45 protein-coding genes, 1 tRNA gene and 1 other RNA gene (2 of these 47 cut by a window edge) are annotated in these 57,671 nt (G+C 66.3%); 12 read left to right on the top strand and 35 right to left on the bottom strand.

Annotated features, from left to right (window positions below):
* A protein-coding gene (locus AKI39_RS19505; RefSeq protein ID WP_066639827.1) for a methylaspartate ammonia-lyase crosses the window boundary here: on the bottom strand, positions 1-677 show its 5' portion. 562 nt of this gene lie to the left of the window's left edge; 677 of the gene's 1,239 nt are visible here — the first part of the coding sequence; its start codon is at positions 675-677; the stop codon falls past the left edge of the window.
* 436 nt (positions 678-1,113) lie between these two features.
* On the opposite strand from AKI39_RS19505, the gene AKI39_RS19510 reads away from it, so the two are divergent.
* Positions 1,114-2,208 carry a hypothetical protein gene (locus AKI39_RS19510; protein WP_066639829.1) on the top strand — a complete coding sequence of 365 codons (1,095 nt, stop codon included), beginning with the start codon at positions 1,114-1,116 and terminating at the stop codon, positions 2,206-2,208.
* 167 nt (positions 2,209-2,375) lie between these two features.
* Here the strand turns inward: AKI39_RS19510 and AKI39_RS19515 are convergent.
* The 6 genes from AKI39_RS19515 to mnmD form a co-directional block, all read right to left on the bottom strand.
* Positions 2,376-2,451 (bottom strand) — tRNA-Lys (locus AKI39_RS19515).
* A 54-nt stretch (positions 2,452-2,505) separates the two neighbouring features.
* Complete coding sequence (locus AKI39_RS19520) at positions 2,506-3,306, bottom strand: MetQ/NlpA family ABC transporter substrate-binding protein (RefSeq protein WP_066639831.1); 801 nt, start codon at positions 3,304-3,306, stop codon at positions 2,506-2,508.
* A gap of 24 nt (positions 3,307-3,330) precedes the next feature.
* Positions 3,331-3,987 (bottom strand): methionine ABC transporter permease, encoded by a 657-nt coding sequence (locus AKI39_RS19525; RefSeq protein ID WP_066639833.1) that lies wholly within the window; start codon positions 3,985-3,987, stop codon positions 3,331-3,333.
* Complete coding sequence (locus tag AKI39_RS19530; protein WP_066639836.1) at positions 3,941-5,032, bottom strand: methionine ABC transporter ATP-binding protein; 1,092 nt, start codon at positions 5,030-5,032, stop codon at positions 3,941-3,943. The genes AKI39_RS19525 and AKI39_RS19530 overlap by 47 nt, the downstream gene beginning before the upstream one ends.
* A 132-nt stretch (positions 5,033-5,164) precedes the next feature.
* Entirely contained in the window at positions 5,165-7,387 is a 2,223-nt protein-coding gene (locus AKI39_RS19535) for a glycoside hydrolase family 31 protein (protein WP_066639839.1), read from the bottom strand.
* Between the two features lie 267 nt (positions 7,388-7,654).
* On the bottom strand, positions 7,655-9,526 hold the full coding sequence (gene mnmD / locus AKI39_RS19540) for a tRNA (5-methylaminomethyl-2-thiouridine)(34)-methyltransferase MnmD (RefSeq protein WP_066639842.1): 1,872 nt from the start codon (positions 9,524-9,526) through the stop codon (positions 7,655-7,657).
* A gap of 113 nt (positions 9,527-9,639) precedes the next feature.
* On the opposite strand from mnmD, the gene AKI39_RS19545 reads away from it, so the two are divergent.
* Positions 9,640-10,521: an inositol monophosphatase family protein gene (locus AKI39_RS19545; RefSeq protein WP_066643375.1), complete on the top strand. Its 882-nt coding sequence runs from the start codon at positions 9,640-9,642 to the stop codon at positions 10,519-10,521.
* 9 nt (positions 10,522-10,530) lie between these two features.
* Here AKI39_RS19545 and AKI39_RS19550 read toward each other — a convergent pair whose 3' ends face one another.
* The gene (locus AKI39_RS19550) at positions 10,531-12,234 is read right to left on the bottom strand and encodes an AMP-binding protein (protein WP_066639844.1); all 1,704 of its coding nucleotides are present in this window, start codon (positions 12,232-12,234) and stop codon (positions 10,531-10,533) included.
* Between the two features lie 153 nt (positions 12,235-12,387).
* Here AKI39_RS19550 and AKI39_RS19555 point away from each other — a divergent pair, with 153 nt between their 5' ends.
* Entirely contained in the window at positions 12,388-13,608 is a 1,221-nt protein-coding gene (locus AKI39_RS19555; RefSeq protein ID WP_066639847.1) for a M20 aminoacylase family protein, read from the top strand.
* A 52-nt stretch (positions 13,609-13,660) separates the two neighbouring features.
* Here the strand turns inward: AKI39_RS19555 and AKI39_RS19560 are convergent, their stop codons facing one another.
* Complete coding sequence (locus tag AKI39_RS19560; RefSeq protein ID WP_066639850.1) at positions 13,661-14,533, bottom strand: LysR family transcriptional regulator; 873 nt, start codon at positions 14,531-14,533, stop codon at positions 13,661-13,663.
* A 218-nt stretch (positions 14,534-14,751) separates the two neighbouring features.
* On the opposite strand from AKI39_RS19560, the gene AKI39_RS19565 reads away from it, so the two are divergent.
* The 4 genes from AKI39_RS19565 to pagP all read left to right on the top strand — a co-directional run bounded on the left by AKI39_RS19565 (position 14,752) and on the right by pagP (position 18,774).
* Entirely contained in the window at positions 14,752-15,810 is a 1,059-nt protein-coding gene (locus AKI39_RS19565; protein ID WP_066639852.1) for a YeiH family protein, read from the top strand.
* Between the two features lie 74 nt (positions 15,811-15,884).
* On the top strand, positions 15,885-16,295 hold the full coding sequence (locus AKI39_RS19570; RefSeq protein ID WP_066639854.1) for an acyl-CoA thioesterase: 411 nt from the start codon (positions 15,885-15,887) through the stop codon (positions 16,293-16,295).
* 175 nt (positions 16,296-16,470) lie between these two features.
* On the top strand, positions 16,471-17,943 hold the full coding sequence (gene mgtE / locus AKI39_RS19575; protein WP_066639856.1) for a magnesium transporter: 1,473 nt from the start codon (positions 16,471-16,473) through the stop codon (positions 17,941-17,943).
* Between the two features lie 255 nt (positions 17,944-18,198).
* Positions 18,199-18,774, top strand: a complete 576-nt coding sequence (gene pagP, locus AKI39_RS19580; RefSeq protein ID WP_066639859.1) for a lipid IV(A) palmitoyltransferase PagP — start codon at positions 18,199-18,201, stop codon at positions 18,772-18,774.
* Between the two features lie 15 nt (positions 18,775-18,789).
* Here pagP and AKI39_RS19585 read toward each other — a convergent pair whose 3' ends face one another.
* Together AKI39_RS19585 and AKI39_RS19590 are read right to left on the bottom strand one after the other, a co-directional pair.
* Positions 18,790-19,377, bottom strand: coding sequence for a gamma-glutamylcyclotransferase (locus AKI39_RS19585; protein ID WP_066643385.1), 588 nt, complete (start codon positions 19,375-19,377; stop codon positions 18,790-18,792).
* A gap of 292 nt (positions 19,378-19,669) precedes the next feature.
* A complete protein-coding gene (locus tag AKI39_RS19590; RefSeq protein ID WP_066639861.1) occupies positions 19,670-20,128 on the bottom strand; it encodes an Lrp/AsnC family transcriptional regulator in 459 nt (152 codons plus the stop codon).
* A gap of 94 nt (positions 20,129-20,222) precedes the next feature.
* Here AKI39_RS19590 and AKI39_RS19595 point away from each other — a divergent pair, with 94 nt between their 5' ends.
* Together AKI39_RS19595 and AKI39_RS19600 are read left to right on the top strand one after the other, a co-directional pair.
* The gene (locus tag AKI39_RS19595) at positions 20,223-22,529 is read left to right on the top strand and encodes a molybdopterin-dependent oxidoreductase (RefSeq protein WP_066639864.1); all 2,307 of its coding nucleotides are present in this window, start codon (positions 20,223-20,225) and stop codon (positions 22,527-22,529) included.
* A gap of 122 nt (positions 22,530-22,651) precedes the next feature.
* Positions 22,652-23,206: a cysteine dioxygenase family protein gene (locus tag AKI39_RS19600; RefSeq protein ID WP_066639866.1), complete on the top strand. Its 555-nt coding sequence runs from the start codon at positions 22,652-22,654 to the stop codon at positions 23,204-23,206.
* Here the strand turns inward: AKI39_RS19600 and AKI39_RS19605 are convergent.
* The 6 genes from AKI39_RS19605 to AKI39_RS19630 all read right to left on the bottom strand — a co-directional run bounded on the left by AKI39_RS19605 (position 23,203) and on the right by AKI39_RS19630 (position 31,472).
* The gene (locus AKI39_RS19605; protein ID WP_066639877.1) at positions 23,203-24,897 is read right to left on the bottom strand and encodes a thiamine pyrophosphate-binding protein; all 1,695 of its coding nucleotides are present in this window, start codon (positions 24,895-24,897) and stop codon (positions 23,203-23,205) included. The genes AKI39_RS19600 and AKI39_RS19605 overlap by 4 nt on opposite strands.
* Before the next feature lies 1 nt (position 24,898).
* Positions 24,899-25,921 (bottom strand): tripartite tricarboxylate transporter substrate binding protein, encoded by a 1,023-nt coding sequence (locus tag AKI39_RS19610; RefSeq protein WP_083228940.1) that lies wholly within the window; start codon positions 25,919-25,921, stop codon positions 24,899-24,901.
* Positions 25,922-25,939: 18 nt separating this feature from the next.
* On the bottom strand, positions 25,940-26,644 hold the full coding sequence (locus AKI39_RS19615) for a GntR family transcriptional regulator (RefSeq protein WP_066639880.1): 705 nt from the start codon (positions 26,642-26,644) through the stop codon (positions 25,940-25,942).
* Positions 26,645-26,834: 190 nt separating this feature from the next.
* Positions 26,835-27,557 carry a VOC family protein gene (locus AKI39_RS19620; protein ID WP_066639882.1) on the bottom strand — a complete coding sequence of 241 codons (723 nt, stop codon included), beginning with the start codon at positions 27,555-27,557 and terminating at the stop codon, positions 26,835-26,837.
* 10 nt (positions 27,558-27,567) lie between these two features.
* Entirely contained in the window at positions 27,568-30,309 is a 2,742-nt protein-coding gene (secA, locus tag AKI39_RS19625) for a preprotein translocase subunit SecA (RefSeq protein ID WP_066639883.1), read from the bottom strand.
* 173 nt (positions 30,310-30,482) lie between these two features.
* Positions 30,483-31,472, bottom strand: a complete 990-nt coding sequence (locus tag AKI39_RS19630; protein WP_066639884.1) for a M23 family metallopeptidase — start codon at positions 31,470-31,472, stop codon at positions 30,483-30,485.
* Between the two features lie 99 nt (positions 31,473-31,571).
* Between AKI39_RS19630 and AKI39_RS19635 the strand changes: the two genes are divergently transcribed.
* Positions 31,572-32,000 carry a DciA family protein gene (locus AKI39_RS19635; protein ID WP_235610848.1) on the top strand — a complete coding sequence of 143 codons (429 nt, stop codon included), beginning with the start codon at positions 31,572-31,574 and terminating at the stop codon, positions 31,998-32,000.
* Positions 32,001-32,260: 260 nt separating this feature from the next.
* Here AKI39_RS19635 and lpxC read toward each other — a convergent pair whose 3' ends face one another.
* The 17 genes from lpxC to acpA all read right to left on the bottom strand — a co-directional run bounded on the left by lpxC (position 32,261) and on the right by acpA (position 53,601).
* On the bottom strand, positions 32,261-33,184 hold the full coding sequence (lpxC, locus tag AKI39_RS19640; protein WP_066639890.1) for a UDP-3-O-acyl-N-acetylglucosamine deacetylase: 924 nt from the start codon (positions 33,182-33,184) through the stop codon (positions 32,261-32,263).
* A gap of 260 nt (positions 33,185-33,444) precedes the next feature.
* On the bottom strand, positions 33,445-34,635 hold the full coding sequence (gene ftsZ / locus AKI39_RS19645; protein ID WP_066639892.1) for a cell division protein FtsZ: 1,191 nt from the start codon (positions 34,633-34,635) through the stop codon (positions 33,445-33,447).
* Between the two features lie 173 nt (positions 34,636-34,808).
* Positions 34,809-36,035: a cell division protein FtsA gene (gene ftsA / locus AKI39_RS19650; RefSeq protein WP_066639900.1), complete on the bottom strand. Its 1,227-nt coding sequence runs from the start codon at positions 36,033-36,035 to the stop codon at positions 34,809-34,811.
* Between the two features lie 4 nt (positions 36,036-36,039).
* Positions 36,040-36,861 (bottom strand): cell division protein FtsQ/DivIB, encoded by an 822-nt coding sequence (locus AKI39_RS19655; RefSeq protein ID WP_066639902.1) that lies wholly within the window; start codon positions 36,859-36,861, stop codon positions 36,040-36,042.
* Between the two features lie 11 nt (positions 36,862-36,872).
* The gene (locus AKI39_RS19660; protein ID WP_066643392.1) at positions 36,873-37,859 is read right to left on the bottom strand and encodes a D-alanine--D-alanine ligase; all 987 of its coding nucleotides are present in this window, start codon (positions 37,857-37,859) and stop codon (positions 36,873-36,875) included.
* Positions 37,860-37,897: 38 nt separating this feature from the next.
* Complete coding sequence (murC, locus tag AKI39_RS19665) at positions 37,898-39,406, bottom strand: UDP-N-acetylmuramate--L-alanine ligase (RefSeq protein ID WP_083228941.1); 1,509 nt, start codon at positions 39,404-39,406, stop codon at positions 37,898-37,900.
* Positions 39,403-40,476, bottom strand: a complete 1,074-nt coding sequence (gene murG / locus AKI39_RS19670) for an undecaprenyldiphospho-muramoylpentapeptide beta-N-acetylglucosaminyltransferase (protein ID WP_066639904.1) — start codon at positions 40,474-40,476, stop codon at positions 39,403-39,405. The genes murC and murG overlap by 4 nt, the downstream gene beginning before the upstream one ends.
* Before the next feature lie 338 nt (positions 40,477-40,814).
* Entirely contained in the window at positions 40,815-42,008 is a 1,194-nt protein-coding gene (gene ftsW, locus AKI39_RS19675; protein ID WP_066639905.1) for a putative lipid II flippase FtsW, read from the bottom strand.
* 45 nt (positions 42,009-42,053) lie between these two features.
* A complete protein-coding gene (murD, locus tag AKI39_RS19680) occupies positions 42,054-43,598 on the bottom strand; it encodes a UDP-N-acetylmuramoyl-L-alanine--D-glutamate ligase (protein WP_066639915.1) in 1,545 nt (514 codons plus the stop codon).
* The gene (gene mraY / locus AKI39_RS19685; RefSeq protein ID WP_066639916.1) at positions 43,595-44,764 is read right to left on the bottom strand and encodes a phospho-N-acetylmuramoyl-pentapeptide-transferase; all 1,170 of its coding nucleotides are present in this window, start codon (positions 44,762-44,764) and stop codon (positions 43,595-43,597) included. Before mraY ends, murD begins: the two co-directional genes overlap by 4 nt.
* Entirely contained in the window at positions 44,754-47,603 is a 2,850-nt protein-coding gene (murF, locus tag AKI39_RS19690) for a bifunctional UDP-N-acetylmuramoyl-L-alanyl-D-glutamate--2,6-diaminopimelate ligase MurE/UDP-N-acetylmuramoyl-tripeptide--D-alanyl-D-alanine ligase MurF (RefSeq protein WP_066639917.1), read from the bottom strand. Before murF ends, mraY begins: the two co-directional genes overlap by 11 nt.
* Positions 47,600-49,330: a peptidoglycan D,D-transpeptidase FtsI family protein gene (locus AKI39_RS19695; RefSeq protein ID WP_066639918.1), complete on the bottom strand. Its 1,731-nt coding sequence runs from the start codon at positions 49,328-49,330 to the stop codon at positions 47,600-47,602. Before AKI39_RS19695 ends, murF begins: the two co-directional genes overlap by 4 nt.
* A complete protein-coding gene (gene ftsL / locus AKI39_RS19700) occupies positions 49,327-49,611 on the bottom strand; it encodes a cell division protein FtsL (protein ID WP_066639921.1) in 285 nt (94 codons plus the stop codon). The genes AKI39_RS19695 and ftsL overlap by 4 nt, the downstream gene beginning before the upstream one ends.
* Positions 49,611-50,690: a 16S rRNA (cytosine(1402)-N(4))-methyltransferase RsmH gene (rsmH, locus tag AKI39_RS19705; protein WP_066639924.1), complete on the bottom strand. Its 1,080-nt coding sequence runs from the start codon at positions 50,688-50,690 to the stop codon at positions 49,611-49,613. The genes ftsL and rsmH overlap by 1 nt, the downstream gene beginning before the upstream one ends.
* A gap of 7 nt (positions 50,691-50,697) precedes the next feature.
* A complete protein-coding gene (gene mraZ / locus AKI39_RS19710; protein WP_066639927.1) occupies positions 50,698-51,126 on the bottom strand; it encodes a division/cell wall cluster transcriptional repressor MraZ in 429 nt (142 codons plus the stop codon).
* A 240-nt stretch (positions 51,127-51,366) separates the two neighbouring features.
* Positions 51,367-51,776: RNase P RNA component class A (rnpB, locus tag AKI39_RS19715), an RNA gene on the bottom strand.
* Between the two features lie 115 nt (positions 51,777-51,891).
* Entirely contained in the window at positions 51,892-53,601 is a 1,710-nt protein-coding gene (gene acpA, locus AKI39_RS19720; protein WP_235610681.1) for an acid phosphatase, read from the bottom strand.
* Positions 53,602-53,804: 203 nt separating this feature from the next.
* Between acpA and AKI39_RS19725 the strand changes: the two genes are divergently transcribed.
* Together AKI39_RS19725 and AKI39_RS19730 are read left to right on the top strand one after the other, a co-directional pair.
* Positions 53,805-55,229, top strand: coding sequence for a cytochrome-c peroxidase (locus AKI39_RS19725; RefSeq protein ID WP_083228943.1), 1,425 nt, complete (start codon positions 53,805-53,807; stop codon positions 55,227-55,229).
* Positions 55,230-55,314: 85 nt separating this feature from the next.
* Positions 55,315-57,129 carry an ATP-binding cassette domain-containing protein gene (locus AKI39_RS19730; protein ID WP_066639937.1) on the top strand — a complete coding sequence of 605 codons (1,815 nt, stop codon included), beginning with the start codon at positions 55,315-55,317 and terminating at the stop codon, positions 57,127-57,129.
* On the opposite strand, the gene pyrC is transcribed toward AKI39_RS19730, so the two are convergent.
* Positions 57,126-57,671 carry the 3' portion of a dihydroorotase gene (gene pyrC, locus AKI39_RS19735; RefSeq protein ID WP_066639940.1) on the bottom strand. Its footprint extends 519 nt past the window's final position, so the window shows 546 of its 1,065 coding nt (coding positions 520-1,065); its start codon lies off the right edge, out of view; it ends in the stop codon at positions 57,126-57,128. The two genes, AKI39_RS19730 and pyrC, sit on opposite strands and share 4 nt — an antisense overlap.

A 57,671-nucleotide genomic window follows, 5' to 3' on the forward strand; every position in this document is an offset into this window, starting at 1 on the left:
GCGCCGATAGCCTTGATGCGATCCGCTACTTCCTTGGCATAGGCCAGCATGACGCTGCCGCCCGGCCCGAGATCCGGAGCGGTGGTGAACGAACCATGCGGCATCATCGCGACCTTCTTGATGATCATGCGGTCCAGCTGCAGCATGTCCCCCCGATGGCAGGATGCCAGGATATCGACGGGTTCGGTTCGTATGGTGGAACCGTATTCCCGGCTGACCATTTCGGCGATGGTGCAACGCCCTGCCACGGCCGCCGCCGCGAGCAAGGCCTGGGTGATGCCATAGCGCAAGGCGGTATGCAGGCGCTTGCCGTCGAACTGCATGCGGTCGATTTCTTCCGCCGCGGCGCGGAAGGCGCCGATATCGCGGCCCACCAGCCAATCGCGCACGCGCGACTCCAGCAGGGGCATATGTTCGGCGGGCACGAACAGCGGATCGCGCCCTGCAAGCCCGGAGAAAATCACATCCGCGCATTCCCCGGTGGCCACGGACCCGTCTTCCAGGACCAGCATGACCGAAACGATGTAGCCGGCCTGCACGATCTCGGTATAGCCCGGCGTGATGGGCTTGCCGTCGTATACGGTCCCGTTGGGCTTGGCGCCGGCCTTCACCGCGGCCAGGTCCTTGTTGAAATAGCCGGATCGGCCGACCGCGTAGACGACATCCTTGATCTTCATTGCTGCTCCTGGTTTTTCTTGGTTAGCAAGCGGTCCGGCACGGGGGGCGGGACAAATTTGGCGGCTATTTTAACGGTTGGCAACCGTTTGTCCCGGCCTGCGGGAGGGTTAGGGACATCCCTTCCACGAGGCCTCAGGCGGCTTCGGTGCCTGCCGCGCACGGCAGGCGATTCGCCCATGGGAACAAGATTCCCCCATCGCCACGGTTTGCCGCCTGCCGCTAGAGAAATAGCCCGACGTGGCGCCGGCCGCGATGGCGCTTGTTTACGGACCACGAAGGGACACAGAAGATTACGCCGCACGCGATGGCGAGCGGGGTAGGCTGATGCGGACTATTTATTCGATTATCGCCATCGGGGTGCGTGAATATCCCCATGCTGCCGGCCATACCAGGCCAGTCCTGCCACCGCCCCATGCACGAACCCGGAGAACATGAATGGCAAGCGTCAACTTACTGTACGGCGCCCATAACGGGACAAATTCCAATCCTTACTATCTTGGGAAAATGCCATTGATACCGCCGGTCGACCAGCCCGGCCCTTACGCGGGTGCCATCAAGGAAACCCTGGACCCAGATCACCGCACGCTGGACATCCGTGGGAGCACTTTGCTCACCGCGGCGATGATCTATGACCAAAAAAACACGGCTGTGAGCTTCGTCTTGCAGCAATATGCCATAGAAGTGGGAGGATCCCTGACGCAGATCGGCGAAGACCTGACGCAGCTGCTGACGCATTACCGCGACACTCACTCCGTGGATAACTGGATAGCCTGCAGCGCGGACCACGTCTATGTGGCGGACATGTTCTGCATTTACATCTATGCGTACGGCACAAATGGCCTGACCTATAAAGGCACTTTTTCGCTCGCATCCACGAGTAGCAGCATATGGGGGTTGAAATTGGACCCCAGCGGACAGTATCTGTGTCTAAAACTGTGCGGCGATCCCTATTCGATCCTCGCATGCCACATGCATGGAGACCAACTCGAGCCCCTCGGCCAGTGCTTTACCCAGGGCAACGCCCAGATAGCGGATTACGCGTTCAGCCCGGACGGATCGAGGATGTACGTCTCGGCATACCAAGGCATAGGCTGGGCCGACTTCAAGAATGGCGGATTTACACCCAACACCATAACGACGGATTTTTGGCCGAGCACCGTCACCAACCAGGCCCTCGGCTTGGCCATATCTTCCAGTGGCAAATATCTGTATGTTTCCGACGTTTTTCCGGACGACGGCTCGGACGGAGAGCCCGTGATCCATATTCAAAGTTTCAGCCTGGATCCCACCACCGGAGCACCGACCTATCTGGGACAATCCGACCCGCTCGGCAACGACGGCAGCGCGTGGAGCACCATAATATTGGCCCCCGACGACACGCATATATATGCAGCCGGTACCGGACTCTATTTATATACCTATCAAGTCGAAAAAGACGGTCGTGCGTCCACACAGCCGTATGAGCCGACCTCGCTGAGTGTGGCGGCGGGCAATATCGTGCAGATGAAAATCGTTCCCGTTGAAGCGTAGTGAGGGAGCGGTAACGCCGCCTGCCGACAGGACGATACAGAGGGGGTTTAGGGCCGTCGTGTTGACGAGGCCCTGGCGCCCTGCGCACGTCTTCGAGGCAGTGGGGACGGGACGCAAAAAAAACGCAGCCGGCTAGGGCTGCGCTGATTTGCTACTGCAGTATTCATTGGTGGGTCGTGCGCGACTCGAACGCGCGACCAACGGATTAAAAGTCCGCTGCTCTACCAACTGAGCTAACGACCCAACCGAAGCCCGCGATTATGGCCTATGACCTACCACTTGTCAAAGCGGCAGCGATCACCAGGCTGCGATCACGGCGCCGTGGTATTTCGTCAGGATGAACTCCTTGACCGCCGGCGAATGATACGCGGCAACCAGCTTGGCGAATTCGGGACGGTCCTTGTCCTTTTCACGCACGGCCAGCACGTTGGCATAGGGCGAATCGGGCGCCTCCTGGGCGATGGCATCGCGCTTGGGGTCCAGGCCGGCCTGCATGGCGAAATTGGTGTTGATCGCCGAGGCATCGGTGTCGTCCAGCGATCGCGGCAACTGCGCCGCATCGAGTTCGATGAAGCGCAGCTTGCGGGGATTTTCCGCGATGTCCAGCGGCGTGGCCTTCAGCCCCACGCCCGCCTTCAGCTTGATCAGGCCCTGGCTTTGCAGCAGCAGCAAGGCGCGGCCGCCGTTGGTGGGGTCGTTGGGAATGCCGATGCGCGCGCCCTCCTTCAAGGCATCCAGGCTCTTCACCTTCTTGCTGTAGATGCCGATGGGGAAGATCACCGTCTTGGCGATGCTGACCAGCTTGTAGCCGCGGTCCGCGTTCGCATTGTCCAGGTAAGGCTGGTGCTGGTAGCTGTTGGCGTCGAGGTCGCCCGCCGCAAGGGCCACGTTCGGCTGCACGTAGTCGGCAAACTCCACGATTTGGATCGCCAGGCCCTGCTTGACGGCTTCCGCTTTGACGACTTCCATGATTTCCGCATGCGGGCCACCGGTCACGCCGACCTTCAACGGCTTGCCTTGCGCGAACGCGAGGGACGTGGCCGCCAGGCCCGCTGCGAGGCCCAGCGCGGCAAATGCTTTGATGACATTGAACTTCATGATTGCGCGTCCTTTGACTGCGGTTTAACGATGCGACATGCGCCGGACGGCCCAGTCGCCAAGGCTTTGCATGACTTGCACCAGCACGATCAGCACGACGACCACCGCCGTCATGACTTCCGACTGGAAGCGTTGATATCCGTACCGGATGGCCAGATCTCCCAGCCCCCCGCCACCGATGACGCCGGCCATCGCGGAATAGCCGATGAGGCTGACGAAGGTGACCATGACGCCCGCGACCAGGCCCGGCAGGGCCTCCGGCAGCAGCACCTTGGCGATGATCTGCGCGGGAGATGCGCCCATCGCGCGCGCCGCCGTGATCAAGCCAGGGTCGACCTCGCGCAGCGCGTTTTCGGCGATGCGCGCCATGAAGGGAATGGCGGCGACCGACAAGGGCACAATGGCTGCCGCCGTGCCGATGGAGGTCTGGGCAACCAGGCGGGTGAACGGGATGATGTAGACCATCAGGATGATGAAGGGCAGCGACCGCGTGGCATTGACGATGGCCGCCAGCACGCGATTCAGGCCGAGGCGCGGCAGCATCGCGCCGCGGCCGGTCACGACCAGCACGACGCCTATCGGTATGCCCGCCAGCACGGCGATGCAGCCGGAAACCCCGACCATCAATAACGTTTCAAGCAGCGAAGTGGCGAGGGCGTCGATCAGTTGTTGCGGGTTCATGGGCTAGCTCTTGCACGGCGACGGCACGCGTCGCCAGGTCGGTCGACGCCTGGTCCAGCGATTGCGGCGCACCTTGGACAAGGACGAAGGCCGTACCCACGGCGATGCCCTGCACGTCCTCGATGCGCGCCTGGATCAGGCTGACGTCCAATGAAAAATGACGGGACAAATGGGAGATCAGTTCGCCAGCGCCCTGGCTCCCGCCCAGGGACAGGCGCAACAGGCGGACCGCCGTATCGGGCCGCGCCTCGACCGCCTCGCGCATGCGTCCTTGCAAGGCTTGCAGCGTGGCGTCGGTAAGGTCGCTGGAGGTCGCCGCCGACACCATGGACTTGGTGACCTCATGGCGCGGCGTGGCGAATATCTCGGCGGCACTGCCCATTTCGACGATTTGCCCTTCCGACAGCACGGCGACGCGGTCGCAGACTTCACGCACCACTTCCATCTGGTGGGTGATCATCACCACCGTCACGCCAGTCTGGCGGTTGATGTCGCGCAGCAGCGTCAGGATAGTGTGCGTGGTCTCCGGGTCCAGCGCGGAAGTGGCTTCGTCGCTGAGGAGGACGTCGGGTTCGTTGGCCAGGGCGCGGGCGATGCCGACGCGCTGCTTCTGGCCACCGCTGATCTGGGCGGGATAGCGATTGTGCAGGTGTTCCAGCCCGACCAGCTTCAGCAGCCGCTCGACGCGGGCCGGAATTTCGTCGCGCGGCACGCCGGCGATTTCCAGCGGCAGGGCCACGTTGCCGTACACGGTACGGCGCGAGAGCAAATTGAAGCCCTGGAACACCATGCCGATGCGGCGCCGCTGTTGCCGCAGCTGTTCTTCGGGCAGGCCGGTCAGGCATTGATCGCCGATGGCGATGGTGCCCTGGTCCGGCCGCTCCAGCAGGTTGATGCACTGGACGAGCGTGCTTTTGCCGGCCCCGCTGGGGCCGATGATGCCGAAGACTTCACCTTGCGCGACGTGCAGGGTGATGCCGCGCAGGGCTTCGAATCGGCCATGCGGCGTCGCATAGGTCTTGTGGAGGTTCTTGATATGAATCATGGCGCGACGACATTGTGAACGAGCACGATAGCTGGAAGAACGACTGTTTCGTGCCGGCTTTATAACTTTTAATTATAAATCGCGCGCGAAGCCGCCCTGCCGGCCCAGGCAGGGCGCGAGCGGCGAGCGGGATCAACGAGCCCGGGAAATACGGACTTCAGCCCCGCGACGCTTGACCTCCAGCCCTTCGGACGGAAGGATGCGCAGGCCTTCCAGGCCCTTGATGTAGCTGGATCCCTGCATCTGCATGACGCGGATCTTGTTGCGCATCACGACCGGATTGTGCATCGGCATGCCGAACATCCAGACTTCATCCAGGATGCGGGCGGAATTGAATTCGCCGGTGTGATGCGCGGCCGGCCCCAGGCAAAGCATATGGCCTTCGCGCCCGAAGACCGGGTACTGGCCCAGATCGCAGGTGACGGTCCAGACCGAACCGCCTTCGTAACGATGGCCGGTGTTGAGATCCCACCAGGCCTCGCCCTTGGGCAGGTAAACGCGAGCCTCATTGCCGGGCTCGACGATGGGCGCGACCAGCAGGGCTGGCCCCAGCAGGTATTGCACGTCCCACGCATGGGCGTCGGGATCGCTCGGGAAGGCCATGGCCATCGAGCGCTGCACCGGCAGGCCCGTGCGCACGGCATCCTCCACCGCGCCCAGCACGTAGGGGATCAGGCGGTAGCGCCACTGCAGCCAGGTCCGGGCATGGGCCAGGATGTCTTCACCAAAGGCCCAGGGCAGGAGTTTTTCCACGCCCTCGAAGACGAGGTTCGACGAGAACACGCCGAAGGTGAGCCAGCGCAGATACAGCTCCGGCGTCATCGCGTCCGTGGGCGCGGCGGCATTGCCAATGGCGTGCACCTGCACGGGCAGCCCGCTGGCACCGATGGACAAGGCCGTGCGCAGCGTATGCTGCAAGCCCTGCCAATCGTTGCTGACGCGCGGGCCGTTCTGCCACGGCAACCGCTGCGCGGCGGGAAAGAGATCGGTACTGGGCACCACCCCTTCCGGGGGTACCTTGTGGCCAGCCACGGCGTCGAACAGCGCACGGCGCGCGAGCAAGGGATAGATGGTGCGCAGCGCCGGACCGGATTCGCCCCCCCGCGCGGTAATGCCGTCGGGAATGGCCAGCTGGATATCGCAGGCTGGCGCGTCCAGCCCGTCTTCGATCAACTGGCGCTGGCGTTCCGCCCACAACGCATAGACGTCGCGGTTCGTCAGATCGAGCAGGCCGAAGGGCTGCCCACCCGATACGCTGTTGCCATCGAAGACCTGCGCATTGCCGTCGTCGCGGGCGAGCAGCCAGCCACGGTCTTCCAGTTCCTCGAACAGGGGCGTGTTGCGCAGGATGCCGGGAAAGCCGGGCGCGCAGACATGCACGTGATGCTTGTGGAACAGGGCAAACAATTGACGCGCGTCCGGGAAGCGGGCGCCGTCCCACTCCAGCTGCGGCTTGTCGGCCTGGAAAGCCCAGGCCGCCGGAGGCGCCAGCTGTACGGCATCCAAGGGCAGATCCTGCGCGCGCAGGCGTTCGACCAGCGCGGTCGTCTGCGTGGCCATTTCGCCTTCCGCCTGGCGCAGCCAGACGCCCATGGCCCACAGCACCGGCTGGCCGGCACGGCCCGTCAGCGCGGTGTATTGGTTCAGGATTTCGGCCGGTTCGCCGACGAACAGGAACAAGTCCAGCACCGCGTCATCCACGGTGACGATGTAGGCGCTATCGGCCGGCTCCGCGCCCAGCGCATGCTGCACGCGACGCACGGTATTGACATAGACGCCCCAGCCCGTGGGGCTCCACGCCAGCGGCAGCGCGCGGTGTTCGGGATCGTCGGAAACGACGTTTTCGTCGCGGCGATTCAGGTCGCCCGGGGTTTCGCCCAGGCCATAGATGCGGTCCGACGCGTCCAGGGCGAAGCCTACCGTCCACACGGCTTCACCAGGTTCGTCCAGTGCGTTGTGGCCAAAACCGGGCGCGTGCTCGGAGTCGTCCGAAATAAAGACCTGGCTGTCGCCCTTGAACAGGGCGATGCGCACGGGATCGGTCAGTACTTCCAGCGCGGTTTCACCCTGGACGATGCGCCAGCCGCCGCCATCACGGGGCGCGACGGAGGCTTCGCCGACGGCTTCCTGGCGCGCCAGCAGCATCTCTGCCACAGCCTTTTCACGCGTGCTGGGCTTTTCATCTCCCAGCAAATGGGGATGACCACAGCGGAGCCGGAAAACACCCGGTGCGTGGGCTTCGACCACCAGACGCAAACCGTCGCCCGTATCGAAATCGATTCGGCTAGGGCGGGCAGTTAACAACTCGATGCTTTCGAGTTGATTTGTATGCGCAAAATCGAAGTTGGGCGGCACCGAGCATCCCCCGCTTAGCCAAAAAGCACCAAAAGGCGCTATTTTGACGGATTTGCCGCCTGAAATAAACTCGGCATTAGATTTGCGACTTCTTACGCTGCGGCTTGACAGCCTGGCCTGTCAATGGGTGGAGACGAAGCGGCCGCTCACCCTTCTGACCCGGATGCCGGCGTGCGCGGCGGCCCGCACGCGATCTGCCCCCAAATAACGGCAACTTCCTGTAAGTTGCGGCTTCGACACCGCGCCGGCACGCGGCGCCGCCCGCGCTTAGCGCGGGGCGATGACCGCAAGCAGTTCGGATTCCAGCATGGCGGGCTCGCCGCACAGCCGTGCGGCGATGATGTCGCCGGCCAGCGCCGCCCAACTCAAGCCCCGCGAGGCGTAGCCCGTCGCCAGAAAAAGACAGTCGGCATGCGAAACCGGCCCGATCGCCGGTAAGCGGCCGGGCAATACGGCACGCCAACCCGCCCAGCCCGGCAGGGATCCCGCCGAAGCGGCCCATTGCCGCACCGGCACCGCATCCGCGAGCAGACCGGCGGCCTTGCCGATATTGACCGCCTGTCCCGCCGCCGTGACGTGGCTTTCCGTGGCGCCATGGGCGTAGGTGCTGCCGGCCACGCACCATCCCTCCACCGCCGGCAGGAGATAACCTTCGCCGCCGACGATGCAGCGTGGGCCGCCATGCAACCCATGCTCGGGCAGCAGGGTCACTTCGCCCGCCAACGCATGCATCTGCGCGAGGCGCGGCAAAGGCGCGAGCAGCTCGCTGGCACCTAATACGTCACGCGCGCCGAGGGCATTGGCCAATACGACGACCGGGGCCTGACCGACTTCTTCATCCGTGTCCGTATACAGGCGCCAGCCGCCGGATCCATGGTCGATGCGCCGGATATTCGCCTGTACGTGCCGTATGCCGGGTGCGGCCGCAAGCGCCTGGATCAAGGCGTGCGGCCGCACCAGCATGCCCGTCGAAAAATAAAGCCCGCCCCGCGACAAAGGCAGGCCGGCGATGTCGCTGGCCCGCGCCGCATCGACGCCGCACACCCAGGAAGGCGGAAAGGCCAGTGCCTGCAACACCGATGCGGCATCCGCCGCGCGCCCGGCGTCGCGCGACAACTGCAGCGTGCCGCATTGCCATGGCCGCGCGTCGGCCGGCAGCGCCCCCCAGCGTGCCAGCGCGCGCTGGCTGCCGGCGCGCGACAGACGGGCCCGGGCGTTATCGTCACGCGCGACCAGCGGCGTCAGGGCCGCGGCGACGTGGCCCTGATGCGCGCGGGCCGCGCCCTGCGCATCGAACACGGTCACGGGAATATCGCGCAGGCTGAGCGCCTGGGCGACCGCCGCGCCGGCGATGCCGCCGCCCACCACGGCAACGTGTGCGGGCGGCGCGCCGGCGGACTGGCACGCCCCCGAATGGACGGCCGCGATCATATGGGTCTTGCCCGCGAAGCCGCGGCGCTTTTCCACCGCGAAGCCGGCGTCCTGCAAGGCGCGCCGTACCGCGCCCGCGCTGCACCAGGTCGCCGCCGTGGCACCCGGCGCCGCATGGGCCGCCAGCGCGTGCATCAGCGCCGGCGTCCACATCCGCGGATTGCGCGCAGGCGCGAAACCGTCGAGGAAAAACGCGTCCGCCACAAAATCCAGGCTGGACGCCATGGCGCACGCATCGCCGAATCCCAACGTCAGCGTCACCGCGCCTTTTTCAAAATCCAGCCTATGGATGCCTGGAACCAGGGGCGGCCATTGCGCGGCGAGTTCCCGTACCAGCCCGGACACGGCGGCATCCCCCGCGTATCGCGCCAGCAGGGCCGCCAGGTCGTCGGCGCGCAGCGGATGAGCTTCGAACGACACCAGGTGCAGGCGGGCGGGCCGGCGCGGATCCTCGCGCCAGGCACGCCAGAGGGCAAGGAAATTCAAGCCCAGGCCGAAACCGGTTTCGCAGACGGTGAAGCGAGGGCGTCCCTGCCAGCGTTCCGGCAGGCCATTACCTTGCAGGAACACATGATGTGCCTGCGCCCACGCACCGTCGGCGGCGTGATACACGTCGCCGTATTCGCGGCTGCGCGGAATGCCGTGCGCGTCGACGATGGGCCGGGCGGCAATCAACGGCTGATACGCAACACTAGGAGACTCGAACATGGGCTATGCATCGTGGAGATTCAGTGCGCGGCGTAGAATCGGGCTATCGGGCGGCCATCCCGCCCATCCGTCGCACCGCGCCGCGGCCAAACCTTGATTATCGCCAGACAAGCATGCAACCCTCCGCGCAAGCCACCTCTTCGCACACACCCCTGGACCTGTGCGCTGCCCTGGATGCCGCCGTCAACGCGGCGCATGCCGGCGCCGCCATTTTGCAATCCTACGCGCATCACCGCGCGGACCTGGTCATCGACCGCAAGGCGCGCAACGACCTGGTCTCGCAGGCCGATCGCGAAGCGGAAGCCGCGGTCATCCAGGAACTGCGCGAACGCACCCCGCAATACGGCATCGTGGCGGAGGAAACCGGCGGCAAGGTCGAAGGCGCGGCAACGTGGTACATCGATCCGCTGGACGGCACCACCAACTTCCTGCACGGCATACCGCACTATGCCGTTTCCATCGCCCTGATCGCGCACGCCGGCACACGCGTGGACGCCGGCGCGCCGTTGGCAGTGGATACGCCTGTCGTGGGCGTGGTCTACGACCCCAGCCGGGAAGAGCTGTTCAATGCCATCCATGGGGTGGGCGCATGGCTGAACGGCCATCGCATCGCCTGCTCGCGCACCCAGACGCTGGATGACGCGGTGCTGGCCACGGGGTTCCCTTTCCGCGACTTCTCGTTCGCGCAGCAATACATGCCTACCCTGAACGATGCCATCAACCTGACGCGCGGCGTACGCAGGCTGGGCGCGGCCGCGCTGGATCTGGCGTGGACGGCGGCGGGCCGCTACGACGGCTATTGGGAAATGGGGCTGGCGCCCTGGGATGTCGCCGCGGGGACGCTGATCGTGCGCGAAGCCGGCGGCGTGGCCGAAGACATGCATGGCGTGGACAGCTGGCCCATCGGCGGCTATGTCGTGTCGGGCAACAAGGCCATCGCCGCCGCGTTGAAAGCCATGATCGCGCCGCACCTGGTCAAAAAACCGGCAAGCTGAAAAAGCCCGTCACGACGCGATGGCCGCACGCTCGGCCGCCGGCTGGCCGGCCTTGTCGCGCAGCTCGCGGCGCAGGATCTTGCCGACGTTGCTCTTGGGCAGTTCGGCGCGGAACTCCACCTCGCGCGGGCATTTGTAGCCCGTCAGCCTTTCCCGGCACCAGGCGTTGACTTCGGCCTGCGACAGCGCGGCGCTGCGGGGCACGATAAAGACCTTGACCACTTCGCCGGACCGCTCATCCTCCACACCGATGGCGGCGACTTCGAGTACATCGGGGTGGGCGACGATGACTTCCTCGACCTCGTTGGGATAGACCTTGAAACCCGACACGGTGATCATGTCCTTCTTGCGGTCCACGATGCGGATGTAGCCGCGCTGGTCCATCGTGCCGATGTCGCCGGTGCGGAAATAGCCATCCGCCGTCATGACCTGGTGGGTTTCTTCCGGGCGCTGCCAGTAGCCACGCATCACCTGCGGCCCCTTGATGCAGACTTCCCCGCGCTCGCCCTCCGGCACGGCATGGCCGTCGTCGTCGAGGATCGCCACGTCGGTGGACGGCACCGGCAAACCGATGGAGCCGGAAAATTCAAGCGTATCGGAGGGGTTGACGGTGGCCACGGGCGCGGTTTCCGACAATCCGTAGCCTTCGATGATGGGCCTGCCCGTCATCTTGCGCCAGCGCTCCGCCACGGCGCTCTGCACCGCCATGCCGCCACCGAACGTGAGTCGCAGGGCGGAAAAATCCAGCGCGGCGAAGGCGGCGTTATTGGCCAGCGCGTTGAAGAGCGTGTTGACCCCGGGAAAGATATGCACCGGCGCATCGCGCCAGGCCTTGATCAAGGCAGGTTGGTCGCGGGGATTCAGAATCAGCAGATTGCGCATGCCGGCGTGCATGCCGTACAGCCCGCAGACGGTCATCGCGAAGACATGATAAAGCGGCAAGGCGCTGATGATCGTCAGTTGGCCGGCCACGTCGTGCAGCGCGGGCCAGGCCACGGCCTCCGTTTGCAGAACGTTGATGGCCAGGTTGCGATGCGTCAGCATGGCGCCCTTGGGCGTGCCGGTGGTACCGCCCGTGTACTGCAGGACGGCCAGGTCGTCCATGGAAAGCACCGGTGCCTCGAAGCCATGCCGGCGGCCGATGGCCAGGGCGCGCGTCAGGGGCAGCGCGCCCTCGATGCGCCAGGCCGGCACGGCCTTCTTGACGTGCCGCGCCACCATGTTGACGACCGTTTCCTTGACGCCCCCCAGCAGGTCGCCCACCGCCGTGACGACCACGTGGCGCAGCTCGCCGCGGTCCTCCACGTCCTGCAGGGTATGCGCGAAATTCTCCAAAACGACGATCACTTGCGCGCCGCTGTCCCGAAGCTGGCGCTGCAATTCCACCGGCTTGTAAAGCGGGTTGACGTTGACCAGGACGTGGCCAGCGCGCAGCGTGCCCAGCATGCAGGCAAGATATGCCGGTACGTTGGGCAACATCAGGGCGACGCGGGTGCCTCGTTCCAGGCCCAGCGACTGCAGCCACCCGGCGAAGCACTTCGCATGGCGGTCCAGGGTTTCGTAGCGGATATCCGTACCCATCGCCGTACAGGCGATGCGGCTCGCATAGCGTTCGCAGGCCCGGTCCAGCAGATCCACCAGCGAAACATAGCCGTCGGCGGAAACCTCCGCAGGAACGCCGGCAGGATACTCGGCCAGCCATGGACGCTGCATGGTGTTGTCTCCCATTTAATAAAGGCCGGGATTGATGATACGCTCGATCATGCAGCCGCCCCGCCGTCCCTTGCGGCGCGCCGGGGGGCTACGGCCTGATGGCCTGCCCTATTTTTGCCGTGCCCACGCGGGCGCGCAACCCAACGGTGTCTCATGAAACTGCTAGAACCCATCGTCGCGTGGCAGGCGGAACTCGCCGCCATACGCCGCGACCTTCATTCCCATCCGGAACTGTGTTTCGAGGAATTCCGGACCGCCGACGTGGTGGCCGGCAAACTCCAGGAATGGGGTATCCCGGTGCGCCGGGGCCTGGGCGGCACCGGCGTCGTGGGGACCATACGCGGCAACGGCGGGGGCGATCGCGCGATCGGCCTGCGCGCCGACATGGATGCCCTGCCGATGCAGGAAGCCAATACCTTCGCGCACGCCAGCCGGCACCCGGGCAAAATGCATGCATGCGGGCACGACGGGCACACGGCCATGCTGCTGGGCGCCGCCCGCTATCTGGCCGCGCACCGGGATTTCAACGGCATCGTCCACGTTATTTTCCAGCCCGCCGAAGAACACGGGGGCGGCGCCAAGCGCATGATCGACGACGGCCTGTTCCGCGAATTCCCCATGGAAGCGGTGTTCGGCATGCACAATTGGCCGGGCATGGCGCAGGGCGCGTTCGGCTTGGCCAACGGCCCGATCATGGCGTCCAGCAACGATTTCCGCATCACGATCACGGGCAAGGGGTCGCATGCCGGCATGCCTCACCTGGGCGTCGACCCGGTCATGGCAGCCGTACAACTGGCGCAATCGCTGCAAACCATCATCACGCGCAATCGCAATCCGCTGGATGCGGCGGTACTGAGCATCACCCAGATCCACGCCGGCAGCGCGGACAATGTGGTGCCGACCGAGGCGGTGATGCGGGGCACGGCGCGCACGTTCACGATGGAGTCGCTGGACCTGATCGAGGAGCGCATGCGCGACATCTCGGTGCACACCTGCGCGGCGCTGGGCTGCGAGGTCGATTTCGATTTCCAGCGCCACTATCCGCCGACGATCAATCACCCGGCCGAGGCCGCCATGTGCGCTGACGTGCTGCGCGAGCTGGTGGGGCCGGAGAATGTCAACGACCACGTGCAGCCGTCGATGGGCGCGGAAGACTTCGCGTTCATGCTGCAGGAAATACCCGGCTGCTATGTCTGGATCGGCAACGGCGGGGGCGACCACCGTACGGCCGGTCACGGCCTGGGACCTTGCATGCTGCATAACGGCAGCTACGACTTCAACGACGATCTGCTGGGCCTGGGGGCCACGTACTGGGTCCGGCTGGCGCTCTCCCGCCTAGCCGCGGCCCCTGCCGCGCAAGCGCCGGCACGCTAGGGCGAGTTAACGCTGGAAGGCGCCTCGCACTGGCCGACTGCGGGGCGGCGGACTAGGCCCGGCACATTTCCAGGAAGAGCGACGCCGCGCGCGCCGGCGCGGATGCATGCGGCAGCAGAATGCTGAGCGTGCGCGTCAGCCCGCGGTCGCCGACACGCAGCGCGACCAGCGCGCCGTCCTCGTGCCGCATCGACATGATGGACACGAAGCCGATGCCCAGGCCGGCGCGTACCGCCTGCTTGACGCCTTCGACACCCGCGAGTTCCAGCGCCACATCGGGGGCCAATCCTTCCGCTTGGAAGGCGCGTTCGATCAGCCCTCTCACGCCCGAACCTTGTTCGCGCATGACCAGCGAGTACGCGGCAAGGTCGGCCAGGGCGACGCTGTCCCGCCGGGCCAAGGGATGGTCGGCGGGGACCACGGCCACGACTTCATCGGCGCGCCACTCGTAGACGGCGGTATCGGCCGGCAGGCCCGCCGGGATGTCGCCTTCGATGAAGGCCATGTCCAGCTGCGACAAGCGCTGGACGATTTCCCGTGTGTTGCCGTCCGTGAGCTGCAGCGCCACCGCGGGATAGCGGGCCCGGAAGGCCGCGACCAGCCCCGGCAGGACGTAGCTGGCGGGGGTCGTGCTGGCGCCCAGCTGCAGCGAACCGGACGCGATACCGCGCCACGCGTCGCGTACGCCCCGGGCCTGCGCGTAGGCGTGGCGCAGCTGGCGCGCGTGTTCGACCAGCCGTTCACCCGCCGACGTCAGGGCGATTCCATGGCCGCTGCGGCGATACAGGGGCTCGCCGAACCACTCCTGCAAGGCGCGCAACTGGCCGGAGACCGCCGGCTGCGAGAGATGCAGCAAATCGGCGGCGCGGCTGATATTGCCCGCCTCGGCGACATAGGCAAAGGTCAGCAATTGTTCGGGAGTCATGGCGGTCGGTCGTCCTGGAGCGCGAGGGCACGGCGCAACATCTCCCGTCGAAGGCGACGGGCGGCGCGCCGATATTTGCATTTCGGATATTTAACATCCGATATAACAATTTTTCAAATAATAGTGGCCGCCCTAACATTACCATCAGTTATTAAGGCTGGGCGCGCGCTCATAACAGGACAGGCGTTCCTGTCGCTTCCGGCCCGGGACACCGCACCATGAATACGACTACCGCTCCCCTTACACTGGCCACCCCCTGGCGCGACAAACTGAACGGCGTTTTCTTTGTCGCCCTTCTGTCGGTCGCCGTCATCCAGCTTGCCGGTCTTCCCTTCCTGCACCATCTGGGATTCTCGCCCCTCGTGGTGGGCATCGTGTGTGGCATGGCCTATGGCAATTTCCTGCGCGGCACCATGCCGCAGGATTGGAGCGCCGGCGTCAATTTCACCGCGCGCCGGCTGCTGCGCATCGCCGTCGCATTCTACGGCCTGAATATCAGCATCCAGCAGATCGCGGCGGTGGGACTGCCGGGGCTGGAGGTTTCCATCGCGGTGGTGGTGGGGACGCTGGCGATCGGCACCGTGGTCGGCCAGCGCCTGCTGGGCCTGGATCGCGATACCGCCATCCTGACTTCGGCGGGCAGCGCCATCTGCGGCGCCGCCGCCGTGCTGGCCTTCGAACCCACACTGCGCGCCCAGCCGCATAAAAGCGCCGTGGCGGTCGCGACGGTGGTCCTGTTCGGCACCCTGTCCATGTTCCTGTACCCGGTGTTCTACCATGCCGGCTGGCTGCACCTGGACACGCAGCATCTGGGCATTTATATCGGCGGCACCATACACGAGGTCGCCCAGGTCGTTGGCGCCGCCAGCAATGTGGATCCGGCCACCACCGAAATCGCGACCATTGTGAAGATGACGCGCGTCGCCTTGCTGGTGCCGGTGCTGCTCGTGCTGGGACTGTGGCTGCGGCGCGCCGCCAGCGCCAAGGCCAAGGCCGGCACGGGCGAGGCGGCAGCCGCGCGCCTGCCCATCCCGTGGTTCGCGATCGGCTTCCTGGCCTTGGCCGTGGTCAACTCGTTGAACATGCTGCCCGCCGACGTGTTGGCACAGCTGCGCAAACTGGATGTGTTTGCCTTGACCATGGCCATGACGGCGCTGGGCATCGAAACCCGTTTCAGCCAGATCCGCAAGGCCGGACCCCGCGTCCTGGCGCTGGGTTTCATCCTGTACCTGTGGCTGATTTTCGGCGGCTACGGCCTCGTGAAACTGCTCGGCTGAACGGTCAGCGGGTTGTCACGCGACAGGGACGAATTTCCGTCATAATCGGCCGGTTGTCCGTCAGGAGCCGGCCCATGTCCGCCACCAAAACATCGCCCTTCGTTGCCCTGCCCGCGAACCGCGAGGCCGTCCTGCGAGTCATGCCCATGCCCGCCGACGCCAACGTGCACGGCGATGTCTTCGGCGGGTGGATCATGGCGCAGGTGGATATCGCCGGGTCGGTCCCGGCGGCCCGCCGCGCGGCGGGCCGCGTCGCCACCGTCGCGGTCAATAGCTTTCTCTTCAAACAGCCTGTATTCGTCGGTGATCTGCTGAGCTTCTACGCCGATGTCGTCAAGACGGGCACGACATCCATCACCGTTTCGGTCGAAGTCTACGCGCAGCGCCAGCGCCTGGACGCGGAGGTGGTGAAAGTCACGGAAGCCACCCTGGTCTATGTCGCGACGGACGACGCCCGCCGCAGCCGCCCGCTGCCCGCGCTATGACGGATCGCCGCGTATGAGCGCCGCCGCGCGGCCGCCCGAAGGCGACGCTCCCTCCCACGGGGAGGATGTCGCGCAGCGACAGGAGGGTACATCAGCGAGCGCCGCCGCCCGGCCGCCCGAAGGCGGCGCTCCCTCCCTCGGGGAGGATGTCGCGCAGCGACAGGAGGGTACATCAGTGACCGAAGTCGACATCGCGCAGAAGCCGGCCGCCGCGCCGCGCCGCCTGGACCCCGAAGACGCGCAGCACGCGCTGGCCGAGGTGCAGGAACTGCTGCGCCGGCAGGAGCTCGTGGCCAGCCTGGTGCATCGCCAGGAAGAAGGCGACACGCGCCGGGACCTGGTGGAACAGTTGGTGCACCGCCAGCACGAGGCCGAACTGAAGGCGCTGGTCGACGGCCTGCACCCGTCGGACATCGCCTTCATCCTGGAATCGCTGCCCAAGGACGAGCGGCAGGCGGTGTGGAAACTGGTCAGCGCGGAACACGACGCCGACGTGCTGCTGGAAGTGGAGGACTGGGTCCGCGAGTCGCTGATCGAGGCGATGGACCGGCAGGACCTGGTGGCGGCGACGGAAAACCTGGATGCCGACGAACTGGCGGACCTGGCGCCGGATTTGCCGGCCGACGTCGTCGCCGAGGTGCAGAAAGGCCTGACCGACGAAGAGCGCGCGCAACTGCTCGAGGCCATGGGCTACCCCGAAGACAGCGTCGGGGCCATCATGGACTTCGAGATGGTGCGCGTGCGCGAGGACGTGTCGCTGGAAGTCGTATTGCGCTACCTGCGCCGCCTGCATGAATTACCCGATCACACCGACCAGATTTTCGTGGTCGACCGGCAGGACAAGCTGCAGGGCATCCTGCCATTGTCGACATTGCTATTGAGCGAACCCGAAACGGCCGTGCGCGACGTGATGACCACGGACTACCTGACGCTGGCCGCGCTGGATTCGGACGCGGACGCGGCGGGCGCATTCGAACGGTACGACCTGGTCTCGGCCCCGGTGGTGGACGACCAGGGCCGGCTGATCGGACGCGTGACCATCGCCGACGTGGTGGATGTCATGCGCGAGGATTCGCAGGAGCAGGCCCTGTCCCGCGCCGGCCTGCAGGAAGAAGACATCTTCGCGCCGGTGACGATGGCCTTGCGCAACCGCGCGCCCTGGTTGTTATTCAACTTGTGCACGGCCGCCACGGCTTCCTTCGTCGCGTCCCGCTTCGAAGGCACCGTCAGCCATATCGTGATCCTGGCGTTCCTGATGTCCATTGTGGCCGGTATCGGCGGCAATTCGGGCAACCAGACCATGACCATGATCATCCGGGCGCTGGCGATGGGCCGCATCACCGGCCGCAACCTGTGGCAACTGGTCAAGCGCGAACTGCTGGTGACGCTGCTGGTGGGCCTGTGCGGCAGCCTGGTGGCCGCGCTGTTCGCGTGGGCGATCTCCGGCTCGGTATCCATCGCGCTGGTGATGATGGCCGCCATGATCTGCAACATGCTGGTGGGGGCATCGGTCGGCGTGCTGGTGCCCATGGTGCGGGATCGCTTCGGCAAGGACCCCGCCATCGGGTCGTCGGTGCTGCTGACGTTCGCCACGGACTCGCTGGGCTTCTTCATCTTCCTGGGCCTGGCCACGGTCTTTCTACTGTAGAAGCGGCGGCAATCGGCGCCGTCGCGGCGGCGTACCGCCGCCCCCCGGGCGGGCTCTGTTTCGCCTCGTCCCCGCGGCGACTCGCCGCACCCAGAAGGCGCTCGAAATAACCGCCGCTTTCAACGGGATATCAACGCCTTCCCCCTGGAGTGCACACGGCCATATCGCCATCGCCTGCCTGCCTGTACGCGCGTGGCGGGCACTTCCACGCTTCGTCGTGTGTCACATCGCGGTGCTCAACCCTAACGCCCCGCGATGAAACGTTCTTTCATTCCCGCCGTGCGGCACGCCGCTGCCGTCGGCTTACTGACGGCAACGGCCGCCCTGCCTTTCACGGCATACGCCTGCGACAACGTGCCCAATTGGGCGCAAGGCGCCTGTGCCCGCCTGGACCAGATATGGAACCAGGGCGGCGACGAACTGTATATGACGGGATATGCCTGGCATATCCGTTCCGCGTATTCCGCCGAGAAGATCAAGTCCTTCCGTGAGGAAAGCTGGGGCGGCGGCTGGGGCAAGGGCATCTACGACGAGGACGGCGACTGGCAGGGACTGTATGGCATGGCCTTCCTGGATTCACATGGCCACGTGGAGCCCGTCGCCGGCTACGGTTACCAGAAGATCGGCCGCATAGGCCAGAACTGGCGTTTCGGCATCGGCTATACCGCATTCCTGACGGCGCGCCAGGACATCTTCCACTACATCCCCTTCCCGGGCATCCTGCCGCTGGCGTCCGTCGGATACGACAAGGCCACGTTCTACGCCACCTACATCCCGGGCGGGAAGGGCAACGGCAACGTGCTGTTCATGTTTGCAAAATGGACGTTCTGAGCCCCACGGCGTCAATCAGAATGCCCGTGCCAGGCGCTGTACCAGTTCACCCAGGCGGCAATCGCTGATGCCGTGGTCACGCAAGGCACGGTCGGTTTCCAGCACATATTCCAGGCAGGCGCCGGAACGGCCCACCGCCGTGCGGATAATGTCCAGCCGCCGTTCTTCCGCCACGTTGCCGGCATAATCGGCGCAGGCGCGGTTCAAGAGGAATGCCAGCCCGGTCACGGGCCCCTGTTCGCTGTGGCAGGTCAACCAGCGGGGCGTATAGGCCCCGCCGATCATCTCGCGTTCCCACAGCGCGGAAAAGGCGGCCGGCACGTCGGCCGCGCCGATGCGAAACACGACGCCCCGGCAGCAGCCGCCCCGGTCCAGGCCGAAAACCAGCCCGGGAGCCTGATCCGAACCCCGGTGATGACGCGACCACAGGCATAGCGAACGGTGGTAGCCGTGGATGCTGGCCAACCGGCGCTCCTGCCATGGGAAGCCGGGCCGCCAGATCAGCGATCCATAGGCGAATACCCAGAGGTCGTCCGTGCCGTTCCAGAAACCGGGAAATCCTTCCGGCAGCGCGGCTGGACTCGCGGCGCGACCACGCGCCATTCCGTCGACAGGCGTGGCGCCGGAAAACGGCGCAGCGGGATCGTCGGAAGGAACCGCGGACATGCTGGTCTATCTCTTTGGCGTGCAGATTGGACGATGAGGATCGTACGCCGACGCCGAAGAAAAAACGTTGCAAGATGACGGAATTGGAATCGGCTGAAATGAAAACTGCGTTCTCGTTGTGTCGTCGCAACGAAAACCCTTTCCCGGCAGTCCGGATACGCCGCCCAGTAACGCGTCCCAGCCCCGCAGAGGCAGCGGCCATGGGCGGCGCGTTGAGGAGCCCCTGCGCTTACAGCCCGTCCAAAGGCAGTTCCGTCGTGCTCTTGATGACCTCCATGGAGAAGCTGGCGCTGACGTCCAGGAGGTCCACGGCGTCGATCAGGCGGCGGTAGAAGCGGTCATAGGCGGCCATGTCCTCGACCACGACCTTCAACATGTAGTCGATATCGCCGGCCATGCGGTGGAATTCGACCACGTTGGGCAGGGCCTGCACGGCGTCGATCAGCCGGCGGGTCCACTTGGCGCTATGCTGGCTGGTCTTGATGGTCACGAACACGGTCAGCTTCAATCCCAGGGCAACCGGATCCAGCAGCACGGCGTTGCGCGCAATGACGCCGTCTTCCTTCAGCTTCTGGATGCGCCGCCAGCAGGGCGTCACCGACAGATTGACCTGCTCGGCGATTTCCGCGACCGAACAGCCGGCGTCTTTCTGCAACAGGCTCAGGATCTTGATATCGGTCTGATCCATGGATTTTTCTCCGCAACGCGCGCCATCTTGCCCGTTCCCGCGGGCCGCGTCCATCGCCGGGCGGAACACGCGTTTGTGTTAAACCACCGGAATCATGTCATCCCGCACCGAACGCTATCCCACCCTGTCGCACTGGGGCGCCTATACCGCCGTGGTGCGCGACGGCCGGCTGGTGGCCTGCGAGTCCTTCCTACGTGACCGGGCCCCCTCGCCCATGATCCACGCCATGCCGGCCATGGTGCATTCGCCGCTTCGCATCGCGCGGCCGGCCGTGCGCGAAGGCTGGCTGCGCCGGCGCGGCCAAGGTGAAGGCCGGGGCATCGACCGCTATGTCGAGGTCAGCTGGGAGACCGCGCTGAAACTGGTGCATGAGGAACTGGCCCGGGTGCGCGCCGGCCACGGAGCGGAGGCGGTTTTCGGCGGCTCCTATGGCTGGGCCTCCGCCGGCCGCTTGCACAATGCCATGAGCCAGACGCGCCGCTTCCTGTATGCCGGCGGCGGTTGCACAGATCAGGTCGGCAATTACAGCTGGGGCGCCGCGCAATTCCTGCTGCCCCACGTCATCGGCACCTGGCAGCCGCTCACCGGCAAGGTCACGGACTGGAACAGCGTGGCGAGTCACACCGACCTGATACTGGCATTCGGGGGCATGCCGCTGCGCAACGCGCAGGTCATCGCCGGCGGCGCCGGCGAACACACCACCGCCCATTGGCTGCGGCGCACGGCGGCGCGCGGGGCTCGCATCGTCATCGTTTCCCCCACTCGCGGCGACATGCCGGCGGATATTCCGGCGGAATGGATACCCATCCGGCCCAATACCGACGCGGCATTGATGATAGGCATGGCCTACGTCCTGCTGGCGTCCGGCCGCCATGATGCGGATTTCCTGGCCCGCTGCTGCCACGGCTTCGAGCGCTACGCCGCCTACCTGCGCGGCGACACCGACGGCCAGGCAAAGACCGCCGACTGGGCCGCGGCCATTTGCGGCGTGCCGGCGGACACGGTGCGGCGGCTGGCGCTCGCGGCCGCCGAATGCCGCTCGCTGGTCAATTGCACCTGGTCGCTGCAGCGCGCCCATCATGGCGAACAGCCCTATTGGGCCTGCATCGCGCTGGCCGCCATGCTGGGCCAGATCGGCCTGCCCGGCGGCGGTTTCAGCTTCGGCCTGGGCTCCATCAACAGCGCGGGCAACCCGCGCGTGGATGCCGCGGTACCGGAACTGCCCGAGGGCGTGAATCCGGCCGCGCGCTCCATCCCGGTGGCCCGCATCGCGGACATGCTGCTGCAGCCCGGCGCGGCTTACCAGTTCAACGGCAGCGAATACCGCTATCCGGACGTGCGGATGGTTTACTGGGCAGGCGGCAACCCTTTCCACCACCACCAGGACCTGAATCGGCTGCAAACCGCATGGCGGCGCCCGGAAACCATCGTGGTCCACGAGACCTGGTGGACGCCCACCGCCCGGCGTGCCGATATCGTACTGCCGACCACGACCACGCTGGAACGCGAGGACATTGGCGCTTCGTCGCGCGACGGCTATGTGTTCGCGATGCACCGCGCCCTGCCGCCGCAGGGACACAGCCGGGATGACGTCGAGATCTACCGGGAATTGGCCGCGATGGGGGGCTACGAAGCCGCCTATACCGAAGGCCGCGACGCCCGGCAATGGCTGGCGCACATGTACGAAATCATGCGAGCCCGGTGGGCGCGGGTGGGCGACCTTCCCGACGCGCCGCCCTTCGAGGATTTCTGGGAACGCGGCTTTCTGGCGCTGCCGGCGCCGCGCCGGCACTTCGTGCTGTTCGAGGATTTCCGGCGCGACCCGCGGGCGCATCGGCTGCAAACGCCATCGGGCCGCATCGAGCTGTATTCCGAACGCGTGGCCGGCTTCGGCTACGACGATTGCCCCGGCCACCCGGCTTGGCTGGCGCCGGCCGAATGGCTGGGCGCGGATGCCGCGCGCCACCGGCCGCTGCATCTGGTCAGCAGCCAGCCGGCGCATCGACTGCATTCCCAGCTGGATCCAACGCCACTTTCCAATGCCAGCAAAATCCAGGGCCGGGAACCCGTGCGCATCCATCCCGCCGATGCCGCCGCGCGTGGCATCCGCGACGGCGCGCTGGTACGGATCCACAACGGCCGCGGCGCGTGCCTGGCGGGCGCCATCGTCGACGACGGCGTGATGCAGGGTGTGCTGGTCATGTCCACGGGCGCGTGGTTCGATGCCGAGGACGCATCGCTGGAACGGCATGGCAATCCGAACGTCTTGACGCCGGATATCGGCACGTCGCAACTGGCCCAGGGCAGCAGCGCCCTGTCCGCGCTGGTGGACATCGAACCCTGGCACGGGGACGCACCGGCGGTGCGGGCTTACGAGATCCCGGTCACGGGCGTGGCGTAAGGCGGCAGGGCGGAATCGCGCAAGCCTCTTCCAATATCGCGGCATTGTCCGGGCAATTCAGCAATATTTTTGCTCGAAACTAGGGGTAGGATGGAATCCAACAGACACCCCGGCCGTCAATCATGCAATATCATTCTCCTCATCCTGCGCTCGCCCCCCTGTGCGACTCCATCCTGGCCGCGGGCCGGCTGGCGGGCGACGGCCTGCTCGGCGCCCTCGCCAAGGGGGTGGCGGATGCGGATCCCGGCGCAGCCCTGGACGCGGTATGCCCCGGCGCCCTGGCGGCCCGGCGCGGCGGCTATTCGCGCCACGTGGCCTACGCGGATCCGCACGGACGCTTCACCATCGTCTACCTGGTCTGGCCGCCGGGACAATTCAGCCCCGTGCACGGCCACCACACCTGGTGCGCCTACCGGGTGGTCAAGGGTGCGCTCACCGAAACCCTCTACGCGTGGGACGAGCGCGGCCAATGCGCGCGCGCCGAGGGCCAGGTGCGCCGTCTTCCCGGGGACATCGTCACGGCCGCGCAAGGGCTGGACCAGATACACCGCCTGGGCAATGCCGGCGACGACGTCGCCATATCGCTGCACGTGTACGGTATTGACGCACAGGCGCTGGCCACGGGCGTGAATCACGTCGTGGCCAGCATGCCGTCGGCCGTGGCCTCGCCCGCTTAACCCATCCACTGGCTTACCGGGGCAGCCGCATCCTGCAGCGGCTGGGCCAGCACATCGACCAGTGCCGGACCATCGTGTTCCATGGCCGCGCGCAGCGCCGATTCAAGCTGCGACGGATCCTCCACGCGCCAGGCCTTGACGCCGTAGGCCTCGGCGATGCGCGCATGGTCGGTACGGTCGAAGTCCACGCTGTAATAGCGCTCGTCGTAGCCGGCCTTCTGGCTGGCCTTGATCCAGCCATACACGGAATTGGAGAACACGATCATCAGCAGCGGCGCCTTGTGCCGCACGATGGTTTCCAGTTCGCCCACCGTAAAGCCGAAGCTGCCATCCCCCATCACCGAGACGCACTTGGACTGCGGACGCCCGAACCATGCGCCGAACGCGGCCGACAGCGAATAGCCGAGCGCGCCGTGAGCGCGGTTGGTGATGAAATGCCGGCCCGGCCGCGCGGCGTCGTAGTAGGCGGAAAAGTATGGGCAAGGCGTGCCCGGATCCGCGCAGACCACCGCGTCATCAGGTAGCAGGCGATTCAGGGTCTTGACCACGCGCTCGGGCCGGATGGGGCGCTCGGTCGAGGCGGCCAGCGCATCCAGCTGGGCGGCACGGGCCGCCTGGGCCTTGCCCGCCAGCACGGCGCCATCGATGGCGTCCGCGCGGCGCCGGGCCAGGCGCGGCGTCACTTCCGCGATCAGGGCCTCGAGCGCCAGCCGGGCGTCGCCGATCATGCCGACTTCTGTGCGATAGTTGGTGCCCACGACCATGGGGTCGACGTCGATATGCAGGATGGTCGTATCGCGGCCGGGGAAACGCCAGTGCTCGGTGGAAGTCGAACCGGCCCGGCAGCCGACGAACATCACGACGTCCGCCGCGGCAACCACGTCTCGCGTGGCCATGATGCCGCCGTTAGACCCTACCACGCCGGCATTCAGCGGATGTGTGTCGGCCAGGCTGCCCTGCCCGCTGACGGTCACGCATACCGCGGCCTTCAGGGACTCCGCCAGCGTCTTCAGGGCGGCGCAGCCGTCCGCGATCACCACGCCGCCGCCGCAGATGATGACGGGCGCGCGCGACTCCGCCAGGATGGCCGCGGCGCGGGCGATGTCCGCCGGATCCGGCGCATACCGCATCGCGGGGAAGCGCGCGTGTTCCGCTTGCGCCCAGATGTCCGCCGCATCGACCTTCTGCTTCATCACATCGTAGGGAAAGCACAGGTGCGCCGCGCCGGCCTTGCCGCCGGTCATGGCGCGGAAGGCGGCGCGAACCATGCCGGGGATCTGGTCGGCGCGGTCTATGGTGCGGTTCCATTTGGTCAGGGGCCGATACAGCGCTTCCTGGTCCAGTTCGGTAAGCGGATAGCGCCCGCGCGAACCGACGGCCACGTCCGAGGTAATACCCAGGACGGGTATCGACGACTCGTTGGCTTCCACCAGGCCGGGCAGCAGATAGGTGGCGCCGCCACCGCTGGGGCCCTCGCAGACGCCGACCTTGCCGGTGACGCGCGCATAGGCGTCCGCCATATACCCGGCGCTGCGTTCATCGCGCGTCAACACGTGGCGGATGCCGTGATCCAACCGGGCCAGGGCGTCATAGAACGGCAGGCTGGTATCGCCGCACAGGCCGAAGATGTGCTTTACGTCGTAGGCCTGGAGCATGCGCACCATGGCTTCGGCACCATTCAATTGATCCATCTCAGTTTTCCAGATTGATGTGGTTGGTCTTGATGAACTGGTCCCAGCGCTGGTACTCGCGCTTGACGTAGGCATCCAGGGTCGGGCCGTCGGAACCGATCACCTCGAATCCCGCCTCGGTGAGCTTGCGGCGCACCTCCGGATCGGCCAGTACCGCCTGGAAATCCGCGGTCAGCGCCTTCACCGTTGCAGGCGGCGTCTTGGCGGGCGCGAACATGCCGCTCCAGGAATAGGCTTCGAATCCCGGGAAACCGGATTCCGCGACGGTCGGCACATTGGGCAGATCGGGAAGGCGTTTTTCGCCCGCCACCGCCAGCGGCTTGATCTTGCCGGCCTGGATCTGCCCGCGCAGCGCGGCATAGCTGAGCCAGGTCATGTCGGCCTGGCCCCCCACCACGGCCTGCACCGCCGGACCACCACCCCCGTAGGGCACGTGCAGCAAGTCGACGCCGGACAGGCGCTTGAGCTGTTCCGGCGCCAGGTGATTCAGCGACCCCACGCCGGTGGACGCGAAGTTGTACTGCTTGCGAGGGTTCTTGCGGGCCGCGTCGAAGAACGCGCTCAGCGTATCGCCGGGCACATGGGGATTGGCGCCGATGACGAGCGGGAAGCGCACCGTCAGGCAGATGCCCACGAAATCCTTGAAGGTATCGTAGGGAAGGTTGGGCTTGGCCGCCGGATTGATGCCGTGGTTGTCGAAGCTGACCAGCAGCGTGTTGCCGTCCGGCGCCGAGCGCGCCACGAAGCCGGTCGCGATCTGGCTGGCGGCGCCCGCGCGGTTTTCGACGATCACGGTACGGCCGTGCATGCGTTCGGACAACTTGGGCTGCATGATGCGAGCCAGGATGTCCGTACTGCCGCCGGGCGGATACGGCACCACCAGGATCAGCGGTTTTTCGTCAGCGGCGTGTGCCGCCGGCGCGGCCGCCAAAGCGCCGCCCAGCGCCGCGCATAGCGCGGCCGCGAGGGCCAGGCGCCGGCGTCCGGCGTGGCGTGGGCTCGAATCGTTCTTGGTCGTGGACATGGTTTCCCCTTGTGGTTGTCAGGCTTTGTCTTCGAGCTGGTCTCGCATATAGATCGTCGAAAAACCCGTACGGATGACATCGGTGATCTGGTCCAGGCGGCGGCCGATATGCCGCGACACCAGTTCCTGCAGCAGCGCCTGATCGCGCGCGCGCAGGGCCTGCACGATGCGCAGGTGCTCGGATTGCGTGTGGGCACGGCGGCCCTGCCGCATATCGATCCAGCGCACGAAATGGATGCGCGCATTGACACTTTCCAGGCTGCGCACGAATTCCTCGTTGCCGGTCAGCCTCGCCAGCGACACGTGGAATTCCTCGTCCAGGGCGAGCAGGCGCACGGCATCGGCGTCCTCCGGCACGTCGCGCGAAGCTTCCACCTGGGCCTGCAGCGCATCCAGCTGCGCGTCCGTGGCCCGTTCGCAGGCGGCCCGCACGATGCCGCACTCCAGGACGGAGCGGAACTCGTAAAGACTGTATATCTGCTTGGCATCCAGGGGACGGCCGATGAAGCCGCGATTGACCGCGCGCGTGACGAAGCCTTCCACCATCAGCTGGTTCAGCACCTCGCGCAGCGGCGTGCGGCTCACATTGAGTTGGCGAGCCAGTTCGACTTCGTTGATGCGTTGGCCGGGCTTGAATTCGAACTGCACCGCCATGGCCTTGACGGCGTCATACAGGTCAGCCAGACCGGCGGAAGTCCGTGCCGCGTAGCGGGCGAGTGCCATGGATCGTGCTCCTATGGAAGTGCATACTAAGGTGTATACACTTCGCGCCGCCACCGTATTTACCCGCAGGCTTGCCGATGGGCCCTGGGAAAGCCTGCATAAGGCAAAGAAAAAGCCCGGAACGGCATGGCCGCGCCGGGCGCGTGTTTTCGTCTGTAAGACGGCCCCGATGGCGGGCGGCCCTGGGGAATCAGAACGCCGTGTCGAGCAACTGGCGGCGTCCTTCGCCGTCCGCCAGGGTCACCGTGCCCAAGGCGTTGCCGTGCCCCGCCGGGACCTGGGCGATGCGCAGGCAGGCATGGCCCAGCGGTACGATCCAGTCGCCGTCATCCGCCTGCCGCGCCGTGGTATCGGCGACATCGGCGAAACGCGCCGCCAGCGCGGCGGGATCTTCGGCATGAGCGGAAACTTCCACCACGGCCCGCGCGCCGTTGGCATGGTTCATCAATGCCGGCTGCCACACGAATTCGGGTGTCAGGTGCCGGCAGAAATAAAGCCGGATGCCGGGAATGGGCTGTTCCGCGAAGCGCACCGTATGGAATCGGGCTTCCATGATCTGGCCATTGACCCGGGCCGGACGCGTCAGCACCTGCACGGGATTCACCGCGTAGCCGGCGGCGCGCAGCCTTTCATAGGTTGCTTCGGCGTCTTCCGTGCGCAGGACCAGGGCCTCCAGGCCCAGCGGCGAATCGGCGATTTCCTTGCGCGCGGGCGGCTTGCCCGGCGGCCACCCCAGCAATTCCACATAGGAATGCGCCAGGACGATCAGGCGGTTCCAGGAGCCCAGGTTGTGGACTTCCGTCTCGCTCAGCGTGTACCCCTGCCGCTCGAAATGGGGCGCCGCCTGTTCCAGGCGGTCCCGCACCATGATCACGGCATGATCCAGTTCTGTCGTCCCGGCGGGTACCGTCATCGCGTGTCCCTTACGCCAGCTTGCCGTGGCACTGCTTGAACTTCTTGCCGCTGCCGCAGGGGCAGGGATCGTTGCGGCCGACCTTCGGCATCGCGTTGCGTACCGGCTGCGGCCCCTGCGGACGTTCGTCCTGCCCCGCCGCGAGCGCCTCGTCGTAATCGGCGTGCTGGTACTGGACGTTGTGCACGTGGGACTGGGCAGCTTCGGCTTCGGCCGCCGCCACCTGTTCCTGCGACTGGATGCGCACCGTCATCAGTACCTTGACGACGTCGTCGCGAATACGGTCCAGCATGCCGGAAAAGAGTTCGAAGGCTTCGCGCTTGTATTCCTGCTTGGGATTCTTCTGGGCGTAGCCGCGCAGATGGATGCCTTGGCGCAGGTAATCCAGCGAAGACAGGTGCTCGCGCCAGTGCTGGTCGATCGCCTGCAGCATGATGGAGCATTCGAACTGACCCCAGGCTTCGGCGCCTACCTGCTCCATCTTGCCGCGATAGGACGCGGCGGCCGCTTCCCGCACGCGCTCGAGCAAGTCGTCGTCGGTCAGGTTGGTTTCCTTCTCCAGGATCTCCGTCAGCGGCAGGGATATGTGGAAATCGGACTCCAGCGCGCGCTGCAGCGCGGGGATGTCCCACTGTTCTTCCACCGATTCCTCCGGCACGTGGGCGCGGAAGAGTTCGACGATGGCGCCGTCGCGCAGGCCTTCCACCGTCGGGCTGACGGTTGCCGCCTCCAGGACTTCGTTGCGTTGTGCGTACAGCACTTTGCGCTGGTCGTTGGCGACGTCGTCGTATTCGAGCAGCTGCTTGCGGATGTCGAAGTTGCGCCCTTCGACCTTGCGCTGCGCGGTCTCGATCGAACGCGAAACCATGCCGGCCTCGATGGGCTCGCCTTCCGGCAGCTTCAGGCGCTCCATGATGGCGCGCACCCGGTCACCGGCGAAGATGCGCATCAGCGGATCTTCCAGCGACAGGTAGAAGCGCGAGGACCCCGGATCGCCCTGGCGGCCGGCGCGGCCGCGCAACTGGTTGTCGATACGGCGGGATTCGTGGCGCTCGGTGCCGATGATGCGCAGGCCGCCGGCCTGCTTCACCTTTTCGTTGGCCGGCTTCCAGTCGCCGCGGATCTTCTCGATACGCGCGTTCCTTTCCGCCTCGGGCAGCGATTCGTCCGCGTGGATCAGGTCGATCTGCTTATCGACACTGCCGCCCAGCACGATGTCCGTGCCGCGCCCCGCCATGTTGGTGGCGATCGTGATGTGTCCCGGCTTGCCGGCTTCCGCGACGATTTCCGCTTCGCGCGCGTGCTGCTTGGCGTTGAGCACCTGGTGCGGCAGCTTCACCTTCTGCAGCAGGCCCGACAGCAGTTCGGAGTTTTCGATACTGGTGGTGCCCACCAGGACGGGTTGCCCGCGTTCGTGGCAGTCACGGATGTCGGCCAGGATCGCGTCGTATTTCTCGCGCGCGGTCTTGAAGACCTGGTCGTTCTGGTCCTTGCGGATCATGGGCTTGTTGGTCGGGATGATGACCGTTTCCAGCCCGTAGATCTCCTGGAATTCGTACGCCTCGGTATCCGCCGTGCCCGTCATGCCCGACAGCTTGTCGTACATGCGGAAATAGTTCTGGAACGTGATGGACGCCAGCGTCTGGTTCTCGTGCTGGATCTTCACGCCTTCCTTGGCCTCGACCGCCTGGTGCAGGCCGTCGGACCAGCGGCGGCCCACCATCAGGCGCCCGGTGAATTCGTCGACGATGACGACTTCCCCTTCCTGCACCACGTACTGCTGGTCGCGGAAGAACAGGGTGTGGGCGCGCAGGGCCACCATCAGGTGATGCATCAGCGCGATGTGGCGCGGGTCGTACAGGGACTCGCCTTGCGGCAGTATCTCCAGGCGACCGAGGATGGCCTCGGCGTGCTCATGGCCGGCTTCGGACAGATAGACCTGCTGGCTTTTCTCGTCGACCCAGTAGTCGCCCGCGGGTTCGGGTTCCTGCGGCTTGGGCTCCGATTCCATGCGCTGCAGCAGCGGCGGCACCGCATTCATGCGGACATACAGCTCGGTGTGGTCCTCGGCCTGCCCGGAAATGATCAGCGGGGTGCGAGCCTCGTCGATCAGGATCGAATCCACTTCGTCGACGATCGCGTACGACAGCACGCGCTGGCGGCGGTCCTCGACGCGATACTCCATGTTGTCGCGCAGGTAGTCGAAACCGAACTCGTTGTTCGTCCCGTAGGTGATATCGGCCGCGTAAGCCGCCTTTTTCTCTTCGTTGGGCTGCTGGGGCACCACCACGCCCACGGTCATCCCCAGGAAGCGGTACAAGCGGCCCATCCACTCGGCATCGCGCCGGGCCAGGTAGTCGTTGACGGTGACCACATGCACGCCCTTGCCGGACAGCGCATTGAGATAGACCGGCAGCGTCGCCATCAGGGTTTTGCCTTCGCCCGTGCGCATTTCGGCGATCTTGCCGTTGTGCAGGGCGATACCGCCCAGCATCTGCACGTCGAAATGGCGCATGCCGAACACGCGCTTGCCTGCCTCGCGCACGACGGCGAAGGCCTCGGGCAGCAGATCGTCCAGCGAAATACCCTGTTGGAAGCGGGTGCGGAATTCCTGGGTCTTGGCCGCCAGTTGCTCGTCCGAGAGCGCGGCGATGGCTGATTCGAGGCCGTTGATCTGGCTCACCACCTTGCGATACTGCTTAAGCAGCCGGTCATTACGGCTGCCTATGAGTTTTTTGAGCAGAGAAACCATGCGTATGTCCGCGCGCGCCTGCGACCGGGTTACGGACCGTCAGCACGCGTCAAGTATTGTTGTCAGTGAAGCGGAAGAGGGTCCGCCGGGAAACGATCGAGTGTAACGCACCGCGAGGGCAACGTTTCGAGCCCTGAGACCATGGCTGGCCGCCGGGCGCGCGCCGGGTCAGGTCAGCGGACGACGGGCGTGGTCGCGGAAGCGAGCGCGGGCGGCGCGGTGGGCGGACGGCCCAGGAAGAGACGCGGGTCCATGGCCTGTCCCGCCAGGCGGACCTCGAAATGCAGATGCGGCCCCGTGGACACGCCGGAAGAGCCCACGCGCGCGATCAGTTGGCCCCGCTCGACCAGGTCTCCCGCCTTGACGAGCACTTCGGACGCATGCGCGTAGCGCGAGGTCAGGCCATCGCCGTGGTCGATGTCGACACGCTGCCCATAGCCGGCATCCGCGCCGGCCGCCAGCACGACTCCGCCCGCGGCCGCCAGGATGGGCGTTCCCCGCGGGGCGGCGAAATCCAGACCGTCGTGCCGCAGATAGCGGCCGGTCACCGGATGGCGGCGCCAGCCATAGGAGGAGCTCAGGTAGGGATAATCCGTTACCGGCATGGATGATGGCAGGCGGGCCAGGTCGGCGCGGCGGCGCGTCAGCGCCATATCGAAAACTTGCAGGGCCGCCATCCGTTCGGCCAGTTCCGCGGACAGGACATCGATGTCGCGGCCCAGCGACTGGGCGGGGCCCGACGGTTCGGCCTCCGCGTTGCCTGCCCCGTCGTCCATCGGTTCCGGGGCGTTTCCGGCCAGGGCGGACGCCCTGCCGCTCCCTATGCCGCCCGAGGCGCTGGCGAGGGCGTCGGACAGGGGAATGCCGGCGGCAATCGCCAGCCGGCGGCTCAAGGCATCCACGCCCGCCAGGCGCGCCTGCAAGGTTCCCACCTTATCGGCCAGCAGCGCCAGCGCCTGGTGCAAGGTATCGCCGGCAGCGCTGTCGGACGGGTCCAGCGGCGCGGTGCCCGCTTGTGCCGCGGGCAGCACGCCGCCGGGCGCCAAGCCGCGATAAAGCAGCGCGCCCGCCAATGCCGCGAGCAGCAGTGCACTGCTCATCAGCACGGCAAGCCGGCCACCGTCGATGGTGAAATGTCCCGTCGATCCCCGTCGGGCATGCATAATGACAAACTTCAATCGAGCAATCCTCACCGGACCGGCATGAACAAGCGCGCGCCATACCGTCCTAATTCGAAGCCGGCCCGTGGCGAAAATACCGCCATGGGCTGGTTGGGCCATGATGCCCGGGGTGCGGGCGTCCTGGCCACGGCGCGCCTGCATCTGCAGATCCAGCGCACCGTGGCGGCGGCGGTGCCGCCGGTCCTGGGGGCCGTGTGCCGGGTCGCGCGCCTGGAAACCGATCGGCTGCAGCTGGCCGTGCCCAGTGCCGCCCATGCGGCGAAGCTGCGCCAGATGGCGCCGCGCATCGCGCAGGCATTGCAGGCGGCAGGGTGGAACCTTAACGAAATCGCGGTCAAGGTTCAAGCCGGCCTGCCGGGTACCGGGATGAAAGCGCCCCGCCCGCCCAGAGAGGCTATTCCCCTGGATGAGACGGCCCTCGGCGCTTTCGAGACGTTGCGGGAAACGTTGAATCCCGGCCCGCTAGCCGATGCGGTGGAGCGCCTGCTGCGCCATCACCGCCAAGGCTGAATCAATTTTCCATGGCGTTACGCACCGCCCGCATCGCCCGAAACGGCTGTAGCCGGATCGGGGACGCGCGGATCCGGCTCCGCCGGTCCGCTGGCGTCGCCCCCCTGAGGGGAAAGCGCGTAGCGCTTCGGGATGGGCTCACCACAGCTCGTCGCAAGAAACAGGTGCAGCCCACCGGGGACGCCGCGGATCCGGCTCCGCCGGTCCGCTAGCGTCGCCCCCTTGAGGGGGAAGCGCGCAGCGCTTCGGGGGTGGGCTCCCTACGCTAGCTTCCACTCGTAGCGGAAGGCCTGGGGCGCTTCCGCTTGGGACTGGTACGACACCAGTTCCCAGGATTCCTGCTGGGCAAGCAGCGCGCGCGCCAGCTGGTTGTTCAAGGCATGGCCCGACTTGCAGGCGACATAGCGCGCGACCAACGGCTTGCCGAGCAGGTACAGGTCGCCGATGGCGTCCAGGATCTTGTGCTTGACGAACTCGTCGTCATACCGCAGCCCGTCGCTGTTCAGGACGCGGTATTCGTCCATGACGATGGCGTTGTCCAGGCTGCCGCCGCGCGCCAGCCCCATCGAACGCAAGGCCTCGACTTCATTGACGAAACCGAAGGTGCGTGCGCGGGCGATTTCCCGCGTATAGGAATGGGTGGCGAAGTCGACTTCGGCGAAGTTGGCCGTGGAATCGATGGCGGGATGGCGGAAATCGATGGAAAAGGCCAGCGCGAATCCGTCATGCGGCTCCAGCCGGGCCCATTTCTCGTTGCGGCCTTCGCCCTCGCGGACTTCGATGGGTTTGAGCACCCGGATGAAGCGCTTGGGGGCATTCTGCTCGACGATGCCGGCCGAGCGCAGCAGATACACGAACGTGGCGGCGCTGCCGTCCATGATGGGCACTTCCTCGCCCGTCAGGTCGACATGCAGGTTATCGATGCCCAGGCCCGCCAGGGCGGACATGAGGTGCTCAACCGTGGAAACGCGCACGTCTCCCTGTTGCAGCACGGACGCCATGCGGGTATCGCCCACCCCCGTCGCCTGCGCGGGCAGGTCCACGACTTCGGGCAGGTCGATGCGGTGAAATACGATGCCAGTGTTCGGCGCAGCCGGACGAAGCGTGAGCTCGACCCGGCGGCCGGAATGCACACCGACGCCAGTAGTCTTGACCAGATTCTGTATGCTGCGTTGACGAAACATGAGGCCTGTTGGGATTCTTGGTTGGCGGGCGCACGCCCCCGCTCTTGCCGTTGCAAGAGCAACATTGTAACCCTGGGTTCACACACATCCAAGGCAAACGAACCTACGGTACCGATAGCCTGAAACTAACTGAAACCGCTCAATATGTTCCCTTCCCGGCCCCGCCTGGGGAAGCGGGGCCGGGTTCGAGGGAGGGATGCATCCTGGGACCCGGACGACTGGCGGCGGTTAAGCCGCCTGCCCGGGCCTCGGAAACAACCTTAGTCAGCCTGCTTGCGCAGGAAAGCCGGGATGTCGAAGTGATCCATTCCGGAGCTTTCCAGCGCGCGCACCTGGGCCGAGGCCTGCGTGCGGGGGTTGCGCATCACCGAAGGCATGTCCAGATTGCGGTAGTCACCCTGACCGGCGCCCTGGTGCGCCATGCCGGCCATCGGGAAGTCGTCCGTACCCGTGCGCAACGATTCGGCGCGGTTCTGCACCAGTTGCGGACGGCTGGAAGTGCGACCCAGGCCGGTGGCCACCACGGTAACGCGCAGGTTGTCGCCCATGGATTCGTCGTACGCCGTACCGAAGATCACCGTGGCATCCTCGGACGCGTAGCCACGTATGGTTTCCATGATTTCGCGCGTTTCGCGCATCTTCAGGGAACGGGCGGCGGTAATGTTTACCAGCACGCCGCGGGCGCCGTGCAGATCGATGCCCTCCAGCAGCGGGCAAGCGATGGCATGCTCAGCCGCGACGCGGGCGCGGTCGGCCCCCGAGGCGGTCGCCGTGCCCATCATGGCCTGGCCCTGCTCACCCATGATGGTCTTGACGTCCTCGAAGTCGACGTTGACGTTGCCTTCCACATTGATGATTTCGGCGATGCCCGCGCAGGCGTTGTGCAGGATGTCGTCGGCGGACTTGAAGCAGTCTTCCTGCGTCGCGTCCTCGTCCATCAGTTCGTACAGGTTCTCGTTCAGCACGACGATCAGCGAATGCACATGCTTGGCCAGCTCATTGATGCCCTCTTCGGCCATCTTCAAGCGCTTGTTGCCTTCGAACGAGAAGGGCTTGGTCACCACGCCTACGGTGAGTATCCCGAGCTCCTTGGCCACTTCGGCCACCACGGGGCCGGCGCCCGTACCCGTGCCGCCGCCCATGCCGGCGGTAATGAACACCATGTGCGCGCCGTTCAGGGCGGCACGGATTTCCTCGCGCGCGGTTTCGGCCGACGCGCGTCCCTGCTCCGGCTTGGCGCCTGCGCCCAGGCCGGTGCGGCCCAGGCGAATCTGCACCGGCGCATTGGTGGCCGCCAAGGCCTGCGCATCGGTATTCGCGCAGATGAAATCGACCCCGCTGACGCCGTTCCGGATCATGTGCGCGACGGCATTGCCGCCCGCGCCTCCGACACCAACGACCTTGATCACGGTCCCTTTGGTGCTGTTCTCGAGCATTTCAAAGTTCATGATGCGACTCCCTCAAGTCTGATTGCAAATCACAAGAAATTCCCCAACTACCTTCTTTGTGAATCGCCTCAAAGCCGACGCCGACACCTTGGTCCGCCACGGGTTTGAAGCGTCTCCGCCAGCGCGCCGCTTTCCTGCTCGGCACGCCCCGGGATCGCTGGCAGCGCGATCCCTACTTAATTCATGAACCACTCCTTCATCCGCGCCAACAGGCTCTTGAAGTTGCCCGTCTGCGCGGCGACCTTGCGGCCGCGCATGCGCTGCATGCGCGCTTCCTGCAACAGCCCCATCACCGTCGCGAAACGCGGATTGCGCATCACGTCGGCAAGGCTGCCTTCGTATTCCGGTACCGCGACCCGCACGGGTTTGAGGAATACATCCTCGGCAAGTTCCACCATGCCGGGCAACTGGGCCGAGCCTCCGGTCAGGACCACGCCCGAAGCCAGCAGGTCCTCGTAACCGGAATCCCGCACCACCTGCTGGACCAGCGTGAACAGTTCCTCGATACGCGGCTCGATTACGGCACCCAATGCCTGGCGCTTAACCAGCCGCGGGCCGCGATCGCCCAATCCCGGCACTTCGACGGTTTCGTCCGGACTGGCCAGCACCTGCTTGGCCACGCCGTAGCGCAGCTTGATTTCCTCCGCGTCGGGCGTCGGCGTACGCAGCATCGCCGCGATGTCATTGGTGATCTGGTCGCCGGCGATGGGGATCACGGCCGTGTGGCGGATCGCGCCGCCGGTGAAGATGGCCACGTCGGTGGTGCCGCCGCCGATGTCGACCAGCACCACGCCCAGTTCCTTCTCGTCCGTCGTCAGGACGGCCAGGCTGGACGCCAGCGGCTGCAGGATCAGATCCTGCACCTCCAGCCCGCAACGCCGCACGCACTTGACGATGTTCTGCGCGGCGCTGACCGCGCCCGTGACGATATGCACCCGCACTTCCAGCCGCAAGCCGCTCATGCCGATGGGTTCGCGTATATCTTCCTGGCCGTCGACGATGAATTCCTGCGTCAGCACATGCAGTACCTGCTGGTCGGTCGGAATGTTCACCGCCTTGGCGGTCTCGATGACGCGCGCCACGTCGGTGGCCGTCACCTCCTTGTCCTTCACCGCCACCATGCCGCTGGAATTGAAGCTGCGGATATGGCTGCCGGCAATGCCCGTGTAGACATCGCGGATCTTGCAGTCGGCCATCAGCTCGGCTTCCTCCAGCGCGCGCTGGATGGAATTGACCGTGGTTTCGATATTGACGACAACGCCCTTGCGCATGCCGCGCGATTCGTGCTGGCCCAGGCCCAGTACCTCGAACCGGCCTTCCGGCAGGATCTCGGCGACGACGGCCACCACCTTGCTGGTTCCGATATCGAGGGCGACGATTAAGTCCTTGATGTCACGGGTCATGGCGTTAGCGCTTTTTTAGATTGGGTTTCGGTTTGGTTTTCGATTCGGCTTCCGGCAGCGGCGCCAGGGCCAGGGCAAACCCGTTGGGGTAGCGCAGATCGGCCTGCAATATGGGACGGCCCTCCAGTTTCTGGTTCAATGCGGGCCAGGCCTGCACGAAGCGCTGGATGCGCGCCGCGAACGGCAGCGCGCCCGGCGGGCCGTTGGGATCCGGCGCATCGGCGCCCGGATCCCGTCCCAGGTCCAGCTTCAATCCCGTGGACAGCGTGACGCGCCATGCGTAGCGCGCGCTCAATTCCAGGTCCTGGACGCGCATGTCCAGCGGCGCGAACCATCGCGCCAGCTCCGCGTAGCGCTGCACAACCAGGCTCTCGCTGCCTTCCGGCCCATAGAAGTGGGGCAACGCCGATTCGTCGTCCAATTCGCCCGTGTTCGCGGTGAACGATTCCCCCCAGGTATTGATCATCTGGTTCTCGTTCCAGAGCGCCAGAGGCTGCTGTTCCTCGATCCGGACCCGCAGCACGTTGGGCCAGATGCGACGTATCGCGGCGTGCCGCACCCATGGCGCGGACTCGAATAGTTCGCGGGCCTGGTCCAGGTCCATGGTAAAGAAATTGCCTTTCAGGCCGCCTGCAATGGCCGCCCGCATGCTGACCGGCGATACATAGTGCAGTTGCGATCCCGGCGCCGCCTCCAGCTCGATGGCGGTCAAATCGAAATACGGCCTTTTGGCCAGCCACACCAGCCCCGCCGCCAGCATGGCGAGCACCGCCAGCACGGCAAGCGTGTTGGCGATCAGGTTGGTGGTGCGAGCGTCGTTCCACACGGATAGTCCAATCAGGGATTGCGCGCCGGGCTGCGCACTTTGCACGCAGCGTCGGACAGGATGGCCACACAGAGTTCGGGATAGGACATGCCGATCGCCTGCGCCGCCTTCGGCACCAGCGAATGGCCGGTCATACCCGGCGAGGTATTCATTTCCAGCAGCCAGATGCGCTGGTCGGCGTCCAGGATCAGGTCGGCGCGACCCCAACCCTCGCAGCCCAGGGCGCGATAGGCCTCCACGCTGATGCGCTGCACCTCGCGCGTGACGGCTTCGGGCAGGTCCGCGGGGCAGAAATACTGCGTATCGTCGGAGAAGTACTTGTGCTCATAGTCGTAGTTGCCTTCGGGCGCGGCGATTTCGATGACCGGCAGGGCGCGCGCGCCGCGGCCGGCGCCCAGCAGCGCCACCGTCAGCTCGCGGCCGACGATGAACTGTTCCGCCAGCACTTCGCTGTCGAAACGGGCGGCCTCGGCGTAGGCGTCCTTGATGTCGGAATAGCCGCGCACCTTCGTGATCCCCACCGTCGAGCCTTCGTGCGGCGGCTTGATGATCAGCGGCAGGCCCAGCGTGTCCGGCACGCGGCGCAGTTCGGTGTGCGCGTCCAGGATCGCGAAATCCGGCGTGGGCAGGCCGTGCTGCAGCCAGATGCGCTTGGTCGTGATCTTGTCCATGGCGATGGCCGACGCCGCCGGCCCGCTCCCCGTGTAGGGGATGCCCAGCAGTTCGAGCGCGCCCTGGATCGTGCCGTCCTCGCCGTAGCGGCCATGCAGCGCGATAAACACGCGATCGAAACGCGCGGCTTCCAGGTCGGCGAACGACCGCAGGCCCGTATCGAACAGGTGCGCGTCCACGCCCACGCTTTGCAGCGCTTCGTGGACCCCCGCCCCAGACATCAGGGACACTTCGCGTTCCGCCGAGCGGCCGCCATACAGCACGCCGACGCGGCCCAAGCCGCGTCCATCCGGACCGGCCTTGGCGGCGGCGCGGGCGCGGCGCATGCTTTCCTCGCGCATGGCCCCGTCAAATGTCGGCTGGCTCATTGAACTACCCTCCTGTCGCCGCGCGACTCATACCCGGCGTAGGCCGTGGATGCACCACCGTCCTGCCGCTGTGCGACTGCCTCCCCGCGGGAAGGTGCGCTGGCCATTTCGCCGATCTGCGCCGGCACCTTGCTGATGGAGCCGGCGCCCATCACGATCACGACATCGCCGTCGCGCACGAAATCCAGCGCGGCCTGCGGCAGTTCGGCGACGTCCTCGACGAACACCGGCTCGACCTTGCCGGCCACGCGCAGCGCCCGCGCCAGGGCGCGGCCGTCCGCCGCCACCAGCGGCGCTTCGCCGGCCGCATAGACCTCGGTCAACAGCACCGCGTCGGCCGTACCCAGCACGCGGACGAAATCCTCGAAGCAATCGCGCGTGCGGGTATAGCGGTGCGGCTGGAAGGCCAGCACGATGCGGCGGTCAGACCAGGCGCCCCGGGCCGCGGCCAGCGTCGCGGCCATTTCCACCGGATGATGGCCGTAATCGTCGATCACGGTGAACCGGCCGCCGCCATGTGCCGCCGGGACGGCGAAATCGCCGATATGCGTGAAACGCCGGTTGACTCCGTTGAAGGACTCCAGCGCACCGCAGATGGCCTCGTCGGGCACGCCTAGTTCGGATGCCACGGCGATGGCCGCCAGCGCGTTGCGCACGTTGTGCAGCCCCGGCAGATTCAGGCACACCGACAAGGGCGGCAACTCGATATCGCGGTCGCGCCGGACGACGTCGAAACACATGCGGGTGCCGTCGGCCCGCACATTGCGGCCGGCCACCTGGGCTTCGCCATTCAGGCCGTAGGTCGTCACGGGGCGCGATACGAAAGGCATGATCTCGCGCACATTGGCATCGTCGCTGCACAGTACGGCGCTGCCGTAGAAAGGCAGCTTCTGCGTGAACTCGATGAAGGCGCTCTTCAGGCGGGCGACGTCGTGGCCATAGGTGTCCATGTGGTCGGCGTCGATATTCGTGACGATGGCCATGACCGGCAGCAGGTTCAGGAACGAGGCATCGGACTCGTCGGCCTCGACCACGATGTACTCGCCCTGCCCCAGCCGCGCATTGGCGCCCACGGAATTCAACCGGCCGCCGATCACGAAGGTGGGATCCAGGCCCCCGGCCGCCAGGACGCTGGCCACCAGGCTGGTCGTGGTGGTCTTGCCGTGCGTGCCGGCGATCGCGATGCCGCGCTTCAAGCGCATGAGCTCGGCCAGCATGATGGCGCGCGGCACGACCGGAATGCGCGCGGCGCGCGCCGCGATGACTTCAGGATTGTCGCCTGCCACCGCGGTGGACGTGACGATGGCATCGGCGCCCACGATATTCGCGGCCGTGTGGCCGACGACGATCGACATGCCCAGCCCGGACAGCCGTCGCGTCACCGCGGAATCGTGCAGATCGGAACCGCTGACGCGATAGCCCAGGTTCAACAGCACTTCCGCGATGCCGCTCATCCCGGAGCCGCCGATCCCGACGAAATGGATATGTTGGATACGATGTTTCATGATGCTTGTTTCACTCCCCCGCCCACACGACGGACCGCGACGGCTTCGCAGACGTCGGCGATGTGGCGGGCCGCATCCGGCATGGCGCGGGCACGCGCGCGGGCAGCGACGGCCTGCAGCTCGTCGCGGCCGCGCTGCGCCAGCCAGTCCGCCAGCCATTGCGGGGTCAATTCGGTCTGCTGGCGCAGCCAGGCGGCGCCGGCGTCGCTCAGGTACCGCGCGTTGGCGGTCTGGTGGTCGTCGATGGCATGCGGGAAGGGCACGAACAGCGCCGCCACGCCGGCCGCGGCGATTTCAGCCACCGTCATCGCGCCCGCGCGGCAAATCACCACATCGGCGGCCGCCAGCGCGTTCGCCATATCGTCGATGAAAGCGCGGCAGTCTGCCCGCACGCCCGCAGCGGCATAGGCGGCGCGCAAGGCATCGATATGCTGCTCGCCCGCCTGGTGCGTGACGCGCGGCCGGGCATTTTCAGGCAGCAGCGCCAGCGCCTGCGGCACCACCGTGTTCAAGGCCTGCGCGCCCAGGCTGCCGCCCACCACCAGTACGTTCAGCGCGCCGGCACGGCTGGCGTAGCGCTGTTCCGGGGCGGCGACAGCGCAGAGCTCGCGGCGCACGGGGTTGCCGACCATCTCGCCGCGCGGCAGCACCTTCGGGAAGCCGGTCAACACCCGGCGAGCCAGACGCGCCAGCGTCCGGTTGGCCGTGCCCGCCACGGCGTTCTGCTCATGCACCACCAAGGGCACGCGGCGCAAGACCGCGGCCAGGCCGCCGGGGAAGGCGACATAACCGCCCATGCCCAGCACCACGTCGGGGTGCTCGGCCGACAGGTGCCGCCATGCCTGGCGCGTGGCCGCGAACAGGCGGCCGGGCAATTGCAGCAGCGCCGGTACGCCGCGGCCGCGCAAGCCCTGAAACCGCAGTTCGGCCATGGGGATGCCTTGCGCGGGCACCAGGCGCCCTTCCATCTTGTCCGGATTGCCCAGCCACAGGACGCGCCATCCGCGTTCGCGCAGCACCGCGGCCACGGCCAGGCCCGGCATGATATGCCCGCCCGTACCGCCGGCCATGATCAGCGCAACCCGGGACAGAGGCCCCTCCTGTCGCTGCGCGACTGCCTCCCCAAGGGAGGGCGCGCGTTCTTCGGGCGGCCGGGCGAACGCGCTGGACGATGGGCCCTCCTGTCGCTGCGCGACTGCCTCCCCAAGGGAGGGCACGCGTTCTTCGGGCGGCCGGGCGAACGCGCTGGACGATGAGCCCTCCTGTCGCTGCGCGACTGCCTCCCCAAGGGAGGGCACGCGTTCTTCGGGCGGCCGGGCGAACGCGCTGGACGATGAGCCCTCCTGTCGCTGCGCGACTGCCTCCCCAAGGGAGGGCACGCGTTCTTCGGGCGGCCGGGCGAACGCGCTCATACCCGCCCCCCGCGCATCATCGTGCGACTTTCGAGGTCCACGCGGATCAGCATGGCCAGGGCGACGAGATTCATGACGACACCCGAGCCGCCGTAGCTCATCAGCGGCAGCGTCAGGCCCTTGGTGGGCAGCAGGCCCAGGCACACGCCCATGTTGATGAAGGCCTGGACACCGAACCAGATCGCGACGCCCTGCGCCAGCATGCCGGCGAACGTGCGCTCCATGGCGATGGCCTGGCGGCCGATTTCGAAGCCGCGCAGCACGATGATCGCGAACAGCGCAATCACGAGCATCACGCCGGCGAAGCCCAATTCCTCGCCGACCACCGCCATCAGGAAGTCGGTATGGGCTTCCGGCAGGTAATGCAGTTTTTCGACACTGGCGCCCAGGCCCACGCCGAACCACTCACCGCGGCCCAGCGCGATCAGCGAATGCGACAACTGATAGGCGCTGCCATAGGCGTTGTCCTGGTTCCAGGGATCCAGATACGCGAACAAGCGCGCACGCCGCCAGGGCGATGCCCAGATCAGCAGCAGGAAGGTGCTGACCAGCACGCCCAGCAGGCTGCTGAAATACTTGCCGTTGATGCCGCCCAGGAACAGGATGCCGATGGCGATGGCCACGATCACCATGAATGCACCCAGATCGGGCTCCAGCAGCAGGAACATGCCGACGCCACCCAGCGCGCACGCCATCGGCAGGAAGCCGCGCGCGAAATTCTGCATGTGTTCCTGCTTGCGCACCGTGTAGTCGGCCGCGTACAACAGGGCCGCGACCTTCATCAACTCGGAGGGCTGGAAGTTGATCGGTCCGAGTGGAATCCAGCGGTGCGAACCGTTCACCTCGCGTCCGATGCCGGGCACCAGGACGATCGCCAGCAGGAACAGCGCCAGGACGAACAGGGGCACGGCCAGGCGCTGCCATGCGCGGATCGGCACGGTGATGGCGCAGGCCGCGGCGATCAGGCCGACGGTCACGAAGGCGGCATGCCGCACCACGAAATAGTATTGGCCGTAGGCCGCGTAGCGCGGCCCGTCCGCCAGCGCGATGGAGGCCGAATACACCATCAGCAGGCCGAGCGACAGCAGCGTCCCGGCGGCGATGACCAGCGGCATGTCGAAGCTGCGCATGCGCGTGCGCCCCGGCCGGACCGCGTTCACGCTTCCCGTCAGATCGGCGAACAAGCTCATCGTTGGCCTCCCTTATCGCTGCGCGGCGCGCTCACTGGTGTACCCTCATGCCACTTCCCCCCGGTCCAATGCCAGTTCCTGCGCTTCTTGCGCGAAGACCTGGCCGCGGTGCACGTAGTTGCGGAACATATCCATGCTGGCGCAGGCGGGCGACAGCAGGACCGCATCGCCGGCCTGCGCGAGCGTCATCGCCTGGCGGACAGCGTCGCGCATGTCGGCCGCCTGCACGCAGGCGACACCGGTGGCCGCCAGGGCCTTGCCGATCTCCGGACCGTCCTGGCCTATCAGCACCAAGGCGCGCGCATGACGCGCGACCGGGGCGACCAGCGGCGAAAAATCCTGTCCCTTGCCCAGGCCCCCGGCGATCAACACCACCGGCTGGCCCAGTCCTTCCAGCGCCGCCACGGTGGCGCCGACGTTGGTGCCCTTGCTGTCGTTGATGAAATCGACATCGCCGATCCGCCGCACGAACTCCACGCGGTTCGGTTCGCCGGCATATTCGCGCGCCGCGCGCAGCATGGGGCCCCAGCCGATGTCCAGTGCGCGGCCCAGGGCCAGCGCCGCCAGCGTGTTGGTGGCGTTGTGCATGCCGCGGATGCGCAGGGCATCCACCGGCATCAGCCTGGACACGCGCCCCGGCGGCCGCGACGGTGGCGGCGCATCCTTCTTGCGGCGGGCCGGCGTGGGGGCGGGAATGTCGAAATCGCTGGCCTCGCTGGCCGCCAGCCATGCCACGCCCTGGCCCGGCTCCAATCCCATGTCGCCGACCAGTACCGGCAGGTCGCGGCCGAAACTGCGCACGCGCGTGTGGTCCAGGCTTTCCACCATGCCCGCCGTCAAAGGATCGTCGCGGTTCACGATGGCGATGCGCGCCATGGAGAGCAGGCGCCCCTTGGCTTGCGCATAGGCCTGCATATCGCCATGCCAGTCCAGGTGATCCTGCGTGACGTTCAACACGACGCCGGCATCGGCGGCCAGACTATGCGTGGTCTGCAGCTGGAAGCTGGATAGCTCCAGCACCCAGGCTTGCGGCAGCGTGTTGTTATCCAGTGCATCCATCAGCGCGGTCAAGGCGGCCGGGCCGATGTTGCCCGCCGCGCGCGCGGTCATGCCCGCGGCTTCGATCATGGCCCGGGTCAGGGCCGTCACCGTGGTCTTGCCGTTGGTGCCCGTGACGGCCACCAGGCGCGGATGGTAGTCGCGGCTTTGCGCCAGCGCGGCCAGCGCCCGGGCGAACAGCTCGATTTCGCCCACGATCTCGATGCCGCGCTTCCGGGCTTCGGCCAGCAGCGCCTGCGCGGGCGGCTGGTCGGGCGCCAGGCCCGGACTGATGACGACCTGCGCCACGCCGTCCAGCAGCGCGGGATCAAAGGCGTCGCCGCCCAGGCGATAGTCGGGTTGTTCCTGTTCGGCCATCCCGTCGAATACCGCGCGCAGCTGTGCCAGGCCGCCCGGCTGTTCGCGGGTGTCGGCGATACGCAGGCGCGCGCCGCTGCGCGCGCACCAGCGCGCGGCGGCAATACCGGTTTCGCCCAGTCCTAGAATCAGGACGCGAGACGTATCCGAGACGGAAAAATCCGTTGCGCTCATCGCAATTTCAACGTTGAAAGGCCAATCAAAACCAGCATCATGCTGATGATCCAGAACCGCACGACAACCTGGGTCTCTTTCCAGCCGCTCACTTCAAAATGATGATGCAGCGGCGCCATGCGAAAGATGCGCCGGCCTTCGCCGTACTTGCGTTTCGTGTATTTGAACCAGCTGACCTGCACCATCACCGACAGCGTTTCAACGACGAACACGCCGCCCATGATGAAAAGCACGATTTCCTGGCGCGCAATGACGGCCACGGTGCCCAGCGCGCCGCCCAGGGCCAGCGCGCCGACGTCACCCATGAACACCTGCGCGGGATAGGCGTTGAACCATAAAAACGCCAACCCGGCCCCCGCCAGCGCCGCGCACAGCACCAGTAATTCCGCCGCGCCGGGCACATAGGGGAACAGCAGGTACTTGGAATAGTCGGCACGCCCGATCACATAGGCGAAGATGCCCAGCGCCCCGCCCACCATGACCGTCGGCATGATGGCCAGGCCGTCCAGGCCGTCGGTCAGGTTGACCGCGTTGCTGGTGCCGACGATCACGAACCACGTCAGCGCGACAAAACCCAGCACGCCCAGCGGATAGCTGACCGTCTTGAAAAAGGGCACGATGAGGTCCGCGCGCGTCGGCAGCGGCATCGTCAATCCGCTGGCCACCCAATTGCGGAACAGCGGCCACAGCTCGGTATTGGCGGGCGCGGATACCGCGAACGCCAGGTAGACGGCCGCCACCAGGCCGATCAGTGCCTGCCAGAAAAACTTCTGGCGCGCCGGCATCCCTTCCGGATTGCGATGCACCACCTTGCGGTAATCGTCCATCCAGCCGATCAGGCCGAATCCGAAGGTGACCAGCAGTACGACCCAGACGAAGCGGTTGCTCCAGTCGGCCCACAACAGCGTGCTGACGCCGATCGCGATCAGGATCAGCGCGCCGCCCATGGTCGGCGTGCCGGTCTTGACCAGATGCGTCTGGGGGCCGTAGGCGCGTACGGCCTGCCCGATCTTGAGTTCCGTCAGCTTGCGGATCACGCGCGGGCCGAAGAACAGGCCGATCAGCAGCGCCGTGGCACACGCGAACACCGCACGCAGCGTGATGTATTCGAAGACCCCAAAGGTACGGATATCGTCGGAAAGCCAGCGGGCGATCTCAAGCAGCATGCTGTTCTCCCTGCCCCAGGGGCGCATGTCCATCGTTACTGACCAACACCTTCACTACCCGCTCCATGCGCATAAAGCGCGAACCCTTGACCAATACGGCGCCTGCGCTTGCATCGCGCAGCGCCGTCACAATTTCTTCCACACTCTCGCAAGCCCTTGCGCCCGTTCCAAAGGCCGCGGCGGCATCCGCGGCGGCCTTTCCCAGGCTAAGGAAGAGATCGATGCCACGCTCTCGCGCGTATTCGCCGACTTCGCGATGCATCGCCGGACCATTGGCGCCGACTTCACCCATGTCCCCCAATACCAGCACGCGGGGTGCGGGCAATTGGGCGAGTACGTCGATGGCCGCTCTGACGGAGTCCGGATTGGCATTGTAGGTGTCATCGACCAGCAATGTTCCGTCACTCAATCTGTGCCGCTGCATGCGGCCGGACACGGGGCTGAAGGCCGCCAGCGCCTTGCACGCGGAGGCCAGTGGAGCCCCGGCGGCCAAGGCGCAGGCGGTCGCCGCCAACGCGTTGCGCAGATTGTGCATGCCCGGAACCGGTAGCTCCAGCATCGCTGTGCCAGCAGGTGTGACCAATTGGCACCGGACGCCCAGCGCGTCGGCGTGCACGTGGTCCGCGTAGACGTCCAAGCCGGCCTGCGTACCGAAGCGCAACACGCGTGGCGTCGCGCTCAACGCATCCCACGCCGCGGTGTAGGCATCATCGCCGGGATACACCGCATAGCCATCCTGCGGCAGCGCGGCCAGGACAGCGCCGTTCTCCTCCGCGACGGCTTGCACGGAATGCATGAATTCCTGATGCTCGCGCTGCGCATTGTTTACCAGGGCGACCGTGGGTGCAGCCATCGCCGCCAGCAGCGCGATTTCGCCGGGATGGTTCATGCCGAGCTCGAAGACCGCGGCCTGGTGATGCGCACGCAGGCGCAGCAGCATCAGGGGCAGGCCGATCTCGTTATTGAAATTCCCCGCACTGGCGAAGCGCTGTTCCGCGCCCAGCCAATCCGCGAGGATGGCGGATATCATTTCCTTCGTGGTGGTCTTGCCGTTGCTGCCGGCAACCGCGATGACCGGGATATCGAAGCGCGCTCGCCAGGCAGCGCCGATGCGGCCCAGCGCCAGCCGCGTATCGCCCAGCACCAGCTGCGGCATCCGCACGCCGTCGACCCGGCGCGCGACGACCGCGGCCACCGCGCCCTGGTCCTGCGCCTGCTGCAGGTAATCGTGCGCATCGAAACGTTCGCCCGCCAGCGCCAGGAACAACTGGCCCGCGCCTATCGTGCGCGTATCGGTCGAAACCGCGGACACGGCGGGGAGCAGCAGCGCCAGCCGTGCCCATTCACGATCGTCAAAGGGAAGCTTGACGCCGGCGATTTCCTGGTAGGTTTCGTGCCCCTTGCCGGCCAGCAGCACCACGTCCTCCAGGCGCGCGGCCCAAATGGTGCCCATGATGGCCTTCGCACGATCCGGCTCCACGGTCAGCGACGCGCCCTCGCCGATACCGGCGCGGATCTGCGCCAGGATAGCGGCAGGGTCCTCGCTGCGCGGGTTGTCGCTGCTGAGCACGACATGATCGGCGCCTTGCGCGGCAATGGCGCCCATGACGGGCCGCTTGCCGGCGTCACGATCGCCGCCGCAGCCGAACAGGCACAACAGCCGTCCGCCGCGTGCCTGGGCCACGGGCCGCAGCGCCGCCAGGGCCCGCTCCAGTGCATCGGGCGTATGGGAATAGTCGACCACCACCATGGGACCCGCAGGCGCGCCAAGGTCGGCGGACAAGGGGACCGGCGTGACGATTTCCATCCGGCCGTCGACCGGTGTGGCGGCGGCGAGTTCGCGCGCGATATCGGACAAAGGCCAGCCCAGCGCCTGCAGTACGCCGGCGACCAACAGCAGGTTGGATAGGTTGTGCTGGCCCAGCAGCCCCGTCATGATCTGCGCTTCGCCCTGCGACGTGGACAGCGTGAAAATCTGGCCGTGGCCCGTCACCGCCAGGTCGCGCGCGCGCAGATCGGCAGGTGTGTGGATGCCATAGGCCAGGACGCGCTCGGCAGGCAGCGACGCGATCAGCCGCCGACCGGCCTGGTCGTCGGCGTTGACCACGGCCTTGCTCAGTCCCGGCCAGGCGAACAGGCGGGCTTTCGCTGCCTCGTACGCCGCCATGGTGCCGTGGTAATCCAGATGGTCCCGGCTCAAGTTGGTGAACGCCGCGATGTCGATGCGCACCCCGTCCATGCGCCCCTGCTCGATGCCGATGGAGGATGCCTCCATCGCCACCAATTGAGCGCCGGCCCGCCGCATCTGCGCCAGCAGGCGATGCACGGCCAGCACGTCAGGCGTCGTCAGGTTGCCCGGCAGCGCCTGCCCACCGGGCAGCGTGGCGCCCAGCGTGCCGATGGCGCCGCAAGGCTTGCCGCCGTGCGTCAGCGCGCGGGCCAGCCATTGCACGCACGAGGTCTTGCCATTGGTGCCGGTGACGGCGATCACGGCCAGGGCAGCGGAAGGCGAGTCATACCAGGCATCGGCCAGGGCACCCAGCATGCCACGCAAGCCGTCGACCACGCACAGCGGCACATCGGATGCCAGGACCTCGGACAGCGAGGCGCGCGGCCCTTCGACCAGGATGGCGGCCGCGCCCCGCGCGATCGCCTGCTGTATATATAGGCTGCCGTCGCTGGCCCGCCCGCGGCACGCGACGAACACGTCGCCCGCCGCGACTTCGCGCGAGTCCAGGCGCAGATCGGCCCCCGGCGCGGCGTTGGCGCGCAACCATGCTACGACGCCGTCCGCATCGGACGGCGTCGCAACGGGGGAATCCAGGCCTGTGGCGTTCATCTCATCCGCTCCTGCAAGCCTGCCACCACGGTGGATTCGAATGGCGCATCGGGCTGGACATTCATCAGCCGCAGGCTGCCACCGACGATGGTGGAAAACACGGGCGCCGCCACCGCGCCGCCATAGTAGCCCCCGGTCTGCGGCTCGTCGATGGTGACCGCAACGACGATGCGCGGATTGGACACCGGCGCGAAACCCACGAAAGAGCTGCGGTAGCGGCTGGTGCTGTACCGGCCGTCGACGATCTTGCGGGCCGTGCCGCTCTTGCCCGCCACCCGGTAGCCCTGCACCTGGGCCAGCTTGGCGCCGTCCGGTCCGGCGGCGGCTTCCAGGAAGCCCCGGATCAGGGCCGCGATCTTCGGCGGATAGACCTTGACGCTGGTGGGCTCGCTATCGCGCTTGACCAGCGTCAGCGACACCATATCGCCATCGCGTGCAAACACCGTGTAGGCGCGCGCCATCTGCAGCAGCGACACCGACAGGCCGTAGCCGTAGGCCATGGTGGCCTTTTCGATCAGCCGCCAGCGCTCCCAGGGACGCAGGCGCCCGGGCGCCGCACCCGGGAAACCCAGCTGGGGCGCCTGCCCCAGACCCAGTTCCGTGAAGCGGTCCCACATCTCGCGGGGCTCCAGTTTTTCCGATATCAGCGTCATGCCGATATTGCTGGAACGCCGCAGCACGTCCGCGACGTTGATCGTGCCGTTGCGGCTCACATCGCTGATCGTCGAGCCCTGGTAGCGGAAATGGCCGTTGCCCGTATCGAACATGGTCGATGTGGTGATACGCCCCAGATCCAGCGCCAGCGCCGCCGTGAACGGCTTCATGATCGAGCCCGGCTCGAAGGTGTCCGTGATGGCCTGGTTGCGCAGCGCATCCGAATCGAGCGAACTGCGATCGCCCGGATCATAGGTGGGCAGGCTGGCCATGCTGAGGATCTCGCCGGTGCGCGCGTCCAGGACCACCGCCGCCGCGCCGCGCGCGTGATGCAGCGCGATCGCGTCGGTGAGCGCTTTGAACACCAGGTACTGCACCCGGGTATCGATGGACAGGCGCAGGTCCTTGCCATTGACCGGCTCCGTGACGGCCTGCACGTCCTCGATGACGCGGCCCAGGCGGTCCTTGATGACCCGACGCGTGCCCGGCCGGCCGGACAGCTGTTTATTGAACGCCAGCTCGACGCCTTCCTGGCCCTGATCCTCGACGTTGGTGAAGCCCACCACGTGGGCCATGACCTCGCTTTCAGGATAGTAGCGCCGCGTCTCGGGCTGCTGGTGGATGCCCGGCACGGCCAGCTGCTTGATCTTGTCGGCGATTTCCATCGGCACCTGGCGCTTCAGGTAGACGAAGTTCTTGTCCTCGTCGGCCAACCGCTTGTTCAGGTCCGCGACCGGCATGTCCAACAGCTTGCTCAGGGCGGCCAGCTGCTGCGGCGGCGCCGCGCGCGCATCGTCCGGAATCGCCCAGATGGCGCGAGCCGGGACGCTGGACGCCAGCACCACGTTGTTGCGGTCCAGGATCTTGCCTCGCGTGGCGGCCAGGGTCAGGGTACGCTCGTAGCGGCGTTCGCCCTGCTGCTGCAGAAAGTCGGTGGTGATGCCCTGCAGGAAAAGCGCCCGCGCGGCCAGGGTGCCGAAGCCCACGAACAGCAGGATGAGGACCAGGCGCGAGCGCCAGGCGGGCAATTGCCCGCGCAACACCGGGCTATTGAAGAAAGGCAGCCGCTTCATTGCGCGCCTCCGGCGACCGGCGCCTGGTTCAGATAGATCGTGCGGTCGGGCACGATGGGGATCATCTTCAGGTCGTCGCGCGCGGCGCGATCGACGCGCGCATTGCGCGCCAGTTCGGCGCGGTCCAGCTGCAAGCGGCGCCAGTCATTGTCCAGGTCGCGGGCCTGTGCCTGCGCGCGGTCGAAGTCGATGAACAACTGGCGCGCCTGATAGCGGCTGGTCACCAACGAAATGGCGCAGGACATGAGCACCAAGGCCAGGAGCAGGCTGAGGCGGCCCATCAGCGCTTCCCCTTGCCGGCGCGCCGCAGGCGTGACGCGGAAAGCGGATCGGCCCCCACAAAAGCGGCGCCGCCACCCGCGGGCAGCGGCACATCGGTACGTTCGGCGACGCGCAGGATGGCCGAACGCGAACGCGCGTTGCCCGCGATTTCGTCGGGTTCCGCCAGCACACGGCCCAGGGAACGCAGCAGCGGCTGCGGCATTTCGCTCTCGCGCAGGGGCAAACGGGAATGCGCGGCCGCCGGCCTGGCGGCCGCCGCGATGAATTGCTTGACCATGCGGTCTTCGAGCGAATGAAAACTGATCACCGCCACCCTCCCCCCCGGCGCGAGCAGATCTAGAGCTGACGCGAGGGCGCGTGCGAGTTCTTCGAGTTCCCGATTGAGGTAAATCCGTAAAGCCTGAAAGGTGCGCGTGGCCGGATGCTGCCCCTTTTCGCGCGTGCGGACGGCACCTGCGACGAGCTCGGCAAGTTCGAGCGTGGTATGCAGCGGCCTTGTTGCGCGGCGAGCTGCAATCGTTTTTGCAATCTGAAAAGCAAACCGTTCTTCGCCATATTCCGCTATGACCTCCCGCATTTCATCCACGCTGGCTTCGGCCAGCCATTCCGCGGCCGTCGGGCCGCGTGTCGTATCCATGCGCATATCGAGCGGGCCTTCGCGCATGAAGGAAAACCCCCGCGCGGCCTCATCCAGCTGGGGCGATGACACCCCCAGATCCAGCATGACGCCGTCCACGCTTCCCACGCCCAAGTCCCCCAGCGCCTCGCGCATGGTGGCGAAACCCGCATGCACCACCGCCACCCGCGGGTCGGAGGCGGCCAATTGCTGCGCCACCGCGATCGCGCTCGGATCCTTGTCGAACACCACCAGCCGCGCCTTGGGCGAGAGCCGGGATAGCAAGGCGCCGGAATGACCCCCGCGCCCGAACGTCCCGTCGACGTAGACGCCGTCCAGGCGGCGCTGCGCGTCGGCGCCATCGTCCCCGCTGCGGCCGGCGGCTTTGCGGCTGCCGAAATGCGGCAACAACAACGCGTCCACCGTCGGCGCCAACAGCACGGGCCGATGTTCGAGTTTCATATCGGCTTCAGAAGGAAAACTGATTCAGCACTTCCGGCATTCCCTGAGCCAGATCTTCCGCCTCGCGGCGGGCCAGGGAAGCGGCATCCCAGAGCTCGAAGTGCGCGCCCATGCCGAGCAACATCACTTCTCGCGTCATTCCTGCGGCATTGCGCAGTTCGGGGGCGATCAGGATGCGGCCGGATCCATCCAGCTCGACATCCTGGGCGTTGCCCAGCAGCAGCCGCTGCAACGCCCGGGCAGACATGGGAAGCGCGGCGATGACTTCACGCTTCTTCTCCCATTCCTGGCGCGGGTAGAGCAACAGGCAACCGTCCGGGTGGCGGGTCAGCGTCAGCCGGCCCTCCGCCTGAGCGACCAGGGCGTCACGATGCCGGGTCGGAATTGAGATCCGACCCTTCGCATCCAGCGTGAGCGCGCTGCTTCCCTGGAACACCCATTCCTCCCACTTAATTGCACAAAAACCTACTTTTTCCCACTCTACGGGAAGGGAAACCTCCGGTCAAGCAACCGGACACATTTTTTTCAATCACAACAAGGACTTAGACGTCACCGTTGAAAACCAAAAATAAAAACCCCCTGATAAATCAGGGGGTTGCAAAATGATCTAAAAGTCCTACCTGAGACTAAGCAAAGAAGGAGATTGCGGGGTGCGCCGCCCCCGCCCCTGCGGGGGAAGCAAGACGGATCTATAGGCCGGATTCTGTACGCCGGGAAACCCGGCGGGCAATCATTCCTCTGGCCCGGCCATTACTGGCCGGATCTAGCCACCTACCCGCATGCTTGGACGAGCCGCCCTTCACGGTCCGAGGACCGTACGCATGCCTATTTGATGTTGCTCCCGGTAGAGGTTGCCGCGTTTCACCCTGCGACGCCACGCCCCGTGACCGGAGCGCGCGACACGGAAGTGGCCGTGCCTGTGCGCGGTTTGACCGCGCCCGCTTCGCAGACTCGTCTCTGTGGCCCTGTTCCTCAGGCGCGCCGCGGTTGCCCGCCGCGCGCCCGGACGGCCGTTAGCCGCTACCGCGCCCTGTGGAGTCCGGACCTTCCTCGATGCATGCGCACCGCGATTGCCCGACCCGTCTTGCCCGGCTATTTTAGACCAAGCCGGAACCCGTCGCCTTCCCGCGGCGCGACAGCACGGAAGCAGGCAAAAAAAAGACGCCCGGAGGGACGAGCGCCTTTTCGCGGGAGAGCGGGCTCAGGTCAGAGAGGTATCCAGCACTTCGCTCAAGTCGCCTTGGTCCGCCCCGGTGTTTTGCTTCAGCGCATCGCGGCGCCTGGTCAGGCCGGGCAGTTCCGGCAGCGACCAGCGGCGCGTGATGAAGCGCAGGATGGAAGTCGTATCGAGCATCGTGTGATCGACATAGCCCTTGCGGACCGTCGGGCCGGCCAGGATGGTCGGAACGCGCGATCCCGGACCGAAGCGGTCACCCTTGGGCGGCGCGATGTGATCCCAGAGGCCGCCGTTTTCGTCATACGTGATGACGACAAGCATGTGGCCCCATTGCGGGCTCTTTTCCAGTTCGGCGACGATGTTGGCGATGGCCTGGTCGCCGCGCAGCACGTCGGCATAGCCGTTGTGCTCGTTCAGGTTGCCCACCGGCTTGTAGAACGACACGGGCGGCAGCTTGCCGGCGCGGATATCGGCGATGAAGCTCTCGCCGTTGACGCCGGCATCCTTCAGGTGCTCGTTGCGCTGGGCGACGCCGTCCGGCGTGGTCGGATCGAAGCGCTTGAAGTAATTGAAGGGCTGGTGATGGAACTGGAAGTTGACGAAGGGTTGGCCATTGGCCTGCAGGGCGGTACCCGTGTAGTCGGAACCCACCCAACCCGAGGGACTCGTCGAGCGCGCCGTCTGGAAGGCCCAACCGCCGCTATACCAGGCCCACTCGACGCCCTTCTGGCTCAAATAATCGCCGATGTTGTCCTGCGTTTGCGGCGGCACGGTGGTGGCATTGGCGGGATCGGCCAGCAGGCCGGCCGCTACGCCCTGCGCGTTCGGCGCCGGCTTGTTGCCGCTGGGCTGGTAGGCCGGCTGCATCGTGTTGATGCCAAAGGCGTCCGGCGTGATCGTGGCGCTGCTGGTCATGAAGATGGACGTGGCTGGCCCGCTCAGCGCGGAATCGGCACCGGCGGCCGCCGGATTCACCGCCAGGTGCGAACCCTGCGGGCCATCGGACAGCGTGGCGACCTTGCTCTTGTTGTTGTCGTTGATGGGTACGACGGGCGGCGCCGCCGCGATCAGGTATTGGTGGTTCAGGAACGAGCCACCGAAAGCGCCCATGAAGAAATGGTCGGCCATCGTGTACTTCTGCGCGACCTTCCACAGGGGCAGCGTATTGGCATTGCCCGTGAAATGCCCCATGACCAGACCGCCGGCGGTATCGGCCCAGGCAACGAACTGGTCGTTCTTGCCGCCGTCGATCTGCATCTGGTTCTGATAGAAGTTGTGCCACAGGTCGGCGTTCACCGCCTTCAGATCCACCCCGGGATAGGTCTCATTGATGGAGAACGGTTTGTTGGCCATCCCCTGCGTTTGCGAGGTCGTGACCACGGGCACGGCGGGATCGAACTGCGCTTTGGCGTTGGTCAGGCCGGCCCATACCGGCGGCAGGGCCGCAAGCACGGTCTTGCCGTCGCGGTCCACCTGGGGCGCGTAGCTTGCCGTGGCAAGCGGGCTGTCCACGCCCGGGTAATCGCTGTACAGGTTATCGAAACTTCGGTTCTCCGGGTAGATCACCACGACGGTCTGGATGTTTTCCACCGCGCGGTCCTCCGCTCGAGCGAAGCTATCGGAAGGCGTGGTGTCCCCTCCGTCGCCGCCACAGGCGGCCAGCGAACCCAGGACCGCTATCGCAGCCAGCGGCCGCAGCGAAAAAGCGCACATCGTGCGGAGAGTCGGTTTCATACCCGGCAAATTCCCTTTGAGCAATGACTTGAGAAAAGTGCCGCCATGGTCGGTCACCAGCATGTGAACCTCATGAAGATTCGCTGACCCCGAACTGAACATGGCCGCCGCGGATTCAGCGAACGGTCAGCCCACATACCGGGCGCTGAAATATTGCGCTGCTAGGCTCGCCGCAGTTTTTCCGTCATGCATCCCGAGCCCTCATGTCCCGCGTACGCCTTGCCTTCACGCCAACACGCCTGCTTGTTTCACTCGCGGCGGTCCTGCTGTCGATAGGCGCCATGGGCATATCCGCCGCGACACGGGATAGGGATGGCACGGCCGATAGCGCAGCGCCGCACGCCACCTACTACCCACCGCCGCCGGCCGCCTACGACCGGGTCTATGCGCGGCAAAGAGCGTCCGATCTTGCGGCCCTGGGCCAGGTCCTGTTCATGGACCCGCGGCTGTCGGCATCGGGGCGGCAATCCTGCGCCAGCTGCCACAGTCCCCAGAACCACTTCGGTCCGCCGAACGATCTGTCCGTGCAGCCGGGCGGCGCCGAGATGACGCAGTCCGGCGTGCGCGCCGTACCGTCCCTGATGTATCTGCAACAGGTGCCGCCTTTTAACGAACACTTCGTCGACAGCGAGGAAGAAGGCGACAACAGCACCGATGCCGGCCCTACCGGAGGATTGACCTGGGACGGACGCGTGAACCGCGCCGACGCGCAAGCCCGCATTCCCTTGCTGGACCCGCGCGAGATGGGCAACAAGGATCCGGCCGCCATCGTCGCCCGTGTTCAGGCCGCGCCGTACGCCGACACCGTGCGCCGCCTGTACGGCAGCCAGGTCTTCGACAATACGGACAAGGCCTTCGCGGCCATTTCACAAGCGCTCGCGTATTACCAGGACACGCCGTCGCTGTTCTTCCCTTACAGCAGCAAGTACGACGCGGTGGCGATGGGACGCGCCAGCTTCACGCGGCAGGAAGCCGACGGCCTGCGTCTGTTCGCCGCGGAAGACAAGGGCAATTGCGCCAGCTGCCACCGCTTCAGCGTCCCCGGCACGCTGCCCATCTTCAACGACTACGGCCACATCGCGCTGGGCGTCCCGCGCAATCCCGCCATCGCCGCCAACAGCGACCCCGCCTATTTCGACCTGGGCTTATGCGGGCCTTACCGCAAGGACCTGGAGGACCACCCCGAGTACTGCGGCCTTTTCCGCTCGCCCACGCTGCGCAACGTGGCGACCCGCAAGGCGTTTTTCCACAACGGCGTTTTCCATACACTGCGCGATGTCGTGGAGTTCTACGCGACGCGCGACGTACAGCCCGAGCGCTGGTACCCGCGCCGCGCCGACGGCACGGTGGAGAAGTTCGACGACCTGCCGGCCAGGTACCGCGACAACGTCAATATGGATCCTCCTTTCGGCGGCAAGCCGGGGGATAAGCCGGCACTGACGCCACGGGAGATCGATGACGTGGTGGCGTTTCTGGGCACGCTGACCGACGGCTACTTCGACCCCAGGGCGGCGCCCGCCGCTGCCGCCACGCAAGTGCCCGCGGCCGATGCCGCACCATCGTCCGCCGACGCCCGGCCGCACGCCTCCGCCGCCATCCCCGATCGGACGCCCGCGGCCCGCCCTTAGCCCGGCCCACCGGCGCGAATACACCCGGGCATGGCGCCGGCCTTCCTGCGACAATATCGGTCCTTACTCGATACGCTGTCGCTACATGGCCCCTGCCACCCTGATCACCTTCACCGGCGTCCACCTCGCCTACGGCCATCATCCCTTGCTGGACGGCGCCGATTTCTCCATCCAGGCCGGGGAACGCATCGGCCTGATCGGACGCAACGGCGCGGGCAAGTCATCCATGCTGCGGCTGCTGGACGGCCGCAGCGACCCCGACGATGGCGATATCTCGCGGGCAGCCGGCCTGAAGGTCGCCACCGTAGAGCAGGAACCCATCCTGGACGAAGCCGCCACGGTCTTCGAAACGGTTTGCGGTCCGGTCGACGAAACCGAGGACTGGCAGCGGCCTTCGCGCGTCCGTTCCCTGCTGGAACGACTGCGCCTGCCGGCGGACGCCCGTATCGCAGGCCTTTCGGGAGGGACGCGCAAACGCGTCGCGCTGGCCCGGGCGCTAGCCGGGGAGCCCGACCTGCTTCTGCTGGATGAGCCGACCAACCACCTGGATTTCGACGGCATCGCGTGGCTGGAACAGATGCTGTCCGACTGGAAAGGCAGCGCGGTCATCATCACCCACGATCGCCGCTTCCTCGACAATGTCGTCACGCGCATCGTCGAACTGGACCGCGGCCGCCTGCTCAGCTTCCCGGGCAATTTCTCGCAGTGGCAGGATCGCAAGGCGCAGTGGCTGGAATCGGAGCGGCTGGAACAGGCGCGCTTCGACAAATTGCTGGCCCAGGAAGAAGTCTGGATACGCAAGGGCGTGGAAGCGCGCCGCACCCGCAACGAAGGCCGTGTACGGCGGCTCGAACGCCTGCGCGTGGAACGCGCCGAACGGCGCGAACGCCAGGGAAACGTCAACCTGGCCATCGCCGAAGGGCAGCGCTCGGGAAAACTCGTCGCGGAGTTGCAGCACGTGTGCAAGGCCTTCGGCGAGCGCGTGGTGGTGGACGATTACTCCACCACCATCCTGCGCGGCGATCGCATCGGCATCATCGGCGCCAACGGCGTGGGCAAGACCACCTTGCTGCGCATCATTCTTGGCCAACTGGCGCCGGACGCGGGCACCGTCCGCGCGGGGTCCAACGTGGCGGTCGCCTACTTCGACCAGATGCGCGCGCAACTCAACGAGACGGATACCCTGGCCGACGTCATCAGCCCCGGCAGCGAGTGGGTGGAGATCGGGGGAACGCGAAAGCATGTGATGAGCTATCTCGGCGACTTCCTCTTTACGCCGGCGCGCGCCGGTTCGCCGGTCAGCAGCCTGTCCGGTGGAGAACGCGCGCGCCTGCTGCTCGCACGCCTGTTCGCGCGGCCGGCCAACGTATTGGTGCTGGACGAGCCGACCAACGATCTCGACATCGAGACCCTGGAACTGCTGGAGGCCCTGCTGCAGGAATATACGGGCACGGTGCTGCTGATCAGCCACGACCGCGAATTTCTCAATAACGTCGTGACGCAGACCATCGCGAATGACGGGCCGGGCATGTGGAAGGATTATGTAGGCGGCTACGACGACTGGCTCGCGCAGCGTCCCGCCCCGGCGCCGGCCCCGTCGGAAACGCCCGAGCGTGCGGCGGCGCTGGACAGGCCCGCGGCCCAGGCCAAGCCCAAGAGCGCCAAGGCCAGCCGCTTGAGCGCCTGGGAAATCAAGGAGCTGGAAAGCCTGCCGGACACCATCGCCGCCATCGAGGCCGAACAGGCCGCATTATCGGCGCGCCTGGCCGACGGCTCTTTGTACCGGGATGCGCCCGATGAGGTGAACCGCATCAACGAAAAACTCGCGGAGCTGGAAGGCGCGCTGGAGGAAAAGTTCAGCCGCTGGGAACAACTGGAAGCGCGCCGGGCCGCCTCTTAGCCTTGTACGCGCCAGGCCAGCGACTCGCCGGCAGCCAGCGGCACCAGCGTGGCCGCGCCATAGGGGACTTCTTCGGGCACCACGTATTCCTGGCGCTTGAGGGTCAAGGTGCCGCTGTTGCGCGGCAGGCCATAGAAGTCCGGCCCGTAATGGCTGGCGAAGCCCTCCAGCTTGTCCAGCGCACCGGCCAGCTCGAAAGCCTTGGCGTACAGCGCCATGGCGTGCAGCGCCGTATAGCAGCCCGCGCAGCCGCAGGCATGCTCTTTCAGTCCGCGCGCGTGGGGGGCGCTATCGGTGCCCAGGAAGAACCGCTTGTTTCCGCTGGTCGCCGCGGCAACAAGCGCCTGGCGGTGCACTTCGCGCTTCAGGATCGGCAAGCAGTACATATGCGGACGCATGCCACCCTGGAACAGGGCATTGCGGTTGTACAGCAGATGCTGCGGCGTGATGGTGGCGGCCACGGGGCCTTCCGCATCACGCACGTATTCCGCGCCATCCTTGGTGGTGATGTGCTCGAAGACCACCTTCAGGGCGGGATAGGC

This window comes from Bordetella sp. H567, assembly GCF_001704295.1.
Lineage (GTDB): Bacteria > Pseudomonadota > Gammaproteobacteria > Burkholderiales > Burkholderiaceae_B > Bordetella_C.

Bases quoted from the DNA above. Each gene is read 5' to 3' on its own strand.
- AKI39_RS19510 (WP_066639829.1), top strand. From the start codon at position 1,114: ATGGCAAGCGTCAACTTACTGTACGGCGCCCATAACGGGACAAATTCC.
- AKI39_RS19520 (WP_066639831.1), bottom strand. From the start codon at position 3,306: ATGAAGTTCAATGTCATCAAAGCATTTGCCGCGCTGGGCCTCGCAGCG.
- AKI39_RS19525 (WP_066639833.1), bottom strand. From the start codon at position 3,987: ATGAACCCGCAACAACTGATCGACGCCCTCGCCACTTCGCTGCTTGAA.
- AKI39_RS19530 (WP_066639836.1), bottom strand. From the start codon at position 5,032: ATGATTCATATCAAGAACCTCCACAAGACCTATGCGACGCCGCATGGC.
- mnmD (WP_066639842.1), bottom strand. From the start codon at position 9,526: ATGTTCGAGTCTCCTAGTGTTGCGTATCAGCCGTTGATTGCCGCCCGG.
- AKI39_RS19545 (WP_066643375.1), top strand. From the start codon at position 9,640: ATGCAACCCTCCGCGCAAGCCACCTCTTCGCACACACCCCTGGACCTG.
- AKI39_RS19550 (WP_066639844.1), bottom strand. From the start codon at position 12,234: ATGCAGCGTCCATGGCTGGCCGAGTATCCTGCCGGCGTTCCTGCGGAG.
- AKI39_RS19555 (WP_066639847.1), top strand. From the start codon at position 12,388: ATGAAACTGCTAGAACCCATCGTCGCGTGGCAGGCGGAACTCGCCGCC.
- AKI39_RS19560 (WP_066639850.1), bottom strand. From the start codon at position 14,533: ATGACTCCCGAACAATTGCTGACCTTTGCCTATGTCGCCGAGGCGGGC.
- AKI39_RS19565 (WP_066639852.1), top strand. From the start codon at position 14,752: ATGAATACGACTACCGCTCCCCTTACACTGGCCACCCCCTGGCGCGAC.
- AKI39_RS19570 (WP_066639854.1), top strand. From the start codon at position 15,885: ATGTCCGCCACCAAAACATCGCCCTTCGTTGCCCTGCCCGCGAACCGC.
- pagP (WP_066639859.1), top strand. From the start codon at position 18,199: ATGAAACGTTCTTTCATTCCCGCCGTGCGGCACGCCGCTGCCGTCGGC.
- AKI39_RS19585 (WP_066643385.1), bottom strand. From the start codon at position 19,377: ATGGCGCGTGGTCGCGCCGCGAGTCCAGCCGCGCTGCCGGAAGGATTT.
- AKI39_RS19590 (WP_066639861.1), bottom strand. From the start codon at position 20,128: ATGGATCAGACCGATATCAAGATCCTGAGCCTGTTGCAGAAAGACGCC.
- AKI39_RS19595 (WP_066639864.1), top strand. From the start codon at position 20,223: ATGTCATCCCGCACCGAACGCTATCCCACCCTGTCGCACTGGGGCGCC.
- AKI39_RS19600 (WP_066639866.1), top strand. From the start codon at position 22,652: ATGCAATATCATTCTCCTCATCCTGCGCTCGCCCCCCTGTGCGACTCC.
- AKI39_RS19605 (WP_066639877.1), bottom strand. From the start codon at position 24,897: ATGGATCAATTGAATGGTGCCGAAGCCATGGTGCGCATGCTCCAGGCC.
- AKI39_RS19610 (WP_083228940.1), bottom strand. From the start codon at position 25,921: ATGTCCACGACCAAGAACGATTCGAGCCCACGCCACGCCGGACGCCGG.
- AKI39_RS19615 (WP_066639880.1), bottom strand. From the start codon at position 26,644: ATGGCACTCGCCCGCTACGCGGCACGGACTTCCGCCGGTCTGGCTGAC.
- AKI39_RS19620 (WP_066639882.1), bottom strand. From the start codon at position 27,557: ATGACGGTACCCGCCGGGACGACAGAACTGGATCATGCCGTGATCATG.
- secA (WP_066639883.1), bottom strand. From the start codon at position 30,309: ATGGTTTCTCTGCTCAAAAAACTCATAGGCAGCCGTAATGACCGGCTG.
- AKI39_RS19630 (WP_066639884.1), bottom strand. From the start codon at position 31,472: ATGCATGCCCGACGGGGATCGACGGGACATTTCACCATCGACGGTGGC.
- AKI39_RS19635 (WP_235610848.1), top strand. From the start codon at position 31,572: ATGGGCTGGTTGGGCCATGATGCCCGGGGTGCGGGCGTCCTGGCCACG.
- lpxC (WP_066639890.1), bottom strand. From the start codon at position 33,184: ATGTTTCGTCAACGCAGCATACAGAATCTGGTCAAGACTACTGGCGTC.
- ftsA (WP_066639900.1), bottom strand. From the start codon at position 36,035: ATGACCCGTGACATCAAGGACTTAATCGTCGCCCTCGATATCGGAACC.
- AKI39_RS19660 (WP_066643392.1), bottom strand. From the start codon at position 37,859: ATGCGCCGCGCCCGCGCCGCCGCCAAGGCCGGTCCGGATGGACGCGGC.
- murC (WP_083228941.1), bottom strand. From the start codon at position 39,406: ATGAAACATCGTATCCAACATATCCATTTCGTCGGGATCGGCGGCTCC.
- murG (WP_066639904.1), bottom strand. From the start codon at position 40,476: ATGGCCGGCGGTACGGGCGGGCATATCATGCCGGGCCTGGCCGTGGCC.
- ftsW (WP_066639905.1), bottom strand. From the start codon at position 42,008: ATGAGCTTGTTCGCCGATCTGACGGGAAGCGTGAACGCGGTCCGGCCG.
- murD (WP_066639915.1), bottom strand. From the start codon at position 43,598: ATGAGCGCAACGGATTTTTCCGTCTCGGATACGTCTCGCGTCCTGATT.
- mraY (WP_066639916.1), bottom strand. From the start codon at position 44,764: ATGCTGCTTGAGATCGCCCGCTGGCTTTCCGACGATATCCGTACCTTT.
- murF (WP_066639917.1), bottom strand. From the start codon at position 47,603: ATGAACGCCACAGGCCTGGATTCCCCCGTTGCGACGCCGTCCGATGCG.
- AKI39_RS19695 (WP_066639918.1), bottom strand. From the start codon at position 49,330: ATGAAGCGGCTGCCTTTCTTCAATAGCCCGGTGTTGCGCGGGCAATTG.
- ftsL (WP_066639921.1), bottom strand. From the start codon at position 49,611: ATGGGCCGCCTCAGCCTGCTCCTGGCCTTGGTGCTCATGTCCTGCGCC.
- rsmH (WP_066639924.1), bottom strand. From the start codon at position 50,690: ATGAAACTCGAACATCGGCCCGTGCTGTTGGCGCCGACGGTGGACGCG.
- acpA (WP_235610681.1), bottom strand. From the start codon at position 53,601: ATGAAACCGACTCTCCGCACGATGTGCGCTTTTTCGCTGCGGCCGCTG.
- AKI39_RS19725 (WP_083228943.1), top strand. From the start codon at position 53,805: ATGTCCCGCGTACGCCTTGCCTTCACGCCAACACGCCTGCTTGTTTCA.
- AKI39_RS19730 (WP_066639937.1), top strand. From the start codon at position 55,315: ATGGCCCCTGCCACCCTGATCACCTTCACCGGCGTCCACCTCGCCTAC.